This window comes from Chromohalobacter canadensis, assembly GCF_029544075.1.
GTDB lineage: Bacteria > Pseudomonadota > Gammaproteobacteria > Pseudomonadales > Halomonadaceae > Chromohalobacter > Chromohalobacter canadensis_A.
On sequence record NZ_JAJQJH010000001.1, the window covers coordinates 282514 to 339150 of the forward strand.

54 protein-coding genes (2 of these 54 cut by a window edge) are annotated in these 56637 nt (G+C 62.7%); 27 read left to right on the forward strand and 27 right to left on the reverse strand.

Annotated elements, in window-relative coordinates; translation table 11 throughout:
* Positions 1-387, reverse strand: the 5' end (the start) of a protein-coding gene (locus tag LUN51_RS01425) for a tartrate dehydrogenase (protein ID WP_277809820.1). 684 nt of this gene lie to the left of the window's left edge; the window shows 387 of its 1071 coding nt (coding positions 1-387); the start codon lies at positions 385-387; its stop codon lies off the left edge, out of view.
* Between the two features lie 125 nt (positions 388-512).
* On the opposite strand from LUN51_RS01425, the gene LUN51_RS01430 reads away from it, so the two are divergent.
* The gene (locus LUN51_RS01430) at positions 513-1439 is read left to right on the forward strand and encodes a LysR family transcriptional regulator (RefSeq protein ID WP_277809821.1); all 927 of its coding nucleotides are present in this window, start codon (positions 513-515) and stop codon (positions 1437-1439) included.
* A 101-nt stretch (positions 1440-1540) separates the two neighbouring features.
* The gene (locus tag LUN51_RS01435) at positions 1541-2848 is read left to right on the forward strand and encodes a glycosyltransferase (protein WP_277809822.1); all 1308 of its coding nucleotides are present in this window, start codon (positions 1541-1543) and stop codon (positions 2846-2848) included.
* Positions 2849-2865: 17 nt separating this feature from the next.
* On the opposite strand, the gene LUN51_RS01440 is transcribed toward LUN51_RS01435, so the two are convergent.
* The 3 genes from LUN51_RS01440 to LUN51_RS01450 all read right to left on the reverse strand — a co-directional run bounded on the left by LUN51_RS01440 (position 2866) and on the right by LUN51_RS01450 (position 5806).
* Positions 2866-3546 carry a TVP38/TMEM64 family protein gene (locus LUN51_RS01440; protein ID WP_277809823.1) on the reverse strand — a complete coding sequence of 227 codons (681 nt, stop codon included), beginning with the start codon at positions 3544-3546 and terminating at the stop codon, positions 2866-2868.
* A gap of 95 nt (positions 3547-3641) precedes the next feature.
* Complete coding sequence (locus tag LUN51_RS01445) at positions 3642-4580, reverse strand: ABC transporter substrate-binding protein (RefSeq protein WP_277809824.1); 939 nt, start codon at positions 4578-4580, stop codon at positions 3642-3644.
* Positions 4580-5806: a TauD/TfdA family dioxygenase gene (locus tag LUN51_RS01450; protein WP_277809825.1), complete on the reverse strand. Its 1227-nt coding sequence runs from the start codon at positions 5804-5806 to the stop codon at positions 4580-4582. The genes LUN51_RS01445 and LUN51_RS01450 overlap by 1 nt, the downstream gene beginning before the upstream one ends.
* A 156-nt stretch (positions 5807-5962) precedes the next feature.
* Between LUN51_RS01450 and LUN51_RS01455 the strand changes: the two genes are divergently transcribed.
* The 7 genes from LUN51_RS01455 (at position 5963) to LUN51_RS01485 (ending at position 13099) form a co-directional block, all read left to right on the forward strand.
* A complete protein-coding gene (locus tag LUN51_RS01455) occupies positions 5963-6832 on the forward strand; it encodes a LysR substrate-binding domain-containing protein (protein ID WP_277809826.1) in 870 nt (289 codons plus the stop codon).
* Between the two features lie 45 nt (positions 6833-6877).
* Entirely contained in the window at positions 6878-7300 is a 423-nt protein-coding gene (locus LUN51_RS01460; protein WP_277809827.1) for a hypothetical protein, read from the forward strand.
* Positions 7284-8669 carry an NfeD family protein gene (locus LUN51_RS01465; RefSeq protein WP_277809828.1) on the forward strand — a complete coding sequence of 462 codons (1386 nt, stop codon included), beginning with the start codon at positions 7284-7286 and terminating at the stop codon, positions 8667-8669. Before LUN51_RS01460 ends, LUN51_RS01465 begins: the two co-directional genes overlap by 17 nt.
* Positions 8670-8735: 66 nt before the next feature.
* Positions 8736-9551, forward strand: a complete 816-nt coding sequence (locus LUN51_RS01470; RefSeq protein WP_277809829.1) for a slipin family protein — start codon at positions 8736-8738, stop codon at positions 9549-9551.
* A gap of 61 nt (positions 9552-9612) precedes the next feature.
* Positions 9613-10344, forward strand: a complete 732-nt coding sequence (locus tag LUN51_RS01475) for an HAD family hydrolase (RefSeq protein WP_277809830.1) — start codon at positions 9613-9615, stop codon at positions 10342-10344.
* A gap of 295 nt (positions 10345-10639) precedes the next feature.
* The gene (locus LUN51_RS01480) at positions 10640-12130 is read left to right on the forward strand and encodes a SulP family inorganic anion transporter (protein WP_277809831.1); all 1491 of its coding nucleotides are present in this window, start codon (positions 10640-10642) and stop codon (positions 12128-12130) included.
* 111 nt (positions 12131-12241) lie between these two features.
* Positions 12242-13099, forward strand: a complete 858-nt coding sequence (locus LUN51_RS01485) for a universal stress protein (protein WP_277809832.1) — start codon at positions 12242-12244, stop codon at positions 13097-13099.
* 54 nt (positions 13100-13153) lie between these two features.
* Here LUN51_RS01485 and LUN51_RS01490 read toward each other — a convergent pair whose 3' ends face one another.
* The 19 genes from LUN51_RS01490 to LUN51_RS01580 form a co-directional block, all read right to left on the reverse strand.
* Positions 13154-13774, reverse strand: coding sequence for a hypothetical protein (locus tag LUN51_RS01490; RefSeq protein ID WP_277809833.1), 621 nt, complete (start codon positions 13772-13774; stop codon positions 13154-13156).
* Between the two features lie 93 nt (positions 13775-13867).
* Positions 13868-14593: a 3-oxoacyl-ACP reductase FabG gene (gene fabG, locus LUN51_RS01495; RefSeq protein ID WP_277809834.1), complete on the reverse strand. Its 726-nt coding sequence runs from the start codon at positions 14591-14593 to the stop codon at positions 13868-13870.
* Entirely contained in the window at positions 14590-15063 is a 474-nt protein-coding gene (locus LUN51_RS01500; protein ID WP_277809835.1) for a hypothetical protein, read from the reverse strand. Before LUN51_RS01500 ends, fabG begins: the two co-directional genes overlap by 4 nt.
* A gap of 1 nt (position 15064) precedes the next feature.
* The gene (locus LUN51_RS01505; RefSeq protein ID WP_277809836.1) at positions 15065-16267 is read right to left on the reverse strand and encodes a beta-ketoacyl-ACP synthase; all 1203 of its coding nucleotides are present in this window, start codon (positions 16265-16267) and stop codon (positions 15065-15067) included.
* Entirely contained in the window at positions 16264-16860 is a 597-nt protein-coding gene (locus LUN51_RS01510; RefSeq protein ID WP_277809837.1) for a DUF3261 domain-containing protein, read from the reverse strand. Before LUN51_RS01510 ends, LUN51_RS01505 begins: the two co-directional genes overlap by 4 nt.
* Positions 16857-18128, reverse strand: a complete 1272-nt coding sequence (locus LUN51_RS01515) for an NAD(P)/FAD-dependent oxidoreductase (protein ID WP_277809838.1) — start codon at positions 18126-18128, stop codon at positions 16857-16859. Before LUN51_RS01515 ends, LUN51_RS01510 begins: the two co-directional genes overlap by 4 nt.
* Positions 18125-20440 (reverse strand): MMPL family transporter, encoded by a 2316-nt coding sequence (locus LUN51_RS01520; protein ID WP_277809839.1) that lies wholly within the window; start codon positions 20438-20440, stop codon positions 18125-18127. The genes LUN51_RS01515 and LUN51_RS01520 overlap by 4 nt, the downstream gene beginning before the upstream one ends.
* A 20-nt stretch (positions 20441-20460) precedes the next feature.
* Entirely contained in the window at positions 20461-21057 is a 597-nt protein-coding gene (locus LUN51_RS01525) for a LolA family protein (RefSeq protein ID WP_277809840.1), read from the reverse strand.
* 40 nt (positions 21058-21097) lie between these two features.
* Positions 21098-22069: a glycosyl transferase gene (locus tag LUN51_RS01530; RefSeq protein ID WP_277809841.1), complete on the reverse strand. Its 972-nt coding sequence runs from the start codon at positions 22067-22069 to the stop codon at positions 21098-21100.
* Complete coding sequence (locus tag LUN51_RS01535) at positions 22066-22824, reverse strand: glycosyltransferase family 2 protein (RefSeq protein WP_277809842.1); 759 nt, start codon at positions 22822-22824, stop codon at positions 22066-22068. The genes LUN51_RS01530 and LUN51_RS01535 overlap by 4 nt, the downstream gene beginning before the upstream one ends.
* Positions 22817-24664: an AMP-binding protein gene (locus LUN51_RS01540; RefSeq protein WP_277809843.1), complete on the reverse strand. Its 1848-nt coding sequence runs from the start codon at positions 24662-24664 to the stop codon at positions 22817-22819. Before LUN51_RS01540 ends, LUN51_RS01535 begins: the two co-directional genes overlap by 8 nt.
* Complete coding sequence (locus LUN51_RS01545; RefSeq protein ID WP_246894926.1) at positions 24654-25229, reverse strand: hypothetical protein; 576 nt, start codon at positions 25227-25229, stop codon at positions 24654-24656. Before LUN51_RS01545 ends, LUN51_RS01540 begins: the two co-directional genes overlap by 11 nt.
* A gap of 8 nt (positions 25230-25237) precedes the next feature.
* Entirely contained in the window at positions 25238-25501 is a 264-nt protein-coding gene (locus LUN51_RS01550; protein ID WP_040242746.1) for a phosphopantetheine-binding protein, read from the reverse strand.
* A 155-nt stretch (positions 25502-25656) separates the two neighbouring features.
* Complete coding sequence (locus LUN51_RS01555; RefSeq protein ID WP_277809844.1) at positions 25657-26364, reverse strand: beta-ketoacyl synthase chain length factor; 708 nt, start codon at positions 26362-26364, stop codon at positions 25657-25659.
* Between the two features lie 499 nt (positions 26365-26863).
* Positions 26864-27184, reverse strand: coding sequence for a YnfA family protein (locus tag LUN51_RS01560; protein WP_040242742.1), 321 nt, complete (start codon positions 27182-27184; stop codon positions 26864-26866).
* Entirely contained in the window at positions 27178-28704 is a 1527-nt protein-coding gene (locus LUN51_RS01565; RefSeq protein WP_277809845.1) for a PhnE/PtxC family ABC transporter permease, read from the reverse strand. Before LUN51_RS01565 ends, LUN51_RS01560 begins: the two co-directional genes overlap by 7 nt.
* The gene (locus LUN51_RS01570) at positions 28701-29399 is read right to left on the reverse strand and encodes an ATP-binding cassette domain-containing protein (RefSeq protein WP_277809846.1); all 699 of its coding nucleotides are present in this window, start codon (positions 29397-29399) and stop codon (positions 28701-28703) included. Before LUN51_RS01570 ends, LUN51_RS01565 begins: the two co-directional genes overlap by 4 nt.
* Positions 29396-30247 (reverse strand): putative selenate ABC transporter substrate-binding protein, encoded by an 852-nt coding sequence (locus LUN51_RS01575; RefSeq protein ID WP_277809847.1) that lies wholly within the window; start codon positions 30245-30247, stop codon positions 29396-29398. Before LUN51_RS01575 ends, LUN51_RS01570 begins: the two co-directional genes overlap by 4 nt.
* A gap of 109 nt (positions 30248-30356) precedes the next feature.
* Positions 30357-31217, reverse strand: coding sequence for a MurR/RpiR family transcriptional regulator (locus LUN51_RS01580; protein WP_075368201.1), 861 nt, complete (start codon positions 31215-31217; stop codon positions 30357-30359).
* A 282-nt stretch (positions 31218-31499) separates the two neighbouring features.
* Here LUN51_RS01580 and zwf point away from each other — a divergent pair, with 282 nt between their 5' ends.
* From zwf to LUN51_RS01615, 7 genes are all read left to right on the forward strand, one after another.
* Positions 31500-32975, forward strand: coding sequence for a glucose-6-phosphate dehydrogenase (gene zwf, locus LUN51_RS01585; RefSeq protein WP_277809848.1), 1476 nt, complete (start codon positions 31500-31502; stop codon positions 32973-32975).
* An 18-nt stretch (positions 32976-32993) separates the two neighbouring features.
* Positions 32994-33668: a 6-phosphogluconolactonase gene (gene pgl, locus LUN51_RS01590; protein ID WP_277809849.1), complete on the forward strand. Its 675-nt coding sequence runs from the start codon at positions 32994-32996 to the stop codon at positions 33666-33668.
* Positions 33669-33699: 31 nt separating this feature from the next.
* Complete coding sequence (locus LUN51_RS01595) at positions 33700-34362, forward strand: bifunctional 4-hydroxy-2-oxoglutarate aldolase/2-dehydro-3-deoxy-phosphogluconate aldolase (RefSeq protein ID WP_075368199.1); 663 nt, start codon at positions 33700-33702, stop codon at positions 34360-34362.
* Between the two features lie 189 nt (positions 34363-34551).
* Entirely contained in the window at positions 34552-35868 is a 1317-nt protein-coding gene (gene ugpB, locus LUN51_RS01600; protein WP_277809850.1) for a sn-glycerol-3-phosphate ABC transporter substrate-binding protein UgpB, read from the forward strand.
* 91 nt (positions 35869-35959) lie between these two features.
* Positions 35960-36838 carry a sn-glycerol-3-phosphate ABC transporter permease UgpA gene (gene ugpA, locus LUN51_RS01605; RefSeq protein ID WP_277809851.1) on the forward strand — a complete coding sequence of 293 codons (879 nt, stop codon included), beginning with the start codon at positions 35960-35962 and terminating at the stop codon, positions 36836-36838.
* Positions 36838-37683, forward strand: a complete 846-nt coding sequence (ugpE, locus tag LUN51_RS01610) for a sn-glycerol-3-phosphate ABC transporter permease UgpE (RefSeq protein WP_277809852.1) — start codon at positions 36838-36840, stop codon at positions 37681-37683. The genes ugpA and ugpE overlap by 1 nt, the downstream gene beginning before the upstream one ends.
* 40 nt (positions 37684-37723) lie before the next feature.
* On the forward strand, positions 37724-38827 hold the full coding sequence (locus LUN51_RS01615) for a sn-glycerol-3-phosphate import ATP-binding protein UgpC (protein WP_277809853.1): 1104 nt from the start codon (positions 37724-37726) through the stop codon (positions 38825-38827).
* On the opposite strand, the gene LUN51_RS01620 is transcribed toward LUN51_RS01615, so the two are convergent.
* Positions 38821-39753 carry a 2-hydroxyacid dehydrogenase gene (locus LUN51_RS01620; RefSeq protein ID WP_277809854.1) on the reverse strand — a complete coding sequence of 311 codons (933 nt, stop codon included), beginning with the start codon at positions 39751-39753 and terminating at the stop codon, positions 38821-38823. The two genes, LUN51_RS01615 and LUN51_RS01620, sit on opposite strands and share 7 nt — an antisense overlap.
* 63 nt (positions 39754-39816) lie before the next feature.
* Positions 39817-41220: a PLP-dependent aminotransferase family protein gene (locus LUN51_RS01625; RefSeq protein WP_277809855.1), complete on the reverse strand. Its 1404-nt coding sequence runs from the start codon at positions 41218-41220 to the stop codon at positions 39817-39819.
* A gap of 182 nt (positions 41221-41402) precedes the next feature.
* Between LUN51_RS01625 and doeA the strand changes: the two genes are divergently transcribed.
* From doeA to LUN51_RS01680, 11 genes are all read left to right on the forward strand, one after another.
* Positions 41403-42602: an ectoine hydrolase DoeA gene (doeA, locus tag LUN51_RS01630; protein WP_277809856.1), complete on the forward strand. Its 1200-nt coding sequence runs from the start codon at positions 41403-41405 to the stop codon at positions 42600-42602.
* A 31-nt stretch (positions 42603-42633) separates the two neighbouring features.
* Complete coding sequence (gene doeB / locus LUN51_RS01635; protein ID WP_277809857.1) at positions 42634-43650, forward strand: N(2)-acetyl-L-2,4-diaminobutanoate deacetylase DoeB; 1017 nt, start codon at positions 42634-42636, stop codon at positions 43648-43650.
* A 19-nt stretch (positions 43651-43669) separates the two neighbouring features.
* Entirely contained in the window at positions 43670-44146 is a 477-nt protein-coding gene (locus LUN51_RS01640) for an Lrp/AsnC family transcriptional regulator (protein WP_277809858.1), read from the forward strand.
* 92 nt (positions 44147-44238) lie between these two features.
* Positions 44239-45018, forward strand: a complete 780-nt coding sequence (locus LUN51_RS01645; protein WP_277809859.1) for a formate dehydrogenase accessory sulfurtransferase FdhD — start codon at positions 44239-44241, stop codon at positions 45016-45018.
* 77 nt (positions 45019-45095) lie between these two features.
* Positions 45096-47522 (forward strand): FdhF/YdeP family oxidoreductase, encoded by a 2427-nt coding sequence (locus LUN51_RS01650; protein WP_277809860.1) that lies wholly within the window; start codon positions 45096-45098, stop codon positions 47520-47522.
* A gap of 191 nt (positions 47523-47713) precedes the next feature.
* Positions 47714-48370, forward strand: a complete 657-nt coding sequence (locus tag LUN51_RS01655; protein ID WP_277809861.1) for a hypothetical protein — start codon at positions 47714-47716, stop codon at positions 48368-48370.
* Positions 48371-48601: 231 nt separating this feature from the next.
* Positions 48602-50071: an NAD-dependent succinate-semialdehyde dehydrogenase gene (locus LUN51_RS01660; protein WP_277809862.1), complete on the forward strand. Its 1470-nt coding sequence runs from the start codon at positions 48602-48604 to the stop codon at positions 50069-50071.
* Between the two features lie 111 nt (positions 50072-50182).
* Entirely contained in the window at positions 50183-51589 is a 1407-nt protein-coding gene (locus tag LUN51_RS01665) for an aspartate aminotransferase family protein (protein ID WP_277809863.1), read from the forward strand.
* Positions 51590-51642: 53 nt separating this feature from the next.
* On the forward strand, positions 51643-52638 hold the full coding sequence (eutB, locus tag LUN51_RS01670) for a hydroxyectoine utilization dehydratase EutB (RefSeq protein WP_277809864.1): 996 nt from the start codon (positions 51643-51645) through the stop codon (positions 52636-52638).
* A 60-nt stretch (positions 52639-52698) separates the two neighbouring features.
* Positions 52699-53658, forward strand: coding sequence for a cyclodeaminase (locus tag LUN51_RS01675; RefSeq protein WP_277809865.1), 960 nt, complete (start codon positions 52699-52701; stop codon positions 53656-53658).
* A gap of 142 nt (positions 53659-53800) precedes the next feature.
* Positions 53801-55351 (forward strand): alkaline phosphatase D family protein, encoded by a 1551-nt coding sequence (locus tag LUN51_RS01680; protein ID WP_277809866.1) that lies wholly within the window; start codon positions 53801-53803, stop codon positions 55349-55351.
* Between the two features lie 62 nt (positions 55352-55413).
* Here the strand turns inward: LUN51_RS01680 and LUN51_RS01685 are convergent, their stop codons facing one another.
* Positions 55414-56022 carry a LysE family translocator gene (locus LUN51_RS01685; RefSeq protein WP_247639743.1) on the reverse strand — a complete coding sequence of 203 codons (609 nt, stop codon included), beginning with the start codon at positions 56020-56022 and terminating at the stop codon, positions 55414-55416.
* A 17-nt stretch (positions 56023-56039) separates the two neighbouring features.
* A protein-coding gene (locus LUN51_RS01690) for an AraC family transcriptional regulator (RefSeq protein ID WP_277809867.1) crosses the window boundary here: on the reverse strand, positions 56040-56637 show its 3' portion. Its footprint extends 233 nt past the window's final position; 598 of the gene's 831 nt are visible here — the last part of the coding sequence; the start codon falls outside the window, past its right edge; it ends in the stop codon at positions 56040-56042.

Here is a 56637-nt window from a genome sequence, read left to right on the forward strand (position 1 = left end):
GTAGAAGTCGATGTCGCCGGGCTGGCGGTCGGCCAGAGGACTCTTGATGCCAGGCATTAACTTGCAAGGACGCAGGTTGATGTATTGGTCGAACTCACGCCGAAACTGCAGCAGCGATCCCCATAGTGAGATGTGGTCGGGGACCTTGTCGGGCAGGCCCACGGCGCCGAAGAAGATGGCGTCGAAGCGGGACAGCGTGGCTTTCCAGTCGTCTGGCAACATCTGGCCGTGCGCGAGGTAATAGTCGCAGCTGGCGAAGTCGAAGTCTTCGAAGGTGAGGTCGATGTCGAAGCGTTGGGCCGCGGCCTGGAGCGCGCGAACGCCCTCTGGGGTGACTTCGGTGCCGATGCCGTCGCCAGGAATGACGGCGATGTTGTGTGCGGTCATGAAAGGCTCCTTCAATAATAGGTGGGGCGGTATGTCTTGGGTGCGTCCCTTGAGTCTAGCGTGCGGCAACGCGATGATAATCAGGCTATAATGCAAGCTACTGTTGAATAAAAGTGGAGAATGGTGTGACACCGCTCGACGATCTAGCCTTCTTTCAGCAGGTGGCGCGCTCGGGGAGCTTGACTGGCGCCTCGCGTGAGCTCGGCCTGTCGCTATCGGCGGTGAGCAAGCGTCTCATGCAGCTAGAGGCGCGACTCGATGTGTCGCTTGCCACGCGCACTACGCGCCGGCTGACCCTGACCGCCGAAGGCGAGCGCTATCTGGCGCGTGGCGCGATGATTCTCGGTGACCTGGGGGATCTCGAAAACTCATTGCGGGACCAAGGCGCTTCGTTGTCGGGACGGCTTCGAATCAATGCCACGTTCGGCTTCGGACGGCGCCATGTGGCGCCGCTGATCTCGCGCTTTGCCGAGCTCCATCCTCAACTGGAACTGCTGCTGGAATTGACCAGCTTCCCGCTGGGGCTCGATGAGCAGGGGTTCGATATCAACATCCGCGTCGGCGAGCCGCCGGATTCGCGTTGGATCGCCAGGCGGTTGCTCACCAACCGTCGGATACTCTGCGCGGCACCTGATTATCTAGCCAACGCCCCGAGGCTCGAACGGCTGGAGGATCTGGCTCACCATCGATGCCTGATCGTACGCGAGAACGATACCGACTATTCACTATGGCGGTTCGAGTCCACCGACGGCATACGTACTCAGCGCGCCATACGCGTTCACGGTCGACTGGCGAGCAACGATGCCGAGGCCATGACGCGGATGGCACTCGATGGCCACGGCGTATTGTTGCGCTCGTGGTGGGATGTCCATGAGTACCTGGCGAGCGGCGAACTAGTGGCCTTGTTGCCGCAGTGGCAGGGAGTTCGCGCGGATTTTTACCTGCTTTACAGTGAGCGAATGCGGGACAGCGTACGGATGCGCAGGTTCATCGATTTCATGATCACGGAGATGACCGGCCGTGTGCCCGAGTTACCTGACGCATCACGTTAACCCCATCGCTGGCCTTTGGTGCCATGCTATCTGCTATGATATGCCGCCTTGCGGCGGGCCAGGCCGGCGTCGCGCTTTCGAGGTCATAGGGAGTCGAGGGATTGAATATCCTGATGTTCACCAACACCTACTGTCCGACCGTGGGTGGAGTGAGTGAATCCGTTCAGCGTCTCAAGCGGTGCCTGCAGCATGCGGGGCACAGTGTGTTGGTCGTCGCGCCCAAACTGGACGGTCAGCCACGTTTCGAGCGCGATGTGGTGCGTGTGGTGGCCATGCAGCGCTTCAATGGCAGTGACTTTTCTCTTCCGGTGCCGGTGCCCGGCCAACTCTACGAGGCCATCGAGGCGTTCGAGCCCGACCTGGTGCATTCCCACCACCCCTTCCTGCTCGGTGATACCGCAGCACGCGTGGCGCAAACCTATGGCCTGCCGCTGGTCTTTACCCATCACACGCTTTACGAGCACTACACGCATTACGTGCCCGGCGACTCGCCGCGCATGCAGCGTTTCGCTATCGCTTTATCCAGTGAGTACACGCGGTTATGCGATGCAGTGATCGCACCCAGCGAGAGTATCGCTGCACTATTGGCTCAACGGGGCGTGGTGCCCGACAAGGTCCGCGTGATCCCGAGTGGCGTGGATACGCGCGCCTTTGGCCGGGGGGATGGGGCGCGCTGGCGTCAGCGCTTTGGCATCCCTGAGGATGCGATGGTGATAGGGCACGTGGGGCGTCTGGCGATGGAGAAGAACTTAGGTTTTCTGGCCGCGGCGTTGTCGCGTTTCCTGGCGCGTCATCCCAAGGCTCGGGTCTTGGTCGTCGGCGAGGGCGAAGCACGTACGGTGATGCACGACCATGCCGCCCGCGAGGGGGTGGCTGATCGTTTTCATTACACCGGCAAGTTGCACGACCAGGCCTTGATCGATGCCTATCATGCGATGGATACCTTTGCCTTCGCCTCGCACAGTGAAACCCAAGGTATGGTCATCGCCGAAGCCATGGCGGCGGGCCTGCCGGTGGCGGCGGTCGACGCCAGTGGCGTGCGCGAAGTCCTGCGCGACGGCGTCAACGGCATTATGCTTCCGAGCGACGATGTCGAGACGTTCGCGAAAGCGTTGGAAACGCTTCAAGAACCGACATTGCATGCCAGGTTGCGTCAGGGAGCGTTCGACAGCGCGCATAAGCTCGATGATCGACGCTGTGCCGAGCGCTGCTTGGGCATCTATCGTCAGGTGCTTGAGGCCGAGGCGAGCGCGGCGGAGCGTGATGATGGCGCCTGGGAGAAGGTACGTGGGCGTCTTGAAGGCGAGTGGCGTTTGCTGCGGCATCGCGGCCGGGTATTGCGATCGGTGTTTCAAACCATGCCGGAGCGCGACGCAGTCCAGGCCAAGGAAGAAGCTCCCAGTAAGTGAGCGCTCACAGGTGGGCATTACACACGCTTGCTACGTCGCTCTGCATAACGCTTGAGTCCCCACAAGATACCCATTGCGACGACGATGCCGCCGGCGGCGATCAGCAATCCCTCGAGGCTTTCAGCGGTGACCAGCGATCCCAACTGACTTCCCAGCAAGGCGACCCCGAGCAACCCCGGGGCGATCCCCAAGGTGGAGCCGAGCATGTAATCGCGAAAACGCAAATGGCAGGCGCCGGCCAGCATGTTGGTCAGGGTGAAAGGTGCCAACGGTAGAAGATTGAACAGCACCATGGTGCGCACGCCGCGTCCGGCGAGCAGGCGAGCCAGGCCGTTGAGCTTTTTTCCGCCGTAGCGCAGTAGTGCGTCGCGCCCCAGCGCTCTTCCTACCCAGTAAGTGGCGATCGACGCCGATAGCGTCCCCAGCATGGCGTAGACGAAGCCCCAGGCGGGACCGAAGACTAGGCCAGTTGCGGCGACCAGTATGCTCAATGGAAAGGCGACCAGGGAAGTGAGTGCATACACACCCATGACGGCCAGGGGCGCCCAGGGGGCGTCGCGCCATGAGGCGGCATTTTGCAGCAGATGAAGCAGTGCTTGCGGGGTCAGGATGTCGTGCATGGCGAGCCATTGCCAAAGCAGGCCACAGCCGAGCATGACACCGAGCAAGGCGAAGAGAATTCCGAGAGAACGAGACATGCGGGCCCTCTAAGCGTGAACTGCGCTAAGCATACGTGAGAGCCCGCACGGGGAAAACACGGCACTTTGCGTGCCGTGTCGAACGCGGATCAGTCTTACAGTGACAATGCCTCTTTCACAACCGGCCAAGCCGCGTCGCCATCGGTGGTGGTCACGCCGTCGAGCATTTCCTTAACGCGATCCGGATGATCCTCGATCCAGGTCGTGGCTACGGTATCAAGCGCCTTCTCGTCAAGACCGAAGGCCTTGATCATCCAGCTCTGCTGTTCCGCCGTGAAGGTGTAGTTCTCGAAGAACGCCGTCAGGTTGGGGTTTTCGTCAGCGAAGTCTGAGCCCATCAGGGTCAGCACCTGGCTGGCACCGTTGCCTTCACCGAACAGGTTCTTGCTGTCCTCCAGGTAGCGCATCGGCAGCTCGAGGTTCATCCAGTGCGGCGTCCAGCCGACCCATACGATGGGGTCCTCGCGTGAGATGGAATCGCGCGCCGCGCTTAGCATGCCAACGGTGCTGGTATCCACTAGCTGCCAGTCGCCGAGTCCCCAGGTGTCGTTATCGATCGCCTTGTTGAGGATCTCGCTGGCGGCGGAGCCGGCGCCGAAGCCATGAATCTTGCCGTCGAACATGTCGCGGTGCTCGTCGAGATCTTCGAACGAGGTTACGCCTTGTTCGTAGACATACTCGGGCACGGCCAGCGTCATTTGTGCGCCATCGACGTTGTTGGCGATACGCGTCACGCTTCCCTTGTCTTCCATTGGCGTGAGCATCGGTTCTTGTGCCGGAAGCCAACCACCCAGGAAGACGTCCACATCACCGTTTTCCATGCCCTGGTAGATGACCTGCAGGCCGATGTTGTCGGTTTTCGCCTGATAACCGAGGGGGGCCAACAGCTGGCTGGCGATCTCGGTCTTGACGGTAATCCCGGGCCACGAGGGCACGCCGAAATTGACCGTGTTAGCTGCCTGGGCCGGCAGTGCCAGGCCGATACCGGCGGCTAGCGGTAGTCCGACGAGTAAGGGACGAAGCGAATGAGACATTAAGAAACTCCCGTTTCATTGGTGGATGTTGTCGGAGTAGTGGGCGCGGCGGTAGAGGCGTGGCGCGCCAACACGCGTAGATGCGATTCGAGGTGGTCGATATCCAAATAGGTGCCTTGCAGGTGACGGCGTCCGGTATTGGGGTCGAAGGCGCCGCGCCCATGCAGTACACGGCGGTTATCGAAGGCCACCATCTGACCAGGTTCGAGCGCGAAGTCGACGCGGAAGCGCGGCTCGCGCAGGCGCTGCCAGAAGATCAGGTATGCTTCGTACCAGGCATCGGCTTCTTCCGGCGGGAGACGCAGGGTGTCGCGAATCCAGTTGTTGAAGCGGATTTCGCGAAGGCGGCCTGTGTCATCGACGTCAATGACCGGTGCGCGCACGGCGATGTCGCTATCCTCGTCCTGAAAGCGGAAATCGATAGGCGTGTCGCGTAGGCGAAGGAAAACGTCCGGTGCTTCGTGGCGCAGTGCCTCGGCCACGGCGAAGCCATCGGCGAACAGCGATTCGCCGCCTTCGGCTTCGTTTTCCAGGCAATACAGCAGCTGGATGTCCGGCGGATGGCGCCAGTTGGGGAGGTCGGAATGCAGCTCGAGGCCGATGGCCGTGTAAGCGGCATTATTGGGGTTGGGCTTGGACTGAACGTCGAAACGCGCCCCGAAGTTGGTGGCACGCATCGGGCCGAAGAGCTCGGCGATGCGCACGACTTCCTCGAGCTCGCGCGGGCCGTCGTCGAGCAGGACCAAACCATCGCGCAGCAGGGCAGTCAACCACTCACGACGGCCTTGGTTACCGCCCATCATCTCGGCATGCGGCACGTGAGCCGGTGTGAAGCCTTCCGGCCACGCGGCGGCACGTGGGACGCCATCATCGATGTGCGTTTCAGGACGACGCTGATGCAGCCAGCCGGCATCGAAGCGCGATTCGTGTCCGTCGGCCCAGCGCAGCACCAGCACACCGTCTTCGACGGCAGCTTCGGGGTGGGCATTCAGGAAGTTTTCGTCTTCGAGAGGCTTGTAGAGGCGTTCACGCGTCATGGGGTGACGGCATTCGGGGCAAGCGCAGTGATCGCGCAGCCAACGATAGCTGTAACGCGCGGTATCGGCGTTATCCCAGGTTACCTCCAGCGCCTTGTCGTGGGCCTGGCTGGTGCGCAACGCGGGCCCTTGTACGTAAGGGAACAGCTCACTCATTTCGACGGCGGGGGATTGGCTCTGGGACTGCATATCGGCCTCCTGGTGTTGGGTCGTGCGAATCGGCCTCTAGCATGTCGCCTCATGGCGACATTAGACAAACGATGAATATCGGACCTAAGGCCAAGCTTTGCTAATGGGCAGCTTATTGACGATCATGGGCGGACGTCCATTACCACCGAGTTCACCATGTCCCTGCCACCGATTCTGTGGATGCAAGCCTTCGAGGCTGCCGCGCGTACGCTGAGTTTCACCCAGGCTGGTCGCGAGCTGGGCGTGACGCAGTCGGCCATTAGCCAACGGATTCGCCTGCTCGAAGACCGTCTCGGCCAGGCGCTATTCGTGCGGCACCCGCGGAGCCTGTCGCTGACGCCGGCCGGACAGGCCTGGCTGCCAAGCATTCAGGAGGCCTTTACACGCATCGCCGAAGGTACTGCCGAGGTCTTCGGACCGCACCCCGACGCGCCGGTCACGCTGCGCGCCACGCCCGCCTTGCAGAATGGCTGGTTGGCGACCGAGTTGACCCGGTTCCATCAACGGCATCGCGATATAACGGTACGCGTGGTGAGTGCCGTATGGCCTGGAGACTTCGGCGCAGAGGGCGTGGATATGGAGATTCGCTACGGCCAGGGTGATTGGGCCGATATGGAGTCGGTGCTGCTCAACGAGGAAGTCATGCTGCCGGTATGCTCGCCAGACCTGGCCCGTGAGTTGCAGACGCCCGGCGACTTGGCTGGGCATACCTTGTTGCATGCCGCTGGCTTCGCTCTGGGCTGGCCGAGCTGGCTGGCACTAGCCGGGTCCGAGGGGCTGGAAGCGCGTTGTGCTTCGTTCATTTGCGATACCCAGGTGGCCACGTTGGCGTTGGCTGCACGCGGCGCGGGCATCGCGCTGACCCATCGGCGCCTTTTCGATGGACGCGACGATTTGGTGGCCCCCTTTGAATTGTGCATGCCCACCGACGAGGCCTTCTGGCTGGTACGTCCGCAGGCGCGGGTATTGCGTCCTGCATGCGAGGCATTATGGGAATGGTTGCGTGATGCACGTGAACTAGACTGATGTAAGTGGCCCATGAATGAGGCTGGCGAGCCCGAGGAGACGAGCATGACGAGGTATCGGCACGCGGGTGGTGTAATGCCTGTCGCGATGGGTATTGTCTTGTTGTTGGCGGTGTCAGGGATCACGACGGCCAGCGCGGACGGTGTGAAGGTCTACGATCCCGATAGCGGGCGCTTGCTGCCGCTCGAGTCGTACCAGGCCGGACATGAGGGCAGACACTACGACCGTGAGCGTCATGCCTGGCATGGATGGGGTGAACGTGGGTGGCGAGAAGGGCGCGATCGCGTCAATGTGTACCCGTCGATCATAGTGCAGCCCAGCGCGTCACCGTCGCCAGGCGTCGAAGCACGCTCCGCCACGCCTGAAGGTAGCCGAGTATGTCGCGGGGACGATGGTGCCACCACTTGGTCGACGCGCCCCATGCCCTGTGCCTCGGCTTCGGAGAGCCGCGATGCTACGCCGCAGTGACGGAGTCGCGCTGCGCCGCTGCCTGATGTGGGCCTGCCTGGTACTCGCGGGCCTGGGATTGTCGTGGCTGGCGAGTGCGCAATCCGACTCTAGTGACGCGCCCCACGGCGTGGTCCTGAGTATCGATGGCAGCATCGGCCCTGCCACCAGCGATTACTTTCAGCGCGGGCTTGAGCGTGCCGACGAAGCAGGCGCATCGCTGGTGATTCTCGAACTCGACACGCCCGGTGGGTTGGACGCCGCGATGCGCGACATGATCGGTGCGATGCTGGCCTCGTCGGTACCGGTGGTCAGCTACGTATCGCCTGCCGGAGCGCGTGCCGCCAGTGCCGGCACCTATCTGCTCTACGCCAGCCATGTCGCCGCCATGGCGCCGGCTACGCATCTTGGCTCGGCGACACCGGTACAGCTTGGCGGTGGCGGCGGCGGTGGCGAGCCAACATCGGGCGATTCGGAGGAAGGCGCCGACCAGCAGGCATCGTCCTCGGCGATGGAGCGCAAGGTCCTCGAGGATGCGGTGGCCACGATTCGCTCGTTGGCCGAGCGCCATGGACGCAACGCCGAGTGGGCCGAACGCGCCGTGCGCGAGGCGGCCAATCTCACGGCCAACGAGGCGCTGGAGGCCAATGTCATCGAGGTCGTGGCGAACGATCTCGACGACTTGCTGACCCAGCTCGACGGGCGGCGTGTGGTCATGGAAGACGGGGAGCGCACGCTCTCTACGGAAAACATGACGCTTGAGCGTCAGCCACCGGACTGGCGCGCTAAGGTGCTGGCATTCATCACCGATCCCAACGTCGCCTATTTCCTGATGATCATCGGCTTCTACGGGCTGGTCTTCGAATTGCTGAGTCCAGGCACTCTCTTTCCCGGCGTGATCGGCGCCATCAGCCTGGTATTGGCCATGTACGCTTTCCAGATGCTCTCGGTCGGTTATGCGGGCCTGGTGTTGATTTTCCTGGGCATGGCGCTGGTCGTGGCCGAGGCGTTCGTGCCCAGCATTGGGGTACTGGGATTCGGCGGCCTGGCGGCCTTCGTTGCCGGTTCGGTGATGTTGATGGATGACACGCACCAGGCGCTGGCCTGGCCCCTGGTAGGCGGTGTGGCGCTGGTGGCTGCCGGCTTCCTGTTGTGGGTGGTGACACGCTTTTTGGGAATGCGCCAACGTCGTCCACAGGGCGGCCAGGAGGAAATGATCGGCCAAGAGGCCACCGTGCTGGCGGATTTCCAGGGGCAGGGCAAGGTCATGGTACACGGCGAGCGCTGGCAGGCGCGCTGTGCATCGCCCGTGGCGCGCGGTCAGCGGGTGCGGATCGTATCCAACGAGGGCTTGACGCTGATCGTCGAGCCAATGACGGCAACCCCTTAGTCGCCATGCGGCGCCTGGGGCACGCTATCGTTTATCGAGAAGGGTTCATCGAGAAGGAGTAACGCCATGTACGCGAGTTATGCCTATTTAGTGCCGATCGTCCTGGTCGTGCTGTTGCTGTTTGCGGCGATACGCATCTTGCCGGAGTACAAGCGCGGCGTGGTGTTCTTCCTGGGCCGTTTTCAGGCGGTGAAGGGGCCGGGGCTGTTGTTGCTGATCCCGGGGATTCAGAAGATGCAGGTCGTCGATCTGCGCACCGTGACGCTAGATGTGCCGGAGCAGGACGTCATCTCGCAGGACAACGTCACCGTGCGTGTCAACGCGGTGCTGTACTTTCGCGTGGTCGACCCGGAGAAGGCCATCATCCAGGTCGAGAACTTCGGTGTCGCCACCAGCCAGCTGGCGCAGACGACCCTGCGCTCGGTACTCGGCAAGCACGATCTCGACGAGATGCTGTCCGAACGCGACCGCCTCAACAACGATATACAGGAAATCCTCGATGCGCAGACCGAGTCGTGGGGCATCAAGGTCGCCAATGTCGAGATCAAGCATGTCGACCTCGACGAGAGCATGATCCGCGCCATCGCCCGGCAAGCCGAAGCCGAGCGCGAACGGCGTGCCAAGGTGATCCATGCCGAGGGTGAGCTGCAGGCCTCGCACAAGCTGGTCGAGGCCGCCGATGTCATGGCCAGCAACTCGGCGGCCTTGCAACTGCGCTATCTGCAGACGCTCAGCGACATGAGCAACAAAAACGCCTCGACCATCGTCTTCCCGTTGCCGATGGATATCATGGAGGCCTTCAAAGGGCACTTGAACAAGTCGGGAGCCGCCTCGACGAGCGGTTCGTCATCCAAAAACGAGACGCCAGGCAACGAAGCGTGACAGACGGCTGTCATATCGAGCGGTTAGAATGGCGCCTCGTTTTCACTAGGAGCCAGGCGCCATGCCTTCTGACAGCCGCCATCTGGCGATTTTCGATCTCGACGATACCCTGCTCGACGGCGATTGCACCGGCCTGTGGATCGCTTGGTTGGTAAGGCGCCACTGGGTGGAGGATGGCGAGGCGTTCATGGAGCAGGTGGCGCGTCATGACCAGCAGTATCACGCCGGCACGCTGGATATGCAGGCGCACTTGCGCTTCGTGTTGGCGCCGTTGATCGGGCGTCGGCGCGAGACGGTGCGCGACGAGGTCGTGGCGTTCGTTGAGGCGTGGATCCGTCCGCGGCTGATGCCCGGCGCGCTGGAGCGCCTGGCTTGGCACCGCGACCAGGGGCACGCCACCTTGGTCATCTCGGCCTCGATGCATCACTTGGTTGACCCTATCGCGCGTGAGGTCGGTGCCGACGAGGCCCTGGCCACGCGTCCCGCGTTCGACGCCGAAGGGCGCTTCACCGGCGAACCTACCGGCGTCGTGACCTACCAGTCGGGCAAGTTGACGGCACTGGAGGCTTGGTTGGCCGAGCGTGATGTCGAGCACACGCGTCCCGACACCCTCTGGGGCTATAGCGATTCGCACAATGATCTGCCGCTGCTCGAGCATGTCGACCATGCGCATGCCACGCAGCCTGACGCTCGGCTGGCGCGTGTCGCCGAACAGCGTGGCTGGCCGCGATTCGACTGGCGCAAGGCGCCAGCAGCTACGACCAAAGGTGCAAAAGCAACGTCGAGTTGGTAGAATCTCGCGCTTTCCCGGGCACATGACCTTATGTGCCCACAACCGACCGTTCAAGGCCGCTTGATTTTATGAGCGCAACGCCGCCCTAGCGTTTCTCCCTCTCCCCGGAGCGCCTCTTCGCTCCTGCGCGGCCCCGCTGAACGCATGACGCGTCCAGCGGGGCCGCGTTCGGCCGTCTTCTCGGTTCCCGTCGCATTTTAGACATCGATCCATGACACGATGCCCGTGACCGGATGAGCCGTCGCCAGGCGCGCCGCGTGAAACTTCTGACCTTTCTCATCGACTGGACACACGCATGTACGCATCAATCAAACAACGTTGGTTCTCGAACGTCCGATCGGACGTCCTGGCTGGCGCCGTGGTGGCGCTGGCGCTGATCCCCGAGGCGATCGCCTTCTCGATCATTGCCGGGGTCGACCCCAAGGTGGGGCTCTTCGCGTCCTTTTCCATGGCGGTAGTGATTGCTTTCACTGGTGGTCGGCCGGGGATGATTTCCGCCGCTACCGGCGCCATGGCGCTGCTCATGGTGACCCTGGTCAAGGAACATGGACTCGAGTACCTGCTCGCCGCGACCCTGCTGACCGGGGTATTGCAGGTCGTGGCCGGCTATCTGCGTCTGGGAGCCTTGATGCGCTTCGTTTCGCGTTCGGTGGTCACGGGCTTCGTCAACGCCCTGGCGATCCTGATCTTCATGGCGCAATTGCCGGAGTTGACCGATGTGACCTGGCACGTTTACGCCATGACCTCCGGCGGCCTGGCGATCATTTACCTGTTCCCCTACGTGCCGGTCATCGGTCGCATGCTGCCGTCGCCGCTGGTGTGCATCATCGTGCTCACGGCGATCTACATGCTGGGCGATTTCTCCATGGTGCGCACCGTGGGCGATATGGGCGAGCTGCCGGATACGCTGCCGGTCTTCCTGTGGCCGGATGTGCCGCTCAATTTCGAGACCCTGGCGATCATCTTCCCTTATTCTGCTGCGCTGGCGGTGGTGGGGCTGCTCGAGTCGCTGATGACCGCGACCATCGTCGACGAACTCACCGATACGCCCAGCGACAAGAACCGTGAGTGCAAGGGCCAGGGCGTGGCCAACATCGCCACCGGCTTTCTGGGCGGTATGGCGAGCTGCGCGATGATCGGGCAGTCGGTGATCAACATCAAATCCGGCGGACGTACGCGGCTTTCCACGCTGTGCGCGGGGGTCATCCTGCTGATCATGGTGGTATTCATTGGCGATCTCGTCGCGCAAATTCCCATGGCGGCGCTGGTGGCGGTAATGATCATGGTCGCCATCGGGACGTTCAGCTGGGAGTCGCTGCGCGATCTGCGCAAGCACCCGATGTCGACCAATATCGTCATGCTCGCCACGGTGGCGGTGGTGGTGGCGACCCACAACCTGGCCATCGGCGTGCTAGTGGGTGTCCTACTGGCATCGCTGTTCTTCGCCAACAAGGTCGGCCAGATCCTCTACGTGGGCAGCGAGACAGGCGATGACGACAAGACACGCGTATATCGTGTCGTTGGCCAGGTGTTCTTCACCTCGGCGGATCGCTTCACCGATGCCTTCGACTTCAAGGAAACCGTGGAGCGCGTGCGTATCGACCTGACCCGCGCGCATTTCTGGGATATCACCGCCGTGGGCGCACTCGACAAGGTCGTCATCAAGTTTCGTCGTGAGGGGACCGAGGTAGAGGTCGTGGGGCTCAACGAAGCTAGCGCCACCCTGGTGGACCGGTTCGCGGTGCACGACAAGCCCGATGCCGTGGAAAAACTCATGGGTCACTGAGTCGCGACCTGAGCCTTAAAGGGGAGACGACAAGTCTCCCCCGCCCTGAGTATCATGCAGTTAGCCCCATTACGATGGGACCCGATAAGAACATTGGAAGGAGCCCGCCACATGAAAGCCCCCCACGTCATGGCGTGTATCGATGGCTCGAACTATGCGGAAACCGTGAGCGAAGCGGCGGTCTGGGCGAGCCAGCGCATGGATGTCCCGCTATCGTTCGTGCATGTGCTGGATCGTAACCAGGCGCCCAGCCAGTTCGACCCGCGCGGCAACATCGGGCTCGGCTCGCGCGAGCATCTTCTCGAAGAGTTGGCGACCTTGGATGAGCAGCGTGGCAAGGTGGCGCAAGAACATGGCCGCTTGATGCTGAGTGCCGCACGTGAGCGCGCCGAGGCCGCCGGCATCGCCGAGGTCGAAACGCGCCAGCGCAACGGCGAACTGGTCGAGGCGCTGGCTGAAATCGAGGAGGAATCCCGCTTGGTAGTGCTGGGCAAGCGCGGTGAATCGGCCGATTCGGCGCCGGAGCACATGGGTAGCAATCTCGAACGCGTGATCCGTGGGCTGCACCGGCCGATTCTGGTGGTACCGGAAACCTTCACGACCCCGTCGCGCTATCTCATCGCCTTCGACGGCGGGCCCACCACCCGCAAGATGGTCGAATTGCTGGCGGAGCGTCCGTTGTTGCGTGGCCTGGAATGCCACCTGGTGCTGGTGGGGGCCGACACCGACGAACATCGCGAGCAACTGGCCTGGGCGGAGAAACAGCTAGCGCCGACCAGTAGCACCGTGCATACGCAAATTATTGCCGGTGAGGTCGAGAAGGTGCTGTGCGATTATCAGCGCGAGCATGCTATCGAACTGCTGGTGATGGGGGCCTACGGCCATTCGCGCATTCGCCAGTTCCTGGTGGGCAGCACCACCACGGCGATGATTCGCCGCGCCCAGTCGCCGTTACTGCTACTGCGTTAAGCGTTTCTTTTTATGGATGAGTACTCGTTATTGAGTGCTCGCCACGCCGACGGCTTACTCCGTTGGCGTGGCGTCGTCCATCTGCGTTGCCGCCGGCGGCTGATGACTCAGGAACTCGCCCAGACGCTCCTCTTCGCTTTCGCCGACACGGCATAGCTGGACGGCGACATCCGCATACTGCATCAACACCGGTACTAGCAGGCGTCGCCGTTCGACGCCATCGTCGGTGGCACGTGCCTCGCCATCGAACCATTCGAAGAGCCGTGCCAGACGCGCATAGTTGGGATCGCCGCGCCCGCTGTTGCCGCGTAACGCATCGATGGACAGGCAGCGCAATACATTGCGCTTGTTCGGGTCCAATCCTTCCTTCTCCAACAAGCGTTCGACATGCTGCATGAAATGCTCGGCCAGCAAGGCAGTGGTTTGCGTGCGTCCGTGATGCGCCAAGGCATCGAGACTGTCGCGGAGCGCTCGCTGTTGTTGCACGAGCTGCTGCCAGAACGCCAGGCCGAGCAGCGCCAGGATCGCCAACGCGCCCAGTGCGAGGACGAAGGCGCCTAGCGGTATCAATGCCGAAGGCGGCAGCGGCCAGTCAAGGTCGGTGGCCATCAGCAGCGCACCTCCCAGCAGGGCGGTCGCGAGCAGCACGGCGAGCGTCAGAGCCAAGCGTTTCATCGAGTCGTTTCCATTGCCTCAGGCGTATGCCTCATTATCGGCCCCGTCGCGCCAAGCTTGATGGTGGCAAGCGATAACCCTCGCCACGCTCTCTCAGCACATACCGCCGTTAACCGGTAACACCTGGCGCGTCATGTAGGCGGCATCCTTTGAGCATAGAAAGCTCACCACGCCGGCGACGTCCTCGGCCTGGCCGGTGCGACGCATGGGGATCAACTTGAGCACCTCTTCTTGTGATAGGTGGTGCGTCATATCGGTGTCGATCCAGCCTGGCGCGACGCAGTTGACGGTGATATGGCGCTTGGCCAGCTCGATGGCCAGCGCCTTGGTGGCGCCGATGATCCCCGCCTTGGCGGCGCTGTAATTGACCTGGCCGCGATTGCCGATGAGTCCTGACATCGAGGCGATAGTGACGATGCGTCCCGGTTTACGACGTCGAATCATCGGCATGACCAACGGATGCAACACGTTGTAGAAACCGTCGAGATTGGTATGTACCACGCTGTCCCAGTCGTCGCCGGTAAGCGCGGGGAACGGGTTGTCGGCGGTGATGCCGGCGTTGCAGACCACGCCGAAATAAGAGCCATGAGCCTCGATGTCCGCTTCGAGAAGGGTACGTGCTTGGTCGCGCTCGGCGACGTCGAAACATAAAAGGCGCGCCTCGCGGCCCAGCGTGCGAATCTCCTCGGCGACGCGCTCGGCGTCCTGCTTGCGTGAGCGGTAATGCAGGACGATATCAAAGCCGTCGTGCGCGAGGCGCAGGGCGGTGGCGCGACCGATGCCACGGCTGGCACCGGTCACCAGGATGGTGTCGGTCATCGAGCGTTTTGCCTTTCTGTCGGGGAAGAAGAAGCTTCCGGCGTCGGCTGGAAGATGCTCAGGCGTCCTTCGGCGAGGGATTGGCCCGCTGTTGTCGAGAGTATGCCGGTAAAGGCGCGGACGCCGTTGTCGGCGACGAATTCCCGCGTCACCTGGACATGCACCGGCTCACCAAGAGCAAAGTTATCCACATGGGCATGATAACGCCGGCTGGCGATCAAAAAGCCGGGCGGCGGCGGTGCGCCGTCGATATGCGCCCAAACCCCGGCCCAAGCGGCGACGCACTGGGCCATCCATTCGAGGCCGACCCAGGCGGGAATCGCGCCGTCCTCGACGAACGGATCGTTTTCCCGGGGCGTGACCTCGACGGTAGCGCCGTCGGCATCGTAATCCAGCAACGTATCGAGCAGACACATCGCGCCGTCATGAGGGACGAACGGTCTCACCTCACAGGGAAGCTGGATGGCCATGTCATGCCTCCTCACGGGTCATCAGCAGCGCGGCGTTATTGCCACCGAAGGCGAAGGAATTGCTCAGCGCATGCGTGAGCGGACGCGGCGTGTGCTCGGGCGTGGCCGTAGGCATGACATAGTCGAGTGGCGGCAATTCGGGGTCGGGCCCGGCATCGAAGACATGCACCGGCAGGCGCCCATGGTCGAGCGCCAACCAGCAAAACGCGGCTTCCAGCGCCCCGGCGGCGCCCAGGGTGTGGCCGGTCAACGTCTTGGTCGAGCTGCACGGCGGCGAGGTGGCGAATAGCGCCGCGACTGCCTTGGCTTCCATGCTGTCGTTGTGGCGGGTACCGGTGCCGTGCAGATTGAGATAGTCCACCGCCTCGGGCCCGCAGCCGCCCATCGTCAGGGCTTGTCGCATCGCCTCGTGCGCGCCGCTGCCATCCGGACGTGGCGCAGAGACGTGATAGGCGTCGCTTGATTCGCCCGTACCGCTGAGCTGAATGCCGCCGTCTTCCGGGGTGACCACGAACAGCGCCGCCGCCTCGCCGATATTGATGCCGTCGCGCTGTGCGGAGAACGGCAGGCAAGGCCGCTCGCTAATTGCTTCCAGGCTGGCGAAGCCGTTGACGGTCAAACGGCAGAGGCTATCCGCGCCACCCGCGACGACCGCATCGCACGTCCCGCTGGCTAGCAGGCGTCGAGCACTGGCCAGGGCTCGCGCGCTGGAACTGCACGCCGTGGAAATCGAATACACCGGCCCTTGGGCGCCAATGCGCTCGGCCACGAAGTGTGCCGGCGCGCCGAGCTCCTGATTGGCATAGCGGAACGTCTCGGGTAGCGGGCCCTCGCGGCCTGCCTCGGCGATGGCGCGTTCGGTCTCGCCGATGCCTGAGGTACTGGTGCCGATGACCACGCCGATGCGTTCGGGCGCCATCGATTCACGCAGCGTCTCGAGCGTGTCATTCAGTCGCTGCATGGCGAGTGCCAACAAGCGGTTGTTGCGGCTGCGCTGCTCGGGCGGCCAATCGTCCCAGTCGGGGAGCGCGCATGTGACCATGCCCAACGGTAGCGAGCGTTCGGGGGTGAAGGCGGTGCTGGATGTCAGCCCGCGTTGCCCGGTGAATAAGGCGTCGGCGATGGTCTCCAGGTCGTCTCCGAGGCTACACACCACGCCGGGACGCGATAGACGACAGAGTTGGCGGTTGGCAGATAGGCTCATCGCGAGGCCTCATGGTCGGTGGACGAATCGAGCGGTGTGATGCGCAGTCGATAGTCGCCTTGAAAATCTTCCAGCAATACGTCGCTGTCACTTTCCATATCGCGTTGCGCCGGTGGTGGCGTGATGCGGGCGACACGCTCGCCGCGATAGTCGATCAGGCGCTCTTGGCGATTTTCGTCGAGTGTCCATTCGCTATCGGCGAAGGCGTTCTCGAGCGCTGCGCGGGGCCACAGCGACCATTCGAGGCGCGTCGCCAGCCAGTCCGGCGGAAACGGCAGAGCATCCTCGCGCGGGGCGTCGCCTTGTTCGAAGCGGCTGCCCGAGGCATCGCGCACCAGCGTCGTCAGGCGCTGCCCGTAGGGCGTGGTCAGTACCACGCGCAACTCGTCCGGAGCGAGGCGCAGCACAGCGATCAGGGTCTGTTCTTCCGCATCCGCGTCGTCGGGGATGAAGGTCAGACGCCGGGTGAGTGTCTCCGAACGTTCGGCTTGATCCAGCGCGGGATGGGGCGCGATGGGCGGTGCCAGCGAGCAGCCGCCGAGCAGCACCAGGCCACACAGCGCGAGCGCCAGAGGGAGTCGTGCCAAGCTCATGAGCGCACCTCGTCGCGTTGTGCGCAGACTTCGGCAAGCGTCGCTAGGCGGCGTCGCGACGCGGTGACAAAAGGATTGTCGCGATCCCAGGCGTAGCCGGCGAGCACGCCGCTGATCCAGCGTTTGAAACGCGGCGGTGGTGCTTCATGAAAGACGATGGTCTGCAGCGTACCGGCGTACCACGCCTCGACGAAGGCGCGGAAGGTATCCACCCCGGCGCGTAGCGGCGTCTCGAAGTCGGCGTGCCAATCGATTTTCTCGCCGTGTAGTTGGCGGTCGACCAGAGGCGCGGCGAGGTGCGCCGAATGCAGAGCGATGGTGACGCCGGAGGAAAACACCGGGTCGAGAAATTCCCCGGCGTTGCCGAGCAGAGCGTAACCGGGGCCGTGCAGGCGCGTGACGCTGGCCGCGTAGCCGCGTATCTCGTTGACCTCGCGCACGCGCCGTGCCTGGCGCAGAAGCTGTCGAAAGCGGGGCTCCTGGTCGAGCAGGGCTTGCCAGCGTGCCTCGGGGCTGTCGCCATGCGCGGTGAGGGTCTCGATATCGCCGACGACGCCCACCGAAGCACGGCCGTCGGCGAACGGGATCAGCCAGTACCAAATGCCGGCGTCCTCGGGGTGCACGCCGATCAGGATCTTCTCGCGGTCGTAATCGGCGTCCTCGATGCCGTCCTCGACATGACTGAAAATCGCCATGCGCGGCTCGGCGCGTGGATCACGCTCGAGCGCTTCCAGGCGCGCCAACACACGCCCGTATCCGCTGGCATCGAGCACGAAGCGCGCGCTCAAGTGGCGTGTCGCGCCCTGTTCGTCCTCGAGTTGCAGTACGGGGCGCGCGGCATCGGCGCTGAAGGCGGTGACCGTGGTGCCGAACTCGAGCGTCGCACCGTGAGCCTCGGCGGCGTGGATCAAGCGCTGATCGAAGTCGGCACGCGGGACCTGATAGGTGGTGCCCCAGCCGGGCGTGGATTTCTCGCGGAAGTCGATGCTAGTGGTGCGCGCGTGGCGCGTGAAAGCGGCGCCGTTCTTGGGTTGATAGCCGCCGGCCTGGACCGTCTCCAGCAAACCGGCCGTCTCGAGATAAGCCATGCTCTGCGGCAGTAGGCTTTCACCGATGGCAAAGCGCGGGAAATGGCTGCGTTCGATGACATGCACGCGCCATCCGAGGCGGCTCAATCGCGCGGCGGCCGCTGCCCCGGCGGGTCCGGCACCGATGATGGCGACGTCGCAGTCGGCGGCTTGCGGGGATGCGTCGGTGTGCATGTTCATCCTGCGTCTCCTCGTGGCCCGGGCCTGAGCAAGTAGACCAACCCCCACACCGCGGCTAGACCGATCAGGCACGTCAGGCCGAGATAGTGCAGCGCCGGGGTGGCACTGAAAGCAAGTAGCCCGAAGGCCAGCAGACTGGTCAGTGTGGACAGGCTGATGGCCAACCAGGCGGCGGCCTGGCGGGGATGCTCGGCATTGAAGATACCCGCGTCGAGGCCGATGCCCAAGACCAGCAACAGCCCCAATTGGCTGAAGACGTTGAGCGGGATGCCGGCCACCGCGAAGCTCGTCAATACGATCAGCGTAGCGCCCAGCGGGGGCAACAGCACTCGCCAGGTACGACGACGATAGCGCAGGGCCAGACCCACGCCCAGCAAGGCCAGGCCCAAGGCCAGCCACTCGGCGATATGCGTGCGCAGCTCGCCGAGCAGCCCGGATAGGCGTTCGATGCGATCGACGTAGGTGACGCCGGGCGTGTCGGCGGCGAGTTGCCGCAGAGGCGCCTCGCCGTCGCCGTCCGCGACACCCTGAAGCGCCACGCTGGCGGCGACGTCACCGTCGTCGGTCTTGCCCAGCCACAGGCGGCGTTGCGATTCTCCGAGCGGTGTGTCGAGCCAGCTCTCGACATCCAGCAACGGGCTCTCGTCGAGGCGAGCACGTGCCCGTTCGGCCAGCGTCTCGGGGAGCCCCGCGCGATCGAACAGTGTGTCGAGCGGTTCGCGGTAGAGGCGTTCGACGCGTTCGAGGTCGGCCGCCTGCTGAGCGGGTGGCGGTACGCTGTCGGCAAGGTCGACGTGTCCACTAATCACGCCTTGGTGTTGCAGCGCATCCAGCGGCGTGTGCAGGGCGTCCAGTCGTTCGAGCAGCGCGGCCTCGTCGTCGCCGCGCACCAGGAGGTAGTGCGTGCCGGTATCGTTACCGAAGTGCCGCTGCACGACACGCTCTTGCTCGAGCAAGGCATCGGGCGATGAACTGAGCAGTCGTAGGCTGTCGTCGCTGTGCAGGCGCCAGACGCAGATCGCCACCAGGATGACCACCGCCACACCGACGATACCGGGCTTGAGGCGCCACGGCGAGCGAGTAAGGCGTTCCCAGCGCGTCGCCAGGCGTTCGGTGGCCGGCGAGATGGGCAGGCGCAGGCGGGGCAGCCACAGCACCACCGAGAGCCAGGCACCCAGCAGTCCCAGCGCGGCGAAGACCGCCATCTGGCGTAGTCCCGGTAGCGGTGTGAGGGTTTGGGCGAGATACGCGACCAGGCTCGATGCCAGGCCCAGCGTGAGTCCGGGCAGCAGGGCGCGGAGACGAAAGGTGCGGCCGGCGATGGCCCGATGGCTCTGCAGATGCAGGGCGTAATCGATGGCGATGCCGATCAGGCTGGCGCCGAAGGCCAGCGTCAGCAAGTGCAGGCTGCCGAACAACGCCAATGTCAGGGTTAGCGCCATCAGTAGGCCGCTGCCTAGCGGTAGCAATAGTGCGAGCAGGACGCGCGGCGAGCGAAAGACGATCAGCAGTACCGCGATCAGGCCGAGCAACGCGCCCAGGCCGATGGTCGATATCTCGTGCTTGGCCTGTTCGGCGCCGGCCGCGGCATGAAATATCAGCCCCGAGCGCAAGAGCGTCGCCTCGGGGTGTGCGGCTTGAAAATCCGCCAATGTCCTGGTCAGGCGCTGCTGGGCGTCCGGCGCGTAGGGTGAGGCGGCGAGCTCGCCGATCAGCAGGTTAAAACGCTGGCCGTCGATATCGACGCTCAAACGGCCGTCGTGCGGGGTGACACGACTCGTGGTGCGCTCATCGAGCCAGGCATCGAGCAGCCCGAACGGATCGCGTCGTAGGTCCGGGCGTGCAGCGGGCGAGAACAGCGTCTTCAGTGCGGGCGCGACCAGCGATTCACCGCCGTCGGCATCGATGGCCTGGCGTATCTCGGGGGTCAGCAGGCGGTAGCGATAGGCGTCGAGTGCTGCCTTAGGATCGTCGTCGAGGAGATCGGTGTCGCGCCAGGTCAGGGTGTCGATCACCGCTGAAGCCTTGTCGTCCCCGGTGAGCGCTTCGGCCAGCGCGGGCGTGGTGCTCGACAGGTCGTCGGCGTGGACCAGCAACACGAAACGGTCTTCGAAGCTCGTGCCCAGCTTGGCACTGGCTCGTTCCACCAGCGGTGCTTGACGGTCCTCCGGCAGCATGGCGGTCAGCCGGGTGTCCGCGGGCAGGCCGTCGCGCAGCAGCCAGCCGAGAGCCACCAGGCACAGCAGATGGGCGACTAGCCAGACCCAGGCGAGATAACGGGGCGTGCGCGTGGCGGTGGGCAACAGCGACATGGGCGTCCTTGTCGATCCGGTCAGCGGGTATCGGCGTCGGGTAGGGCGTCGATCGCCTCGGGTGTCAGCGGCGTCTGGTCGCTGAAGTCGACGCTTAAGCGGTCACCATCGGCGGTATGCATCTCCAGGTGCTCGACGTAGCGGCCGCCGGCCAGGCGAATCTCGCCGATGCTCTCGGCGAGGGCCGAGTCGCGCGGAGTGAGCTTGACTCGCCAGTCATCGGCGTTGCCCTCGAGCGTCTGGGTAAAGCGTGAATCCAATGCCGACCAATCACCCCCGAGCAGACGCAACAATAGTGCGGCGATCTGCTCGCGACCGGCCTGACGGGCGCTTTTCGATTGCGTGGCGTCGTCCGCATCGGCCGGCGTGAGCACCAGGGTATCTTCCACAGGGGTTTCCAGCTGCCAGACGACCTTCTCATCACGCACATAGGCGAAGCGCCCCTGACTTTCGAGTTCGGTGTCGACATCGGCGAGCCAGCGGGTCTGCGTGAAGTGGCCTTCCAGCGCCGGGGTCTGCTCGAGCCGCGCCTGGAGCGCCTGGCGGTCGAAGGCGTGTGCGGCGAGCGGTAGCCCAACGAGCCCTAGGCAGGCGTAGGCAATCAAGCGGCGCATCATGTGCTTTCTCCCGTGTCGAGATGACTCGCGGCGATGAAACTCAGTCATCGTCGCGTGTGTGCGTTGTCGAAGAGGCCCAGAAGGGGAAGAAGTTGAACCATTGCAGGGGCTGGCGCTGGCATTGGTCGGCCAACCATTGTACGTAACGGCGCATGGCTTGTTCGCGCCAGGCATCGCGCTCGACGCGCTTGACGTGGGTGGTGTCGTCGAAGTCATTGAATTCCACCCGGTAGCCTTCGGCGTCACGCAGGCAGGCCACCGTGTAGAGCGGACAGCGCAACAGGGTGGCCAGATGGAACGGGCCCTCGGGAAAAGCGGCGGGTGCGCCCAGGAAGTCGAGCGTCTGGGTACGGCCGCCGTCGTGAATCGGCACGCGGTCGGCGGCGATCATCACGAAGCGTCCTTGTTGAATGCGTTCGGCGAGCAGCATGGCGGTGGCCGGGGTGATCTCGCTGACTTCGATGATTTCCGGTGCACGGCGCAGATTGCTGCGGGCCAGCAGTTCGTTGAACTTGCTGGCGTTGCGGGTGTGCATGATCTGCACCACGTGAAAGTCGTCGCGACGTTCCTGCATGGCGCTGCATATTTCCAGGTTGCCGACGTGCGAGACCAGCACCAGACCGCCGCGTCCGCTGCGGATGGCGGCGTCGAGGCGAGCACGGTCTTCGCCGTCGACCCGCGCCTCCAGGGTACGTCCGCTCCAGGCATCGATCTTGTCCATCAGCATGCCGCCGAAGACCAGGAAATGGCGCAAGCTCAGCCAGTGCAAGCAGCGCGGCGCCCGCCCGGCATAAAGAGGCCAGATGCGTTTGAGGTAATCCTGCGACGCCTGGCGGGGAATGTGGCGTATCGCGTAGTAGTAAAGGATGACCGGTACCAGCATGAGTCGAAACGGCCAGCGTCCCAGGTGGCGGCGAATCCAAATCATCAGGCGCATGCCGGCCAACGTGCCTGACTCCTGAACACGCGACCAGTGTCGTGAATCGTGTTGTGTGTCGTCGCTGGGGGTCATCCGGTACTCCTTGTCATTCGCGCATGGCGGCCTAGCAGGCGTGGCAGACGCCGCAGCATACCGGCGAGCAAGCGTAAATGCATGGCGGTGAGTTGGCGGTTATCGCGCCACATGGCGAAATGCGAGACACCATCGAGGGGATAACTCACCCGTACTGGCAGGTTCTCGACCGGACGTGCGTCCCATATCCAGCGCACGGGTAACTCGGTGTCGAACTGCATGCGGTCCCCGCAGGGATGCCGCGCGACCAGGCAATTGGTCGCCGCCACTGGATACAGCTTGACGCCACACATGGTGTCGCGCAGCGCGAAGGACAGCGTGCTCAACCACACCAAAGAGTGGGTGAGATACCGGGCGTAGAAGCGGTGGCGAGGAACGCTGGCGTCGAAACGCGGGTAGCCGATGCGCAGTGTCGTGTCGTCGGCATTGAGACCAGCGAGAAACGGTGGCAGGTCGTCGGCGTCGTGCTGGCCGTCGGCATCGACTTGCAGGGCGTGCGTGAACCCCAGCCGCTGCGCCTCGCGCAGGCCAGCCTTGACCGCCGCGCCCTTGCCCCGGTTATGCGGCAGCTTGAGCAGGTGAGTGTTTGGCTCGTCGGCGAGCCGCTCGAGCACGGCGGCACAGGCAAGCTCGCAGCCGTCGTCGATCAATAATAGGGGAACCTCCAGCCGGCGTAGCGCCTGACAGGTGCGTCCCACTGCGTCGGCGTGGTTGTAGACCGGAATGATGATACAGGCGCGGGCGTCGTCACGCATGGCGTGTGCCCTTCCGCGGAGTCAGCGTCAGCGTGCCGGTCCCATGGGTACCGCGCCGGCTGGTGAACGTGAAGCGTAGTCGGGTCGTCATATCGTTCTTGTGAGCGTCGTTATGGGCGTTGTCGTGGGCATTGTTGTTATGAGCGTGATGATGAACCTTGTCGTGAGTCGCTTCACGCGAACGGTCATGCGTGGCGTCGAGCGCCAGGGTGACGCGTTCCCCCGGAAGCAACAGCAGCGGGAATTTGATGCGAGCCATGTCGCGGCATACGCCATGCAGGCCGAGGCTTTCGCGCGCGGCGTGAAGCGCCCAGCGCACCATGACCACGCCCGGCACCACCGGCTGCGTCTTGAAATGGCCCTCGACATAGGCGAGGCGTTCGGGCACTTCCAGGGTCAGGCGTGCGCTTTGCGGGCCGTCCAGCGTTTCGCCTAGCCAACGAGGCGCTCGGGGATCGTCGAGATCCGCGAACAGTCGTGACAGGCACGTCGCGCCGAGCTTGCCCTGGGCATCGCGGGGCCAAGCCTCGACGAATCGCCAGTAGCGTGGCAGCACGGCGTTTTCGAAGCGTGGCGCCAGGGCGGTGCGTAGCGACTGGATCAGTTGGCGTCGTGCGTCATGGTCGTGCGGCACGGCCTCGGGGGCGAGTTCGACGATGGCGCCCAGGCGGCCATCGCGCCCCGGCAGGGGGACGCAATGGGCACGTCGCACGTCTGGCAATTCACCGAGGGCGCGGTCGAAGGCGGTGAGCGAGACACGCTTACCGCCAACCTTGGCGATACGGTCGCTACGGCCGAGTAGCTGAAAGCGGGTACCTTCGACGACCACGCGGTCGGCCTGCGGCGTCCAGGTAGCGGGTGTGCTCAACCAAGGGGCGCGCAGCCATAGTTGATGCTCGGCATCGTCGCGTACCTCGACACCGGGGAAGGCGGTCCAGCCGGTATCCCGGGATTGAATGCGCCAAGCGATGCCGCCTGTTTCGGAGCTGCCATAGACTTCGCGTACCTCGGTGCCGAGCAGGCGCTGGGCATGCTCGGCGGCGTCGCGCGGCAGGGGCGCGCCGGAGGAATGAATGCGCGCCAAGACGCCGTCGACCTCGGACCAGTCGAGTGTCTCTGGAAGCCGTTCGAGAGTCGGCGGGGCGCTGATCAGCACCGCCTCGCGCTGGGTTTGTGCATACCAGCGCGCCAACCACAGATGCAGGGTTTCGGGGTAGCGGCACATCTCTGCAGTGAACGGCGCACGCTCGCATAGTGGACGCAGCACGCTGAACAGTAGGCCGTAGATATGCTGATGACTGACCTGGCTCAGGGTCAGACGTGCATCGAGCGGCCATAGCTCGGCATGCATGGCCAATTCGGCATCGAGCTGGTCGAAGCGCTTGTCGAGACGTTGCGGTTCGCCGGTGGAACCGGAGGTATAAAGCGTGACGGCGACACGTTCCGCCTCGAGCGCGCCCCAGCGAGGCGCGCGTGGGGTGTCGCTCGCCGTTAGCCCGCCGGAAATGTCTCCCAGGCGTACGGCACCCAAGGCATCGAGAGCCTTGAGTGTTGCGGGGCGCGTGTCGGCCGGCAGGATGACATGATCACCGCGTTCCCAGGCGGCAATCAGCGCACAGCTGAACCGGTAAGGGTCATGTGTACTCAGCATCCAGCTACAGGGAGACTCGGCATGTGCGTCCAATGCCGCTTGCCAGGCGCCGATGTCGGCCTGAAATGTCTCCAGCGTTCGCCAGGGCGTCGCGGAGTGAGCGTCGGTTTGCCAGGCCACAGCGCGTGCAGGGTCGCGTTCGCGCCACCGGGCGGCCAGCAGCGGGCCGTGCGCCGCGTCATTCGTCATCGGGCGTTTTCCTCACCTGACGGCGGATCAGCCATTCGCCGCCGAACATCGTTGCCAGTAGGGCATAGACGATGCCCCCGTTGTAGAGCGTCCATGTGGCCAGGTCGGCGTAGAGTGCGGTCCAGAGCGCGATGCTGCCATTGATGGCGAAAAATACGCACCAGGCCTGCGTGACGCGACGCGTGTAACGAACGCCACGTGGTCCGAGGCTGGGTTCGCGGCGCCGCGCCAGGCGTTCTATCGCGCTGGGCGGGCGTGCCAGGCTGTACGCGAAGGCGGCTAGCATGGCGGTATTGAGAAGCACTGGCCAGGCGCGCACTCCTAGCTCGGCGTGGCCGGCCGCGAGCATGATCCCACCGATAATGAGCAATCCCCAGCCCCAGCCTCGGTGTGCGGCCGGTAGTCGCCACCAAGCCAATACGACGAGGGTGATCAGCAGTGGCCAGGCGCCAAGACGCGGCAGTAAGGCATGCACGGCCAGCGGCCATCCCAATGCCAGAATGCCTAGTAATAGATTGAACAGGGCCGAGCGTGGTGCGGTCGACGACGGGGTCCGGGAATTCATGCTGGGCTCTACGCGGTGCGGCGCTCCTCGACCAGCGCAGCGAGCGTGCGCAGGTTGCGGAAGTGATGACGTGTCTCGTCGCTATCGGATTCCAGCTTGATACCGTAGCGCTTCTGCAAGGCAAGCCCTAGTTCCAGGGCGTCGATGGAGTCCAAGCCTAGGCCTTCGACGAACAGTGGCTCGTCGGGATCGATATCTTCCGGCGTGACGTCCTCGAGCTCGAGGGTATCGATGATGAGGTGCTTAAGCTCTTGTTCCAATTCGCTCGTCATGGGCGACTCCATTCTCGTCGATGCAGCATAAGGCGTATGTCGTGTGCGTAAACGTTGCCGACGGCGGGGCGCGCTATACCGGCTAGCCTATGATACAGGGTGTAAGCGGGTATAGGGCAGAGCGTCGATGGGCATGAGGCGATCTCGTCCATGCATCATTCGGCGCGGACCAACGACCATGCTTGGCGTGGACGATGGCAATGAAGTTCGTCGCGTGCGCCGCATAGCCAGTCGATGAGATCGCTGGGCTGTGGGCTACCCTCGGTGGTTGCGTCGCTTGCCAGTGGGCGTGGGGTGAGTGCCCAACTGTCACGCGCGGGCGTCAGTGACACGCGTAGTGCCACGGCGGCGGTGTCGGTTGGGGTCGTGAAGTGCTCAGCGAAGCGCACGGGGATCGCTTGCTCGGCGAAGGCGATGATCACTGACGATTCGCCCTGTGCCAGATACCCCCGGGCTTCGACGAGAAGCGCGGCAAACTCGTCGCCCGAGGCGGCAATCGCCTGCTGGGTGCGGCGGTTGCCGCGTCCGATCGAGTATACGCCAGGGATGGCGTTATGCACTGAGAGCCCGAAGCGAGCCGGCGACAATGGCGCTTCTTCGGCCAGGGCATTGAGCATTTCCAGGGTGCGTTCGCCATCGCCGTGGCGAGAGGCATACAGCAAGGGGCAGTCAGCGTCGACATCGAGCTCGGCTAGCATGTCGCAGAGTGCACGACCGATACCAGTCAAGCGGCGTCGCAACATGGCGGGCACATGGCTGCCAGCGGGTTTTTCCGCGACGCTGAGGCGGGGGTGCGACGTATCGCGGCGGCCGGGCTGCCAGGCGCGCCAGTCATGCACGTACATCATGGCCGGTGTCGTCATGCAGACGTCTTCCCTTTCGTCGGCGAATGCCGCTGGCTCGATCCGTGGAGTGAGTGACAACGTATACGGGCGTTTACCCTACCCGAGTCATGACATGATGGCTACTGTCTCGGGGCGCCGACATGGGAGTTGTGAGGCGATGATGGGGCGCAAAAAAAGACCGTCCTGGCGGACGGTCCGGCCTGAGGCCAAACCCGCATATGCGGGCGCAGGGAAACGGCGCTTGAGCACAGTCATTCGACGCTTGCGCGTCGATGGCAATGTCATGCCTTAAGGATATGCAATTATCACGCGGCTGGCTGTCAGTCAAACCGGCGCAATATGTGAGCAATATTTCTTTGCATTTGTAAGAGATTGGCTATTTTCGCAATGCCGTAACGCAGGACGAGGTGTGCGGCGACGCATCCGAGGCGAGGGCGTTGAAGGCGCATCGTTTCCAGACACTAGCAGGTTTGCACGCAACACAGCGCAGCAAAACGTAATCTTCTGCGGTGTTTTCTTATCGCCACCCGCTAGCGATGACTCCCATCCCGGCAAGCGCAAGGCCGGCGCCGATCCAGTCGGTGGGTTGCAGTGGTTCGCCATCGACCGCCCACAGCCAGCCCAGGGCACAGACCACATAGACGCCACCGTAGGCGGCATAGATACGCCCGCTGGCGGCGGGGTGCAGCGTCAAGAGCCATGCAAATAGCGCCAGGCTGGCGGCTGCAGGGATCAGCAGCCAGGGCGAGCCTTGCTGGCGCAGCCACAGCCAGGGCAGATAGCAGCCGATGATTTCCGCCAGAGCGGTGGCGATGAATAGCAGCGTCGTGATCAGCATGTGGCTTCTCTCCCAGGATGGCCGCGCTCGCCTGGAGTATCGGCGATTTCGCGAGGCCGGTAACGGCGTGCTAGAGCGTCGACGGCGATGTTCAGGCCGGCGGTGATCAGCAACAGGAAGAATGCCTGATCGAACATCAGATAGGCGAAGCTGGAGTCGATGTGAAAGCCCAGCGTGGCGATGCCGAGCATGCCCAGCAGTGCGGTTTCACGAATGATCGTCTCGGCCCGGTAGAAAAGCAGCGCCAGCAAGCCGCCATAGAGGCGTGGCAGTAACTCGTAGGTATAACGGGAAGATGCTGGCAGTGCGTGGCTACCCGGCACGATGGCATCGGCATGCCGCGCCACCAAAAAGGCGATCAGGGCGCCATTGTGCAACGATAACGCCAGCCAGGCGGGCAGCATCGAGGGGCCGAGCATCAACAGGAAGATGAACGCCAGCATCAATTCCGGCGTCGAGCGCATCAGGATCAAGACGCCTTTGCCTGCCATGCGGGTCGGACGGTTGCCGAAATGGCGGCTGGCCAATGGCCACAGCAGCAAGGCCACCACCAGGCTACCGGCGGTACCCATCAGCCCCAGCAGCAGGGTATTGCCGATGGCGGGTAGCAGGTCGGGTATTTCGCCGAACCACTGCCAGAGCCCGCTCCAGTTCCCTTCGAGCAGGGGGTTCGGCCATAGATCGACACTCACGAAGCGCCATAGCAGCGCGCCGTCGATGTCCGGCCAGGGCCCGAGAAGAAATAGGCTTCCTAGTGCGATCCAAGGTAGTAGGCGGCGGTGTCCCCATAGATGCAGCGAAGCGATCATGAGATAGAACACCCACAGCAAGGCACCTGCCTCGGCGTAGCGCCCCTCGCGGAAGGCGCTCTCCAGATGGAAACCTAGCGTCGGTAGACCCACGAAGCCCAGCAGTACGCTCGAGCGCATGGCGCATTCGAAGCGATAGCGGGTATAGCTCGATAGCCTCGCCCAGACCATGGGCAGTTCGGCATACACGAAACGCGAGAAGCGGCCCACGCCCTCAGGAAGGGCATCGACCGGTGCACGCGGCGTGAGCTCGAGGATTTCGGCGTAGACCTTGGCGAAGATGCCGGCGTAGGGAATCGTCAGGGCGGCGATGGCGGTGACGGCGGAAAGGCCGAAGACCTGCAGCAGCAGTAGCGCCCAAAATAGCTCGTGAATGGCGCGTACGAACGCACAACTACCGCGTAGCAGGCGCGAACGTGGGAAGAGCAAGGCCAGTGGGAAGCCCAGTACCACACCGAGCAGCGTTCCCCACAGCGCGAAACCGATGGTCAGGGCGATGGCATGGGGCAGCGATTGGGTCGCCAGGATGTCGGGGCGCAGCAGGCCGGAGATCATGCGTCCCAGCTCGGCCCAAGGATCGTGGGTGGTGATCGCCAGGTCGGCGAATGGCAGCAATATCAGACACAGCGCAATCAGCCCCAGCGAGCGCCGGGCAAGGCGCAGATTGAGGGAGTCTCCGGCGAGCAGGCCTGGCGCACGCTCGGCACTCATGCCGGCTCCGGTGAGGCATCAGGCGAGTGGGCGTCAGGATAGAGCGTGTCGAGATCTTCAAGCGTCAACTCGCGCGCTGGCGCATCGAGTATCAGTTGGCCGTCGCGCAGGCCCCATGCGCGGTCGAAATGCGTCAACGCGAGTTCACGCTGATGCAGGGCGATCACGCAGGTCGCGTGTTGACGCTGGATCATACTAAGCAGGCGGCGTGCCTGGTGCGGGTCGATGCTGGCGACCGGCTCGTCGCCGAGAAATATGTCGCGCGCCTGGTAGAGCGCCCGGGCGATGGCCACGCGCTGGCGTTGACCACCGGAGAGCTGTGCCACGGGACGTTTGAGCAGTTCTTCGAGGCCTAGCTCACCGCATAGCGCTTGAATATCGCGCCAGGCGTCGCGTCGCGGGCGCAGCAGGTTGATGAGGTTGGCGAGCGCGGAGTGGCGCTCCAGGCGGCCCATGTAGATGTTGTGATAGACCGACAGCGGCGGCACCAATCCGTGCTCTTGTGGGCACCAGGCCGCGCGCTGCCCGAGGCGCCGACGCAGGGCCGCCAACAGGGTCGATTTACCCACTCCGCTGGGGCCGAGCAATGCCACGCGTTCGCCGGTCCGAAGCCCTAGCGTGAGATCGGCGAGGACGGTATGGCGTGCATGACCCAGCGCCTCGCCGTCGAAGCGAACGAGTTCCTCCACACTCAACGCAGCAGACCTAGTTTCTCGCCGACGTCTTCGATGGGTTGGTAGTCGTCGTTGTCGGCGGGAATGAAGCCTTGACGGGGGAAGCTCTCGAGCAGCTCGGGATCGTGCATATCGAGCAACGCCTTGCGCACCTTCCCGGTAAAGCCGTCGCCATAGCGGTCGTCAACGTCCCCACGTATGGTCCATTGATAGTCGGGGTAGGTCGGTGTTTTCCAGATTACATCGACCTTGTCGGTATCCACGCGTCCATCGGCCACGGCGGCGTCCCAGACCTTGAAGTTGACCGCGCCGAGGTCGTACGCACCCGATTCGACCAAGGCAATAGTGCGGGAGTGGTCGCCGGAAAAGCCGACGCGCGAGAACAGCGACTTGGGTGGCGCTCCGAACTGTTCGCGAATGAAGTACTCGGGCATGAGCCGCCCGGAGGTGGAGGTCTTGGCGCCGAAGGTGAACGACTTGCCCTGCACGTTCTTGGGCAAGTCATCGCCCTGCGTGTCGACATCGCTGTCATGGTTGGCGATGAAGTAGGTGCGGAACTCGGCGTCTTCCTGGCCTTGGGCTAGGGCGCGAGAGTTGGGCACCAGGCGGCGCGCCTGCACGCCAGTCAGTCCGCCGAACCAGGCCAGTTGCACCTGGTCGTTGCGGAAAGCCGAGACGGCGGCGCTATAGGATTTGACCGGCACGTACTCGACCGTTACGCCCAATTGATCCTCGAGGTAACGAGCGACCTTGTCGAAGCGCTCCTCGAGTCGCGATTGATCTTCGTCGGGGATGGCCGTGAAGCGAAACGTTTCCGCCGTGGCGGCGGTGCTGACGAGAATCAACAGGCAGGCGACGAGCCAGCGCATGGGCATACTCCTTGGAAGAAAAGCCATTTAATAAAAACGGCTCAATGAGAGCGGTGAGACGTTCATTGTCGTGACTGCTCGGTATGGCGGCAAGCGCGGTCCACGACGATCACTCGTCGTGGATCGGAAACCGCGTGGCCTGCAGGCTGTCCTTTATCTTCTTGAGGTGCGGCAGGAAATCCTCGCCTCGACGCAGCGTGACGCCGGTCGCCAGTACATCGATCAAGGCCAGGTGGATCATGCGTGAGGTCATCGGCATGTAGACATCGGTGTCTTCCGGGGTGATGACCTCGAGCGTTTCGGTACACTCGTGGGCGAGTGGCGAGTCGGGCGCGGTGATGCCGAGCACGATGGCGCCATTGTCACGCGCTACACGAGCGATCTCGACCAGCTCGCGGGTGCGGCCGGTGTAAGAGACGATGACGATGACGTCGCCGGTATGCGTGGCGGCGGCGACCATGCGTTGCATCAGCACGTCTTCATAGGCGGTGACGGGCAGGTTGAAGCGAAAGAACTTGTGCTGCGCGTCCTGGGCCACGGGGCCCGAGGCACCGAGGCCGAAGAAGCTGATCTGCTTGGCCTGGATCAGATAGTCGACGGCACGTTCGACGCGTTGGGCGTCGAGCGTGCGACGGGCGTCGTCGAGGGCGGCAATGGTAGCGCCGAATATCTTGTCACCATAGCTCGCGGCGCCATCGTCACGTTCCACGCTGCGGCTGACATAGGGCGTGCCGCCGGCTAGGCTTTGGGCCAATTTGATCTTGAAATCGGGATAGCCCTTGGCGTCGAAATTGCGACAGAAGCGATTGACCGTTGGTTCGCTGACCGCGGCTGCTTGCGCCAGCGTGGCGATGCTCATGCCGGTGGCGGCGGCCGGGTCGTGGAGAATTACATCGGCCACTTTGCGTTCGGAGCGATTGAGTTCGTCCAGACGTGAGCGGATACGGTCGATCAGGTCGAAGGCTGGCATGCGTAATGGGAGTCTCTGTCTGCCAAGGGTGTCGAATTAACTACGTTGTCACGTAACCACATTTTCCAGTAGCTACTTTTTCAAGTGACTACGTTTTCAAGTAACTACGTTGTGTTAGATAAGGCATCCTAGCGTGGTGGCGCAGGGTCGCCAAGCCAAGTCGTTCGTGGGTGGGATCGAATGCGTGTCGCAATGGTAGTAAATTTACATAATATATTTGCCGAGGAGCCCTGATATGGCTTATTTTATAGGTAAGTTAACCAGATTTTTGGGGGCCGCGTCATGAGTCGAGATATCACGCCCGATGTCGATCTGGCCCTTTTCGGGGCGCTTGGCGATTTGGCGCTGCGCAAATTGTATCCGGCATTGTACCATCTGGATCGCGAAGGGTTGCTTGGCGATACCACGCGAATCCTGGGGCTTGCGCGCCAGGAACACGATGTCGATAGTTTCCGCACCAACGTCAAGGAAGCCCTTAACAAGCGGCTCAAGCCCCACGAGCTGGAACAAGCCTGTCTTGAGCGATTTCTAGCGCGTATCGACTACCAGCAACTCGACTTTGCCACCGTCGAGGGATATGACGCCATTCGCGATTGGCATGACGCCACCGCGCGCCCCATGGTCGTGTATCTGGCGGTGCCGGCCAGCATCTATGGCGATATTTGCGCCAATCTGCATGCCAGTGGCAGCCTCGACGACGAGGCGCGCGTGGTGGTCGAAAAGCCCATCGGCTACGATCTCGAATCCTCCATTCAGATCAACGATGCCATCGGCGACGTTTTCCCCGAATCGCGCATCTATCGCATGGATCACTACCTGGGCAAGGAGACGGTCCAGAACCTGATTGCGCTGCGCTTTGCCAACCCACTGTTCGGCAATCAGTGGAACCAGAATCAGATTTCGCATGTGGAAATCACCGTGGCCGAAAAGGTGGGCATCGAAGGCCGCTGGGGGTATTTCGACGAGGCGGGGCAGTTGCGCGACATGGTTCAGAACCACTTGTTGCAGTTGCTGTGTCTGATCGCCATGGATCCGCCGTCGAATCTTGACGCCGACGCCATTCGCGACGAGAAGGTCAAGGTGCTCAAGGCACTCAAGCCCTTGGTTGGTGAAGAGTTGTCGCGCAATGTGGTCCGTGGTCAATACATCGGCGGTTCCGTAGACGGCGACAGTGTACCGGGTTATCTCGACGAGGAAGGTGCCAACACCTCGAGCCATACCGAGACTTTTGTGGCTATGAAGCTCGAGGTTGCCAACTGGCGCTGGGCTGGGGTGCCGTTCTATTTGCGTACCGGCAAGCGCATGCCGGAAAAGATGTCGCAGATCGTTATCCACTTTCGCCAGCAGCCGCACTACATCTTCGATCCCGACCAGCGCGGACTGGCGGCTAACAAGCTGGTTATCCGTCTGCAGCCGGAGGAAGGCATTGCGCTGCAGGTGCTGACCAAAGACAGCGGGCTCGACAAGGGCATGCGCCTGCGGCCCGGGCCGCTGCACCTGGATTTCAATCACGCCTTCCCCAAGACACGGATTCCCGATGCCTACGAGCGTTTGCTGCTCGAGGTGATGAAAGGCCAGCAATACCTGTTCGTGCGTCGCGACGAGGTCGAATACGCCTGGAAGTGGGTGGATCAGCTGATTGCCGGCTGGGAAGCACGGGATATGCCGCCGCGCCGTTATCCGGCCGGCTCCTGGGGACCCGTGGCGTCGATCGCCATGATTACCCAGGACGGTCGATCCTGGTATGAAGACTATTGATTGGATAGGCAGCCGATTATGACAAGCATCGATGAAGGCCGTCGTTACCTTGCCGAGCGCCTCGCGGATACCGTGGCCAAGGCGCTCGAAACCGATTTGGCCAGTCGCGAACGGGTGCTGCTGGTCGTTTCCGGTGGCTCCACGCCGAAGCCGTTCTTCAGCGCTCTGTCCACCAAGGCGCTGCCCTGGTCACGTATCGACGTGACACTGGCCGATGAACGCTGGGTGGCCGATGACGATGCCGATAGCAACGCGCGCCTGGTCCGCGAGACGTTGCTCGTCGGGCCGGCCGCCGAAGCGCATTTTCATTCCCTGACCACCGATGACGACACCCCCGAGGCTGGCGTCGAGGCGGTTTCAGCGCGCGTCGCGTCGCTGCCGTGGCCGGCCAGCGTGGTCGTCCTCGGTATGGGCGGTGATGGGCACACGGCCTCGCTGTTTCCCGACAGCGAACAGCTGGCCACGGCGCTCGAAACGTCCGAGGCGACGGTGGCGGTGCATGCGCCCAGCGTACCGCAGGCGCGCATTACGCTGAGCGCCGCTCGTCTGGCCGATGCCCATCTGCATGTCTTGCACATGACCGGTGAGGACAAGCGTCGTGTCCTGGCCAACGCGTTGGGTGGCGATGATGCCCGGCAACTGCCGATTCGCACCTTCCTTTCCCAGCCGATCGCGACGTACTGGGCGCCCTGAGCCCTGCGTATACGAATACCCGGAGCATCCCATGACTATCGACAAACAGCTTCCTTCCACTCGCACGACGGAACTCGACAGCATCTGCCAGAAGGTGGAGGTGATTCCGGTGCTGGTGATCGATCGCCTCGAGGATGCCGTGCCCATGGCGCGTGCCTTGGTCGAGGGAGGGATCAACGTGCTCGAAATCACGCTGCGCACCGACTGTGCGCTGGACGCCATCCGGCGCATGCGTGCCGCGTTGCCGGGCGTGAGCATCGGCGCTGGCACTGTGCTGACGCCTGCCCAGTACCGGTTGGCCGAAGAGGCTGGCGTTGATTTCGTGGTCACGCCCGGCACGACCGAGGCGCTGTATCGCTATGGTGTGGAAAGCCCGGTACCGATGCTGCCGGGGGTGGCCACGGTGTCCGAGTTGATGACCGGCTGGCAGTATGGCTATCGACGCTTCAAGTTTTTCCCGGCGGAAGCCAGCGGCGGCGCCAAGGCGATCAAATCTATCGGCGGTCCGATTCCTGATGCCCAATTCTGCCCGACCGGTGGCATCACCGTGGAAAACGCCGACGATTATCTCAGTCTGCCCAACGTGATGTGCGTGGGTGGCTCATGGCTGACACCCAAAAACCTGGTCGAAAACGAAGACTGGGACGGTATCCGCGAGCTGGCGCGTCAGGCCGCTGAGCGTTTCCATCACTAAGACTCGTTTATCACTAAGACGCTTGCTATTAAGCAGGCAACCGCTTCTCTCTCGACAGCTGATGCTGTTCTTCCGACCCGCCGTTTGGCGGGTCTTTTTTTGGCCGCGAAAAGGTCATCTAATTGAAAGATTCCTTGCCTAGGGTGGCGCAAGTGGCGTCGATTCTCCGCACTGGACAAGGAGCCTTTCATGCAACGTGCTTTCCTGCTTTCTTCTCTTGGCATCACGCTCGCCTTGGGAGCCTACGCGAGTAGCGCTCAGGCCAATACCCAGATTACCTGGTGGCATGCCATGGGGGGCGCGTTGGGCGATAAGGTCGACCAGATCGCTGCTGACTTCAACGCCAGCCAGGACACCTATACCGTCAAACCGGTTTTCAAGGGCAATTACAGCGAAACCATGACCTCTGCGATCGCCGCCTACCGTGCCGACAAGGGGCCGGATATCGTGCAGATCTACGAGGTCGGTACGGCGACGATGATGGCCGCCAAGGGCGCCATCGTGCCGGCGTATCAACTGATGGCATCGGCCGATGTCGACTTCGATCCAGAGGGTTACCTGCCCGCGGTCACGGGGTATTACACCGACCCCGAGGGCAACATGCTGTCGTTGCCGTTCAATTCCTCGACGCCGGTGACCTATTACAACCGCGAGCGCCTGGCGCAGGCGGGCGTCGAGGAGATTCCTCGCACCTGGCAGGAGCTGGGCGATGCGCTGGAGAAAATCGTCGACTCGGGGGCGGCAAGCTGCGGTCTGACCACGACCTGGCCTTCCTGGGTCATGCTCGAGAACTACTCCGCCATCAACGATGTGCCGTTTGCCTCCCAGGCCAATGGCTTCGAAGGAGCGGACGCGCGTCTGCGCTTCAATCGCACCGCCGTCGTCGATCAGATCGAGCGCCTTACGCGGTGGCAGGATGACGGGCGCTTCGCCTATGGCGGGCGTTTCGATGACGCCGCGCCCAAATTCTACTCCGGTGATTGCGCGCTGATGATGGCGTCTTCGGCGTCCTACGCCAATATCAAGGAAAATGCCGATTTCGACTTCGGTGTGGCGCCGCTGCCATACGATGCCGATGTCGTTGAACAAGCCAATAACTCGATCATCGGTGGTGCCTCGCTATGGGTGCTCGATGGTTTGGACGAAGCGCGTCGGCAAGGGGTGGCGGAATTCTTCGAATATCTCTCCTCGCCCGATATTCAGGCGGACTGGCACCAGTACTCCGGTTACTTGCCGATCACGCAGGCGGCCGCCGATTTGACCCGCAAGCAAGGCTTCTATGCCGATCATCCCGGTACTGACGTGGCGATCAAGCAGATCACTACCGGCGAGCCCACCGAGAACTCCAAGGGCCTGCGATTGGGCAACATGGTGCAGATTCGCGATGTCATCAACGGCGAGCTCGAAGAGATATTCTCGGGTGACGTAGGAGTGCAAGAGGGGCTCGATGAAGCCGTCTCGCGTGGCAATGCGCTATTGGAAAAGTTCGAGAGCGCCCGTCAGTGAAGCCTTCCACCTTGAACACGGCGCCCGGTTGCCGGGCGTTCGTGTTTGAGCAGGGTGGCAGGTAGTCCTCATCGAGATACCGAGGAATGTCATGAGTGCTCCGTTTCAGCGCCATAGGATCACGCCATGGATATTGATGGCGCCGCAGCTCGGCATCGTCCTGGTGTTCTTCTTCTGGCCGGCCTTGCAGGCCATTGAGCAAGCCTTCTATGTCGAGGATGCCTTCGGTCTGTCGCGGGAGTTCGCCGGGCTTGTCAACTTCAAGGCTGTCTTGAGCGACCCGACGTATTACCAGGCAGCCGGTACTACGCTGATCTTTTCGCTGGCTGTCGCGGTGGGCGCGATGAGTATTGCGCTGCTGTTGGCGGTCATGGCTGACCGCGTCATACGCGGTGCACGCGTCTACCGGACACTGTTGGTATGGCCCTATGCGGTAGCGCCAGCGGTGGCGGGCGTGCTGTGGCTGTTTTTGTTCGATCCGACACTAGGGCTGATCAGTGGCCTGCTGGGCAATATGGGCATCGAGTGGGACCACAAGCTCAATGGCGCCCAGGCCTTGGCCCTGGTGATCATGGCGTCGATCTGGAAACAGATGAGCTACAACTTCGTGTTTTTTCTCGCCGCGTTGCAGTCGGTGCCCAACAGTCTTCTTGAGGCGGCGGCCATCGACCGTGCGGGTCCATGGCGACGTTTCTGGACCATCACTTTTCCGCTGTTGTCGCCCACCGCGTTTTTCTTGCTGGTCATGAACAGTGTCTACGCCTTCTTCGAGACCTTCGGCACCATCGACACGGTGACCTCCGGCGGCCCCGGCGGCGCGACCACGACACTGGTTTACAAGGTCTATCAGGATGGCTTCGTCGGGCAGGATATGGGCGCCAGTGCCGCCCAGTCGGTGTTGTTGATGGCCTTGGTCGGGGGCCTGACGTGGTTTCAGTTTCGCTACGTCGAAAAGAAGGTGCAGTACTGATGCATTATCGTCGACCTGGTTTGGACAGGCTGAGCCATGCGCTGCTGGCCGTGTGTTGCCTGTTGTTTCTACTGCCGGTGTGGCTGGCCTTCACAGCGAGCACTCATACGCTGGGGGCGCTTTATTCGCAGACGGCACCGTTATGGTTCGGTGAAGCGGGGTGGGATAATTATCGCCACTTGCTCAGCGGTTCGATCGGCGGACTGGGAACCGATGTGCTGACCCTGCTCATCAATTCGACGATCATGGCGTTGGGCATTGCCATCGGCAAGATCGCGATCTCGGTGCTGGCTGCTTATGCCATCGTTTTCTTCGACTTTCCCTTTCGGCGGCTGTGCTTCTGGCTGATTTTCATCACTTTGATGTTGCCGGTGGAGGTGCGCATTCTGCCGACGTTCGAAGTGGTCGCCGACCTGGGGCTGCTGGATAGCTACGCGGGGCTGATCCTGCCGTTGATCGCCAGTGCCACCGCGACGTTTCTGCTGCGTCAGTTCTATCTCACCATTCCGCCTGAACTGGTCGAGGCGGCGCGTATCGATGGCGCCGGCCCCTGGCGCTTTCTGCGTGACATCCTGCTTCCGCTGTCGAAGACCAATCTCGCGGCGTTGTTCGTGATCATGTTCCTGTATGGCTGGAATCAGTATCTATGGCCGTTGTTGATCACCAACGATGCCGACTACCTGACCATCGTGGTCAGCCTCAAGCGCTTGTTGACCAGTGCCGATGGCCTCGTGCCCTGGCAGAACGTCACCGCCACGGCGGTCCTGGCCATGTTGCCCCCCATCGCGGTGATTCTGCTGATGCAGCGTTACTTCGTGAAAGGGCTGGTCGACAGCGAAAAATAAGTGCACCCGGTGCTGTCCGGCGCTCAATGAGTGATTCGATATGGCGACCTTACGACTCAACGGTATTCGCAAATGCTATCCCAATGGCATTACGGCCTTGCACGGCATCGACCTGGACGTTGGTGATGGGGAATTGATGGTAGTGGTGGGGCCTTCGGGGTGCGGCAAGTCGACCTTGCTACGCACATTGGCGGGACTGGAGTCGATCACCGAGGGGGAGCTCACAATCAACGACCAGCGAGTCAATGCGCTGGAGCCCGCTGCGCGCGACATTGCCATGGTGTTCCAGAACTACGCGCTCTATCCCCATATGAGCGTGTTCGACAATATGTCTTACGCGCTGAAAAACCGTGGTACCCCCAAGGACGAGATTCGGCGCCGGGTGACCGAAACGGCCCAGTTGCTCGACCTCGCCGAGCTGCTGGACCGGCGTCCGCGCCAGTTATCCGGAGGGCAACGTCAGCGTGTGGCGATGGGGCGGGCGATCGTGCGTGAGCCGCAGGTGTTTCTATTCGACGAGCCGCTTTCCAACCTCGATGCCAAGCTGCGTGTGCAGATGCGGCTAGAAATCCGGCGTCTTCAGAAGCGGCTTGGCGTGACGTCGGTCTATGTGACGCATGATCAAGTGGAGGCGATGACCCTGGCGGATCGTCTGGTGGTGATGAACGGTGGTCACGTCGAGCAGTGCGGTACGCCAATGGCACTCTATGAGCGGCCGGCGACGCGTTTCGTGGCGAGTTTTCTGGGCTCGCCGGCGATGAATTTCCTGCCCGTGACGGCCCATCGTGGTGGCGTAGTACTGCCCAATGGAAACCCAGTTGCACTCCCTGTGGCGATCCCCGAAGGGCGCGCGGCGACCCTTGGCGTACGCCCGGAACACCTCATCGAAGCGACGTCCGTGGCAGATGCCACAGAGGTCCTGGAAGTAACGGTCGAGATGCTTGAGCCGCTGGGGGCGGACACGCTGGCCTATACGCGTTTGCCCGGGCTTGAAGAATGGTTGGTAGTGCGCCTGGATGGCGCGCACGCCGCCCGCGAAGGGCAGCGCTTGTCACTCGCGTTTTCGATGGCGCATTGCCATGTCTTCGATAGCCAGGACGCCCGCGTTCCATTGGCTGATACCGAGGCCCAGGCCTGTCAGTAACCGGCCTTGGGGTCCACCGTATCGATGGCCTCTCCGGCTTGCATGGCGGTGAGGGCCTTGGCGACCTGGTCGGCGGCTTCGTCGATGGGAGTCGGGCCGGCCATGTGTGGCGTTATCCACAGGCGTGAATGTTGCCACAGTGGGCTGTCGTCGGGCAGCGGCTCCGTGGGAAATGCATCGAGTAATGCGCCGCGCAGCCGGCCGTTCTCTTCCTCTCCAGTGCCCAGGGCTTCGAGCAATGCAGCCTCGTCGATCAAAGTGCCGCGTCCAGGGTTGATCAGGCTGGCGCCGTCGGGTAACACGGCCAGGGCGTCGCGGTCGATGATTCCGCGTGTGGCGGGGGTATCGGGCAATAGCGTGACCAGGGTGTGGACCTTGCCGAGCAGGGTCTGGAGGCCGTCGTCACCGTCATGGCAGGTGATGCCCTTGAGGGCCTTGGGCGAGCGGCTCCAGCCATGCACGGGGTAGCCGTCGTCGGCGAGCTGGCGCGCCACATGCCGTCCGATGGAGCCCAGCCCGAGAACTCCGACTGCCCATTCGCGCTTGGGCGTGAGGGCGTGTTCGCGCCAGGTGGTGTGATGCTGCTGGCGACGGTAACGGTCAAAATCGCGCTGAAAATGCAGCACGCCATAGCGTACATAGTCGGCGATCAGCTCGCCCATACCGGCATCGCGCAGCTTGACGATGGGAATGTCGCGGGGAAGCGAGGGGTTGTCGAGCAACGCATCCACGCCGGCGCCGAGATTGACGATGCCCTTGAGTGCTGGCTGGGTCTCGAAAAGCGATGCCGGTGGCTTCCATGCCGCGAGATAGTCAGCCTGGAAGTCGCTCGTTTCGCCACTGATGGCGAACTCCGCCGAGGGTAAACGCGAAGCGAGCCTGTCTTTCCAGAGCGCGGCGTCGTCGGCATGGATCAAGATGCGCATGAAGTCCTCATGAGGTGGTCGTGGATGATGGATGAGGGGCGGCGTTGATGCGCGCCCATCGCGCTATACGATTTGTAGCATCGGTGGCGGTGCCTCGCCGAGCAAGCGGGCGAGAATCGTCAATCCCTGATCGAAGCGTTCAGGATCGTTTTCGCCACCCAGGCTTAAGCGAATACGCCGAGGTGGAGGGCCCTGATCGACCATGAACGACTGCGCCGTGGAAATAGCCAAACCTTCCTGCAGCGCTTGTTGTTGCAGCTCCTCCGCGCGCCATGCCCCGGGCAGGGCCAGCCATATATGCATGCCTGTGGGACGCGAGGCCATAGCGTGGCCCGCGAGGCGCGTGCGGGTCAGCTGCTGGCGTTCGGCGAGCAGGCGCCGCTGCTCGCTGGCCAGGGTGTCGACGGTGCCATCGGCCAGCCAACGGTCGGCGATCTCGAAGACGAGCGGCGTGGCCATCCAACTGGTGGCGCGCAGCCGTGGCAGGGTGTGGTGCAGCTGTCCGCGCGGCACGCTGAGATAGCCGGCGCGCAATCCCGAGACGGTGGCCTTGGTCAGGCTGGTGACATGAAAGCTCTGGCGCGGTAGACGCGCGGTCAGCGGGCTCAGTCCCGACGGTTCGAGCAGGGCGTGAACGTCGTCCTCGATCAGCCAGGTGCCGTGTCGCGCCAGCACCTCAGCCACGGCATCGCGGCGTGCGTTGTCCATGGTCGCGCCGGTGGGGTTGAGCTGGGTGGGCGTCAGGCATACGGCACGCGGTCGGTAGCGACGGCACGCGGCATCGAGGGCCTCGGGAATCACTCCCTGTTCGTCGATGGCCACGCCGCGCAGTTGCAAGCCCAGCGTGCGTGACAAGGCGATCAAGCCGTGGTCGGTCAACGCCTCGGTCAACACCACGTCGCCATGCTGGACCAGCGTGGCGATGGCCAACATCACACCATGGGCGGCGCCGTTGCACAGCACTCGGTCGTCGGGAGTACCGGGCACGCCGAGCGTGTCGTGCAGCCATTGGCTGGCGCGCTCGCGCTGATGGAGCAGCCCCGCGATGGGGCGGCAGGCATCGATGACATCGGGATGCGCGCTGTCCGCCACGTCGCGAAGCGTTTCGCGAAAGTGCAGATGATGCCCGGGCGGGCAGATCGGATGCGCGATGGAAAGATCCACGGGGGAGGCATCCATGGCCATGTTGGCGCTACGCAGGTATTCGGCCTCCTGGCCGTCGTCGAGACTGTTGATCCAGGTACCGCTACCCACGCGGGCCTGCACCAGGCCCATCTTTTCCGCCTGGGCGTAGGCGCGCGAGACGGTTTGCACGCTCACTGCCAATGTCTCGGCCAGGCAGCGGTGTGGAGGCAAACGCGTGCCGGGCGTGAGTTCGCCCTGGCGAATGGCCTCGGCGAGTGCTCGGGCGATGGCCAGATACTTGGGCCCGTGGGCCGGGAGATAGGGTGTCAGGTCAATTGTCATGACACAATAAAGCCTTTGACGGCAAGCAGCGCGTGAATGCTAGTATCGTCGACAACGCATTGATCGACAATTGTACTGATTTTTTCCTTCCTTGTGTCAGTACAATTTATTTCATCGAATGCAGGGTCCTGCCTCCCGTCCGGGAGATCAGGGATGAGCAATTCTGTCGGGCGAGTGGTGCCATGTCTGAGGTTTCCCTGCCTTTCACTCGTGAGGAATACGCCGGCCGGCTGCACAAGGTGCGTTCGGCCATGGCCCAAAGAGGGATCGACGTACTGATCGTCAGCGATCCGTCCAATATGGCGTGGTTGACGGGGTACGATGGTTGGTCCTTCTATGTGCATCAGTGCGTGCTGCTCGGCCTGGAAGGCGAACCGGTCTGGTATGGTCGCCGCATGGATGCCAACGGGGCGCTACGCACCTGCTGGATCCATCCGGATAACATTACCTATTACCCGGATTATTACGTTCAAAATCCCGATATGCATCCCATGGAGTACCTGGCGCAGTCGATCCTCCCGGATCGTGGCTGGCACGAGGGTACCATCGGCATGGAGATGGATAACTACTACTTTTCCGCCAAGGCGTATTTGAGCCTCGTGCGCGAATTGCCGCACGCGCGTTTCGCGGATGCCAATTCGCTGGTCAACTGGTGCCGGGCGATCAAGTCGCCGCAGGAAATCGAGTATATGCGCATCGCGGCGCGGATCGTCGAGGGCATGCATTCGCGCATCCTCGAGGTCATTAAGCCGGGGGTGCCCAAGAGCAAGGTGGTGTCCGAGATCTATCGCGTGGGCATCGAGGGCTGGGTCGATCCGCACGGGCGCGTCTACGGCGGTGATTATCCGGCCATCGTGCCCATGCTGCCGACCGGCAAGGACGCCGCCGCACCGCACCTGACCTGGGACGATACCCCGTTTCGCGAAGGCGAGGGCACCTTCTTCGAGATCGCAGGCGTCTACAAGCGTTATCATGCGCCGATGTCGCGCACGGTGTTTCTGGGCACGCCGCCGAGTCAGTTTCTCCGCGCCGAGTCGGCCCTGCTCGAGGGTATCGACAATGGCCTGGCGGTGGCCAAGCCGGGCAATCGTGCCGCCGACATCGCCATGGCACTGGGCGCGGCAATGGACAAGTACGGCTTCGACCGTGGCGGGGCGCGCTGCGGCTATTCCATCGGCATCAGCTATCCGCCGGATTGGGGCGAGCGTAATATCAGTCTACGTCCCTCCGACGACACCATCCTCGAGCCGGGGATGACGTTTCATTTCATGCCGGGTCTCTGGGAGGACGACTGGGGCCTGGAGATCACCGAAAGCATTCTGATTACCGAGACTGGCTGCGAGACGCTGGCCAACTTTCCACGCCAGCTGTTCGTGTGCTGAACCGTGGGACGCGAGACGAGGAGAACATGATATGAGCAAGCGACCCAGCCCGGTGTCACCCACCGTCGATTTCGATGCCGATGGCATTCAGCACGGTTTTCTCAAGCTGCCAATCTCCACCGATGAATCGGCCTGGGGCGCGGTGATGATTCCAATAACCGTGATCAACAACGGCGCGGGACCCACGGCGCTGCTCACCGCTGGCAATCACGGCGATGAATACGAGGGCATCACTGCGCTGCTCAAACTCAGCAATACACTGCGTGCCGAGGACGTGCGCGGCCGTGTGATCATCGTGCCGATCATGAACGTGCCGGCCGCGACCGCCGGCAAGCGCACCTCGGGGCTGGATGGCGGCAATCTCAACCGCAGTTTCCCCGGCAACCCCGACGGCGGAGTCACCGAGCAGATCGCCGATTACTTCACGCGTGAACTGGTACCGATGTGCGATGTGGCGTTGGATCTGCACTCCGGCGGTCGTACGTTGGATATCCTGCCCTTCGCCGCGGCGCACCGTCTCGATGATCATAGCCAGGAAGCGCAAAGCCTTGCCGGTGCGGTTTCCTTCGGTGCGCCGGTGGCGATGATGATGTTCGAGCTCGACGCGACCAAGCTCTACGACACGGCCGTGGAATCCCAGGGCAAGACCTTCGTGACCACCGAGTTGGGCGGCGGCGGCACTACCACGCCGGAGCGCATGGCCATCGCCGAGCGCGGCGTGCGCAATTTTCTGATTCACTACGGTCTGATCGAAGGGCAACTGGAGTCTCCGGCCGGTCAGCAGGTGTACGTGGACATGCCCGACGCGTCTTGCTACGTGCAGAGCGAGCATAGTGGCCTGCTGGAGCTGAGTTTCGCGCTGGGCGAGACGGTGCGGCGCGGCGATGTGATCGCACGTATCTATGACATGACGCGCACCGGTAGCGAGCCGATTGTCTACCATGCAAAGCGGGATGGCGTGCTGGTGGCGCGGCGCTTCCCGGCGCAGGTAAACATGGGCGATACCATCGCGGTCATCGCGGAAGTCGTCGATAGTCTCGAGCGTTGAGGATGGGTCAGCACACCACATGAAACTCGACCGCTACGACCTTAAGATTCTCGATATTCTGTCGCGCGATGGGCGCATCACCAAGTCGAAACTGGCCGAGGCGATCAACCTCTCGGTCAGCCCCTGCTGGGAGCGCGTTCGGCGCCTGGAAAAAGCCGGCGTCATCGAAGGCTATGGCGCCCGGCTCAATCCGGCCTTGGTGGTCAAACGCACACCGGTCTGGGTGCAGATCGAACTCGCGACCCATCAGGCGGCGAGCTTCGCGCGTTTCGAGAAAGCCATCGCCGAGACACCGGAGGTGACCGAGTGCGTCGCGGTGGGCGGCGGCGTTGATTACTTGGTCAAGTTCGAAACCGACTCCATCGATGCCTACCAGCGCACGATCGATGCTTGGCTGATGGATAGCCTGGGTATCGAACGCTATTTCACCTATATCGTGACCAAGACCGTGAAACGCACTGAGCCGCCGTTGGACTTGCACGACGACGCTTCGTAGCACGTCAGACGTCGTCGATGGCCATTGACCGACGCCGTCTGGGCGCTAGGGTAGTAACACTCGGGTGCATCGTTTCCGCAATGGGATATCACATGCCGTCAGAAGTGGAGATACCGCATTCATTTTCCGCCGCCTCGCGCTATGACGATCAGCGCGACCGGCCCTTGCGGACGCTCGATGGTCCGCAGGAGCAGCCGCTGACCTTGTCGCTCAACGATACTGCCATGGTGACGTTGCTGGCGACGCCTGAAGCCCTCGAATCGCTGGCGCTGGGGCATGCTTTCACGGCGGGTTGGATCGAGCGCGCCGAGCAGGTCGGGGATATTCGTCTGTCGCGGCTGCGTCATGGGCAGTTGGTGCGGCTGGCGGTTTCGTCGCAGACCGAAGCGCGCGCCACTGGTCTGCAACGCGCCGGGGCCTCGGTATCGAGCTGCGGCGCCTGCGGCGTGGCCGAGGAGTCGCAGTTGATGCAAGGTCTGCGGCGTTTGTCGGCGTGTGCGCCCCTGGCGCCCGAGGCTTTGATGCGCGGAGTGGAGAGCCTACAGCGTCACGCACGTGCCGGGCTTCATATGGCGCTGGCCCTCGACGGCGATGGCGAGGTGTTGACGCGCGGCGTGGACATCGGACGCCACAACGCCCTGGATCGAGTCATCGGCGAAGGGTTAGCACATGGCGAGATGCCCGCGGCGGTACTGCTTTCCAGCCGCTGTAGTATGGAGCTGGTGCAGAAGACCGTGCGCGCTGGGATCACCACGCTGGCCACGCTGTCGTTGCCCTCGGCCCTGGCGGTGGAAATCGCGCGTGCCTGCGACCTCAACTTGATCTGTTGTCATCGCGGCCGGCATCTCGAACGCCTGAGTGGTGCGACATAGCGCCCGACGCTTTCCTGGAGCTTCACCGCAGTCATCGCATCATCCTTTCACCTCTCTACTACGTCACCGAGATTGTCATGGCTTCTCATCATCAGACTCCGTTATCCGACGACCGCAAGGCGCCTCCCGCAAGTGAGGTCGGGGAGCGTCTCCCCGAGGCGGATGCAACCTTGACCCGCGAACCGCGCGTCGAGACCTACACCGGCCCGGCGGGGGGCTGGGGCGCGATGCAAAGCGTGGGACGCCACCTCAAGCGTAGTAAGGCGCCGTTCAAGGGCGCGCGGGCTCTGCTTTCCACCAACCAGCCGCAAGGCTTCGATTGTCCGGGCTGTGCGTGGGGTGATCCGTTGCATGGCTCGTCGTTCGAATTTTGCGAAAACGGCGTCAAGGCGGTGGCTTGGGAAAGTACCAAGAAGCGTGTCACGCGGCGTTTCTTCGAGCGCCACACGCTGAGCGAGCTGCGCGGTTGGGATGATTTTCGCCTCGAGGACCAGGGCCGGCTCACCGAGCCCATGCGGTACGATACGGCCAGCGACCGTTATGTCCCCATTGACTGGGAGGCGGCGTTCGCGCTGATCGCCGAACGCTTGGCGGCGCTGCCCGATCCCAACCGTGCGCTGTTCTACACCTCTGGACGGGCCAGCAACGAAGCAGCGTATCTGTATCAGCTGTTCGTGCGCCTCTATGGCACCAACAATTTTCCCGATTGCTCGAACATGTGCCACGAGGCCAGTGGCGTGGGCATGGATGCCAGCCTGGGCGTGGGTAAAGGTACTGTCCAACTGGAAGATTTCGAACATGCCGATACCATCTTGGTCTTCGGCCAGAACCCCGGCACCAATCATCCACGGATGCTCGGCGATCTACGCCGTGCGGCGGAGCGGGGCGCGCGTATCGTCAGCTTCAACCCGCTCAAGGAGCGTGGTCTGGAACGGTTCGCCGATCCCCAGAACAAGCGCGAAATGCTCACCCAGGGCAGCCATCGCATCTCCTCGCATTACTATCAGCCCAAGATGGGGGGCGACATGGCGGCGGCGCGTGGCATCGCCAAGGCATTGTTCGCGCTCGAGGCCCAAGGATCCTTTACACCAGATCACGCCTTCATCGCGTCGCACACCGCCGGCTATGAACAGTGGCGGGCTCAGGTCGAGGCCACGCCGTGGGCGGACATCGAGGATCAGGCTGGCCTGGCGCGCACGCAGGTCGAGGAGGTAGCTGATATCGTCGCCCGCGCCGAGCGCATGATCATCACCTGGGCGATGGGCATTACCCAGCACGAGCATTCGGTGGATACCGTTCGCGAGCTGGTCAACTTGCTACTGCTGGGAGGCCACATCGGGCGCCCCGGTGCGGGGGCTTGCCCGGTGCGCGGTCACTCCAACGTGCAGGGTGACCGCACCATGGGCATCGACGAGAAGGCGCCCGCGCAGCTGATCGATGCCCTAGAGGCTCGTTATGGGGGGGGAAGCGGTGTCACTATGCCGCGTGCGCCGGGTTATAACACTGTGGGTGCCATTCGCGCGTTGGAGCTGGGTGACGCCGATGTCTTCATTGGGCTGGGCGGCAACTTCACCCGGGCCACGCCGGACAGTCAGCGCACCGAGCGCGCCTTCCGACGCCTTGGGCTCAATGTGCAGATCAGCACCAAACTCAATCGTAGCCACCTGATTACCGGTGGCGATGCGCTGATCCTGCCGTGCCTGGGCCGTACCGAGATCGATCGCCAAGGCGAGGCGGGCGCGTCGCAGCAGGTCAGCGTCGAGGACTCGATGTCGATGGTGCACGGCAGTGCCGGCATTCAGGAGCCGGCTTCCGAGTGGCTGCGTTCGGAGCCGGCGATCGTTGCAGGTATCGCCAAGGCCACGCTGGCGCGGGTGTTGCCAAGGCGCGGAGTGGCGCCCGACGTCGTCGATTGGAATGCCTTGGTGGCAGACTACGACCGCATTCGCGACGAGATCGAGGCAGTCATTCCCGGTTTCGAGGACTTCAATGAGCGTTTGGGGCAGGCAGGTGGCTTCTGGCTGGAAAACGTCGCTAGCCAACGCCGCTTCAATACATCATCCGGTCGGGCCACGTTCTGTGCAGCGCCGCTACCCGAAGCGGTAATGCACCAACGTCTGCACGCACGCCGCGATGATGGCTGGCTGACACTGCAGACGCTGCGCAGCCACGATCAGTACAACACCACCGTGTACGGTTACGACGACCGTTACCGAGGCGTCAAGGGCCAGCGGCGGGTGGTGTTCGTCAATCCCGCCGACCTCACGCGACTGGGGCTCGAAAGCGATCAGTGGGTCGATCTGGTGGGGCTCGATCACGAGGGTGAGCCCCGTCGCGCCCCGGCATTCAGGATCGTCGCCTACGAAACTCCCGAAGGGTGTGCCGCCGCCTACTACCCCGAAACCAATGCGTTGGTACCGTTGGAAAGCGTCGGCGTTGGTACCGATACGCCCACTTCCAAGGCGGTCGCGATACGCCTGGAGCCGAGTCATCGAATCGTCTGATGCGTTGGTGATCCGTGTCTTACGACCAAAGTTGTGACGCATGACTGATGTTGCGGCGCTATGCTATTAAATACTACATAAGCGTCGCCACATAAGTTGGATTACACAAAATATTCGGTCGACGCTATTAATGTCCCTCTCTAACGGGGGCACGCCGCTCAACTTAACGGGATCGCCCGGGAGGTGCTGTCATGGAACTGTTCATCCAGACTGCATTTGGGTTTCCTTTCGCCTTTTTTCTCATCTTGCTGGCATTAGTGGCAATTTACTGGTTGTTGGCCGGGCTGCGCGTCATACGCGTCTCGTGCTTCGATCATGACAGTCTGCGTGACGACCATCTTGCCAGCACCTTGATTTCCCTGGGCTTTGCAGGGGTGCCAGCATCATTCGCGCTGAGTGCCTTGATCGTCACCGCTACGCCTATCGCGTTCGCTCTCAGTTTGGTGCTGCAATGGTTGCCGCTGGGACTGCTACGTTTGCCACTGGGCTTTCTGGCTATTTGGGCGGCGTTCGCGCTGGCGTCGTCACCGAGCGTTGCTGCCTGTCATGCCTTGGCACGGCGTTTTCATCATTCGCGTCGGGCTTCTCCACGCTGGCTGCTGGGCGAAACCGTCGTCGTGCGTCAAGCAAGCGACAGCGAAGGGCGCTGCCAGGCGACGCTGGAAAGCGACTCCGATGTTATCGTGACCCTGCATGGTAAGGGGGCCGGCTGCAACGCTGGCGAACGCCGCGTGCTGGTCAAGCATGTCGCCCAAGAGGATGTGTACCGCGCGGTGCCCGCCGAGGAGTACCTAGACGCCCACGCACGCCTACGCAAGTTGCATTTACTGCCGCGTCACGACATCTGAGTGTTTTACGTCCGCCGTCGCTCCTGCTGGTGGTGGCGGGCGGCACAGAAAAAAATGCTCTTCCTGAAGCGTGACTCGAAAAAAATCGGTCTCGATCACCCCGCTAGACAAAAACTCTCCCGCCTTGTGCTGCTTTATCCTGTGGGCATCGGATGAACGTCATCCGCCACGACCTATCCGGGCTCGATGTTAGTCAACCTAAGCCCGGTTCGTTTTCGGGAGAAGTAGCGCATGAAACTCAACGATCCGCGTCTATTGCGTCAGTACGCTTATATCGACGGTAAATGGACTCATGGCGACGCCGGTCGCGAAGAAGCGGTCATCGATCCCGCGACGGGTGAAGTGCTGGGTCACATTCCCTGGCTAGAGGCTCCGCAATTGCGGGAGGCGGTAGATGCCGCGGATGCTGCCTTTGCTCAGTGGCGGGCGCTGCGTGCCGATGAGCGTGCCGAGCGTCTTCAGGCGTGGTATGACCTGCTGATCGAGCATCGCGAAGATCTGGCGGTCATCATGACGCGCGAGCAGGGCAAGCCGTTGCCCGACTCACGCGGCGAGATCGAATATGGCGCCAGCTTCATCAAATGGTTCGCCGAGGAAGGCAAGCGCACCTTCGGGCAGACCATTCCCAGTCATATCCCCAACGCCGCTCTGGGGACGCTCAAGGAGCCAGTGGGGGTGGCCGCATTGATCACGCCCTGGAACTTCCCGCTGGCGATGATTACGCGCAAGGCCGGAGCCGCGCTGGCCGCCGGCTGCACGGTCATCGTCAAGCCGGCCGGCGAGACGCCGTTCTCGGCCCTGGCGCTGGCGGAACTCGCCGAACGTGCCGAAATTCCTGCCGGGGTCTTCAACGTGGTGTTGGGTGAGCCCGCCGAGGTGTCCAAGCTGCTGTGCGAAGAAGAGCGCGTCAAGGCGCTGTCGTTCACCGGCTCCACCCGCGTTGGGCGGTTATTGCTGGAGCAGTCCGCCAATAGCGTCAAACGCGTCTCGCTGGAACTGGGCGGCAATGCGCCGTTCATCGTCGGCCCCGACATGGATCCCGCCGAGGCCGCGCGTGCCGCAGTCGCCGCCAAGTTCCAGACCGGTGGGCAAGACTGCCTGGCCGCCAACCGGATCCTGGTACACGAGTCGATCCATGACGAGTTCGTCGAGCAGTTCGTTGCTTGTATGCAAGCGCTCAAGGTCGGCAACGGCCTGGTAACCAATATCGATATCGGGCCGCTGATTCATCAGCAGGCGGTGGAGAAGGCGTCGAGCATCGTCGATGATGCCATTTCGCGCGGCGCGACGCTGGTGCATGGCGATCAATCCATGGCACCTGGGCCGAATTTCTTCATGCCCACCTTGCTCACCGGCGTGACGCCTTACATGAAGGCCTGGCGCGAGGAGAGCTTCTCGCCGGTGGCGGGGGTGACGGCCTACAAGGATGACGATGAGGTCATCAAGCTGGCCAACGATACCGAGTACGGCCTGGCGGCTTATGTCTATACCCACGACATCCGCCGTATCTGGAAGCTCCTGCGTGCCCTGGAGTACGGCATGGTGGCGATCAACTCGGTGAAGATGACCGGCCCGCCGGTACCCTTCGGCGGCGTCAAACAGTCCGGCCTTGGTCGTGAAGGTGGCACCGCCGGTATCGAGGAATATCTGGAGACTAAGTATTACTGCCTAGGCGCATTGGGATCCGTGTCCGGGAGCTAGGCTCCTTGCCACGAGCCACGAGCCACGAGCCACCAAGTGCTCGTGGCTTGATAAGTCGTCTTTGACGTTCGGTTTTATCGGCGTGAGCCGAGACAGTTACGGGAGAATGATATGAGTCAGCACCAAGACCTGATCGATCGCGATCGCAAGGTCACTTTCCATGCGTCCACGCATCTGCGCGATTTCGCGCATGGCGATGTGCCGGGGCGGGTGATCAGCGGCGGCCAGGGCATCAATATCGTCGACAAGGATGGTCGCGAGTTCATCGACGGTTTCGCCGGTCTTTATTGCGTCAATATCGGTTATGGGCGTACCGAAGTCGCCGAGGCGATCTATCAGCAGGCGCTGGAGCTGGCCTATTACCATACCTATGTCGGCCATTCGAACGAGCCGCAAATCCAGCTTTCCGAGAAGATTCTCGAGCTGGCCGGGCCGGGCATGTCCAAGGTTTACTATGGCATGTCGGGCTCTGATGCCAACGAGACTCAGCTCAAGATCGTGCGCTATTACAATAACGTCCTTGGACGGCCGCAAAAGAAGAAAGTGATCTCGCGACAGCGTGGATATCACGGCTCCGGCATCGCCTCTGGCTCGCTGACCGGTCTCAAGGCGTTTCACGATCATTTCGACCTGCCCATCGACGGCATCCTGCATACCGAGGCGCCTCACTATTATCACCGTGGCGCCGAGCAGGAGGGCATGAGCGAGCGTGAGTTTTCCCAGCATTGCGCGGCCAAGCTCGAGGAAATGATTCTGGCCGAAGGCCCGGACACCGTGGCGGCTTTCATCGGCGAACCGGTGCTGGGAACCGGCGGTATCGTGCCGCCGCCCGAGGGCTATTGGGAAGCGATCCAGGCGGTCTTGAGCAAGTATGACGTGCTGCTGATCGCCGATGAAGTGGTGTGCGGCTTCGGACGCATCGGTACCGATTTCGGCAGCCATCACTACGCCATCAAGCCCGACTTGATCACCGTCGCCAAGGGGCTGACCAGCGCCTATCAGCCATTGTCCGGGGTCATCGTCGGCGATCGCGTGTGGCAGGTGCTGGAGCAGGGCGCCGGCGAATATGGTCCCATCGGCCATGGCTGGACCTATTCAGGCCATGCGCTGGGTTGTGCTGCAGGGCTTGCCAACCTGGCCATCATCGAGCGTGAAGGATTGACCGCCAACGCCGCCGAGACCGGCGCTTATCTGCAGCGGCAAATGCAGCAGACATTCGACGAGCATCCGCTGGTGGGGAACGTGCGTGGTGTGGGCATGTTGGCGGCGCTTGAATTCTCGCCCAATCCGGCCAGGCGTGCGTTCTTCGACCCCGCGCTCAAGGTCGGGCCGCGCGTAAGTGCCGCCGCGTTGAGCGAAAACCTGATTGCACGCGCCATGCCGCAAGGTGACATTCTCGGCTTCGCGCCGCCGTTGGTGACGACTCGCGATGAGGTCGATGACATCGTCGCTCGCGCCAAGCGCGCCGTCGACAAGGTGACCGACGAATTGTCTCGTTCGGGGGACTTGAAAGCCTGAGAGCGCCTTGCCTACTGTGATGAGGGGTATCTGCGAACGTTGCGCGAGGGCACATGGCCGATCTCCAGTCTGATATCAATTTAGCGTCGATCTACCGCGCTCGTGCGCGCCTGCGAGGGCAGGTGGCGCGAACGCCGCTGATTCGGTCGCAGGCGCTATCGCAACGTTTCGAGTCCGAGGTATTCCTCAAGCTGGAAACCCGTCAGCCCACGGGGGCGTTCAAGTTGCGCGGTGCGACCAACATGATTGCCGCGCTGATCGAACGCGACGGACGCCAAGCGTTGGCGCGTGGCGTAACCACGGCCTCGACAGGCAATCATGGCCGTGCCGTCGCCCACGCCGCGTATCAACTGGGGATTCCCGCTGTCATCTGTCTGTCGCGGCTGGTGCCCGACAACAAGGCCGCGGCCATCGAGGCCTTGGGTGCCGAGGTGCGGCGTGTCGGGGAGAGCCAGGATGACGCCTTCGACGAGGTCGAGCGTCTGGAGGCCTCGGGTATGACGGCGATCCCGCCTTTCGACGATCCGCTGATCGTGAGTGGGCAGGGCACCATCGGCCTCGAGCTGATGGAGGATCAACCCGCGCTCGATCGGGTCCTCGTCGGGCTTTCCGGCGGAGGCCTGCTGGGAGGCATCGGCGCGGCGGTAAAGGCGATTCGACCGGCGACGCGGGTGACCGGGATCAGTCTTTCCCAAGGCGCGGCGATGTGGGAAAGCCTCCAGGCCGGGCATCCGGTCAACGTGGCGGAAGTCGAGAGTCTTGGTGACTCGCTGGGTGGCGGCATTGGATTGGACAATCGCTGTACCTTCGCGCTGGTGCGCAAGGTAATGGATGATCATTTCCAGGTCTCGGAACCTGCCATCGCCCGTGCCATGGTCGACTTGCTCGACGCCGAGAAGATGCTGGTCGAGGGGGCGGCGGCCGTGGGACTAGCGGCGCTCGACGAACATGACCTCGACATTCGTGGCCAGCGCGTGGCATTGATCGTCTCCGGCAACGGTGTGGCATTGGAAACGTTTGACCGCGCTCGGGCGTTGGCGGGAGCCTGATGCTTCCCCCTTCTTTTTACTTCCCTTCTTCATTCTTTTCTCTTCCGTCTGGAGGACGTCATGCAGCTCCATCAACGCGAAGCCATCGAAGCCGCCGTTCAACTGGACAGGGAGGCCTTGACCGTCATCGAGTCGGGATTCGCGGCCCTGGGGCGTGGCGAGGCCGTGCAGCCGCCGATCCTGTCGATGGCCATCGAAGAGTCCAATGGCGAGGTCGACGTCAAAACCGCTCACATTCGCGGTTTCGAGCGCTTCGCCATCAAGGTGAGCTCGGGGTTCTTCGACAATCCCAAGCAGGGGTTGCCCAGCCTCAACGGACTGATGATGATGTTCTCGGCCCGCACCGGGCTGGTAGATGCCGTGCTCTTCGACGAAGGCTATCTGACGGCGGTGCGCACGGCGCTCGCGGGAGCGCTTTCCGCCAAGTATCTGGCGCGCGAAAACAGCCGTCGCGTGACGGTCCTCGGCGCCGGCGAACAGGCTGAATTGCAGATCGATGCCCTGCGTCTGGTGCGAGACATCGAGACCGTCGATGTCTGGGCGCGTCGGCGCGAGGCCGCCGAGTCTTATGCCGAGCGGTTGCGCCAGCGTGACCTGACGGTCAATGTTCACGACGATGTCCATGCGGCGTGTCGTGAGGCGGATATCATCGTCACCGCGACACCTTCGCAACAGCCGATTCTCGAGGCCGCCGATCTCCCCGAAGGCGTTCATGTCACGGCGATGGGCTCCGACAGCCCGGACAAGCGCGAGCTTGACGATAGCGTGATGACCCGCGCCGATGCTTTCGTCTGTGATACCCGCGCGCAAAGCGAGCACAACGGTGAGCTCAAGGCCTTCGTCAAATCCGGCGAAGCGGCGGCCAACGTGCCGTTCAAGGTCTTCGAACTTGGCCAAGTAATCGACCGAGGGCTGACGCTACGCCTTTCGAGTGCCAGCATCACCGTCTGCGATCTCACCGGCACCGGCGTGCAGGACACGGCGATTGCCGCTTACGCCCTGAGGCGGTTGGAAGCCTAAACAGAGTGCGTTCTGGCGCGATCTAGGTCTCGTCTGAAACGTGCCTCGTGGCGTGCCACTCAATCGTCATGGGGTTGCCATGTCGTCGTCATGCCCTCTCGAGATGCTGAGTGAATAATGGACACTCAGTGGAGAGTTGGCGATGCGATATTCCCGCCGCGATGTATTGGGATGGGGCGTCAAAGCTGGCGCGGCGTTAGGCGCCGTGTCGGTGGCGCCGTCGATCGTGCTGGCCGAGTCACGTCGTCCGCAGGCGACCTCGGGTGTGATGAGCGGCGACATGCTGAACGACCGGACGATGCTCTGGTCGCGCAGCGATCGCCCCGCGCGGATGCTCGTCGAACTGGCTGACAATCCCGCCTTCCGTGGCGCGCGCCAGGTGCGCGGCCCCGAGGTGCTGCCGAGCGGTGGCCTGGCCGGCAAACTGGATGTCGCGGGGCTCGGCGACATCGATATGCTGCACTACCGCGTGCGCTTTGCCGCTCTGGATGATCCGCGTGCTCTGAGCGAGCCGGTCGAGGGACGTCTACGCCTGCCGCCGTCCCAGTCGCGAGACGTACGCTTCGTGTGGTCCGGCGATACGGTCGGGCAAGGCTGGGGCATCGACGAATCGCGTGGCGGCATGACGATTTACGACACCATGCGTCGCCAGCGTCCGGATTTCTTCATCCACTCCGGCGATACCGTCTACGCCGACGGCCCTCTGGAAGAGAGCGTGACGCTCGCCAATGGCGAAACCTGGCGCAACGTGGTCACCCCGGCCAAGCAGAAAGTGGCGGAAACGCTGGACGAGTATCGTGGCCAGCACAGTTACAACCTGCTTGATGCCAACCTGCGGCGCTTCAATGCCGAGGTGCCCATGCTCGCGCAATGGGACGATCACGAGACGACCAACAACTGGTACCCCGGCGAGTGGCTCGAGGATGAGCGCTACACGGAAAAGAACGTGTCGCTGTTGGCAGCGCGCGGGCGTCAGGCCTTTCTCGAGCATACACCGGTGCGCCAGCGCTCGACCGCGCCCGGACGTATCCATCGGCGCTTTGCATATGGACCCTCGCTGGACGTCTTCATGCTCGACATGCGGACCTATCGCGGTGCCAACAGCCGCAACCGCCAGACCGAGAGCTCCGCGCAGACGGCCTTTCTGGGAGAGGATCAGTTCGACTGGCTACGCCGCTCTCTGAAAGAGTCCACGGCGACATGGAAGGTCATTGCCTCGGACATGCCCATCGGTCTGGTGGTCAGCGATGGCGATGCGTACGAGGCCATCGCCAATGGTGACGCTGGTGACCCCTTGGGTCGTGAGCTGGAGATCGCCAGGCTGTTGCGGGCGATCCGCGACGACAAGATCAAGAACGTGGTGTGGCTGACGGCGGACGTGCACTACACGGCAGCGCATCACTACTCGCCGGAGCGGGCCAGTTTCCAGGAATTCGCGCCTTTCTGGGAATTCGTCAGCGGTCCGCTGCATGCTGGCACCTTCGGCCCCGGCGAGCTGGATACGACCTTCGGCCCGGAGGTGGTTTTCCAGAAAGCTCCGCCGAAAGGCGAGTCGAACCTGCCGCCGTCCCGCGGCTATCAATTCTTCGGCCAAGTCGACCTCGACGGCGACAGCGAGACATTGACCGTGAGCCTGATGGATGCCGCCGGCAACACGCTGCATCGCCAGCAGTTGACGCCGGAGACGGCGTAATACGAGCACCCCGGCCCCATCGCCGCGTTCCGACATTGAGGCTTGAGAACGGTAGGGAAATGCTATGAATCGATAAGCGGTAAGGCGACGTATTCATACCCGATGACCAGGCCTGTAAGAGCCAATAGAAGCGCCAGGATACGATTGATGAGTCGCAGCAGGGCGTGATCATGAATGGCTTTTCCCATCGCGCTACCCAGTAATGCGTAGCTTCCTGGCGCGCCGGTCGCCAGTGCGCCGATGAGCAGCGCCACCATGATGAGGTCTGGCCCTTCTATATGCATTGCGGGTAGCTGGATGGTCGCGATAGGTAGTGTGGCGACGATGCCCTTGGGGTTGAGTAATTGCATCAACAACCCTTCCTTGAAGCGCAAAGGACGCGATACCGCATCCACATCGTTCCTGTGAGGAGTGGATCTGGCTATCTTGATCGACAGGTAAAGAATGTAAAACGTGCCGAGCGCACTGATGATCAGGAGTGTCTTTCCCTGGATGAACACGCCTCCCAGCCAGCCAAACAGTAGAAGCATCAGCCACATCGCTGTGCCGACTCCGATGAAAAATCCTGTCGATTCCTTGGCTTGCCCGTTGATTCCGGCATTCAGGCCAAGCAGGTTCACCGGCCCGGGCGTGTACATCACGCTTATGGCATAGGCGAGCATCGCGAGCATGAGGGTTTCCTGTCTTGCTAGGTAAAAATATGGGCTTGGTATTGTCGTGGTGTCATGCCGTAAATACGCTTGAAACGGCGGTTGAAATGACTGAGGTCAGAAAAGCCACAGCATAAGGCAGCCTCCATGACACCCTCGCCGTTTTCGAGGTGGCGCCGGGCGGCATTGACCCTGCAGTTCAATACATATTGGTGCGGCGTAATGCCGTACTGTGTCCTGAACGTTCTCAGGAAGTGATACTTGGAAATGTTGGCGGAATGGCTGATGTCATCCAGGCTGATATCGTATCTGGCATTTTCATGGATGAAGTCCTTCGCCCTTTCGAGCAGCGAGTCCGGCCGCCTGGCCCGCTCGTTTGGGGCAAAATTTCCGGCGCGCTCGGCCAGGTGAGCCGCAATGCGATACAGAGCATATTCTTGCTCGATCTGACTCGTCTCCTGTTCCTCGATCATGCGTGACAGGGCGATGATCTCGTCGCGCAAGGGGACATCTTTCATGAGGGTGGGGGCCAGGCGAGCGGCCTGCAGGCCTTGCACGCCCATGGCATTGGCAATGAGCGGGTCGAGCTCGTCGGGATGAATATAGAGCATGACATAATCGAGGGCGTCGCCGCCC

Bases quoted from the DNA above. Each gene is read 5' to 3' on its own strand.
- eutB (WP_277809864.1), top strand. From the start codon at position 51,643: ATGGCCGATCTCCAGTCTGATATCAATTTAGCGTCGATCTACCGCGCT.
- zwf (WP_277809848.1), top strand. From the start codon at position 31,500: ATGAGTCGAGATATCACGCCCGATGTCGATCTGGCCCTTTTCGGGGCG.
- LUN51_RS01565 (WP_277809845.1), bottom strand. From the start codon at position 28,704: ATGAGTGCCGAGCGTGCGCCAGGCCTGCTCGCCGGAGACTCCCTCAAT.
- LUN51_RS01555 (WP_277809844.1), bottom strand. From the start codon at position 26,364: ATGACGACACCGGCCATGATGTACGTGCATGACTGGCGCGCCTGGCAG.
- LUN51_RS01615 (WP_277809853.1), top strand. From the start codon at position 37,724: ATGGCGACCTTACGACTCAACGGTATTCGCAAATGCTATCCCAATGGC.
- LUN51_RS01520 (WP_277809839.1), bottom strand. From the start codon at position 20,440: ATGTCGCTGTTGCCCACCGCCACGCGCACGCCCCGTTATCTCGCCTGG.
- LUN51_RS01580 (WP_075368201.1), bottom strand. From the start codon at position 31,217: ATGCCAGCCTTCGACCTGATCGACCGTATCCGCTCACGTCTGGACGAA.
- LUN51_RS01445 (WP_277809824.1), bottom strand. From the start codon at position 4,580: ATGTCTCATTCGCTTCGTCCCTTACTCGTCGGACTACCGCTAGCCGCC.
- LUN51_RS01455 (WP_277809826.1), top strand. From the start codon at position 5,963: ATGTCCCTGCCACCGATTCTGTGGATGCAAGCCTTCGAGGCTGCCGCG.
- ugpB (WP_277809850.1), top strand. From the start codon at position 34,552: ATGCAACGTGCTTTCCTGCTTTCTTCTCTTGGCATCACGCTCGCCTTG.
- LUN51_RS01500 (WP_277809835.1), bottom strand. From the start codon at position 15,063: ATGGCCATCCAGCTTCCCTGTGAGGTGAGACCGTTCGTCCCTCATGAC.
- LUN51_RS01650 (WP_277809860.1), top strand. From the start codon at position 45,096: ATGGCTTCTCATCATCAGACTCCGTTATCCGACGACCGCAAGGCGCCT.
- LUN51_RS01680 (WP_277809866.1), top strand. From the start codon at position 53,801: ATGCGATATTCCCGCCGCGATGTATTGGGATGGGGCGTCAAAGCTGGC.
- LUN51_RS01675 (WP_277809865.1), top strand. From the start codon at position 52,699: ATGCAGCTCCATCAACGCGAAGCCATCGAAGCCGCCGTTCAACTGGAC.
- LUN51_RS01545 (WP_246894926.1), bottom strand. From the start codon at position 25,229: ATGAATTCCCGGACCCCGTCGTCGACCGCACCACGCTCGGCCCTGTTC.
- LUN51_RS01470 (WP_277809829.1), top strand. From the start codon at position 8,736: ATGTACGCGAGTTATGCCTATTTAGTGCCGATCGTCCTGGTCGTGCTG.
- doeB (WP_277809857.1), top strand. From the start codon at position 42,634: ATGAGCAAGCGACCCAGCCCGGTGTCACCCACCGTCGATTTCGATGCC.
- LUN51_RS01620 (WP_277809854.1), bottom strand. From the start codon at position 39,753: ATGCGCATCTTGATCCATGCCGACGACGCCGCGCTCTGGAAAGACAGG.
- LUN51_RS01595 (WP_075368199.1), top strand. From the start codon at position 33,700: ATGACTATCGACAAACAGCTTCCTTCCACTCGCACGACGGAACTCGAC.
- LUN51_RS01530 (WP_277809841.1), bottom strand. From the start codon at position 22,069: ATGACCCCCAGCGACGACACACAACACGATTCACGACACTGGTCGCGT.
- LUN51_RS01535 (WP_277809842.1), bottom strand. From the start codon at position 22,824: ATGCGTGACGACGCCCGCGCCTGTATCATCATTCCGGTCTACAACCAC.
- LUN51_RS01485 (WP_277809832.1), top strand. From the start codon at position 12,242: ATGAAAGCCCCCCACGTCATGGCGTGTATCGATGGCTCGAACTATGCG.
- LUN51_RS01475 (WP_277809830.1), top strand. From the start codon at position 9,613: ATGCCTTCTGACAGCCGCCATCTGGCGATTTTCGATCTCGACGATACC.
- LUN51_RS01655 (WP_277809861.1), top strand. From the start codon at position 47,714: ATGGAACTGTTCATCCAGACTGCATTTGGGTTTCCTTTCGCCTTTTTT.
- LUN51_RS01465 (WP_277809828.1), top strand. From the start codon at position 7,284: ATGCTACGCCGCAGTGACGGAGTCGCGCTGCGCCGCTGCCTGATGTGG.
- LUN51_RS01685 (WP_247639743.1), bottom strand. From the start codon at position 56,022: ATGCTCGCGATGCTCGCCTATGCCATAAGCGTGATGTACACGCCCGGG.
- ugpA (WP_277809851.1), top strand. From the start codon at position 35,960: ATGAGTGCTCCGTTTCAGCGCCATAGGATCACGCCATGGATATTGATG.
- LUN51_RS01510 (WP_277809837.1), bottom strand. From the start codon at position 16,860: ATGAGCTTGGCACGACTCCCTCTGGCGCTCGCGCTGTGTGGCCTGGTG.
- pgl (WP_277809849.1), top strand. From the start codon at position 32,994: ATGACAAGCATCGATGAAGGCCGTCGTTACCTTGCCGAGCGCCTCGCG.
- fabG (WP_277809834.1), bottom strand. From the start codon at position 14,593: ATGACCGACACCATCCTGGTGACCGGTGCCAGCCGTGGCATCGGTCGC.
- LUN51_RS01440 (WP_277809823.1), bottom strand. From the start codon at position 3,546: ATGTCTCGTTCTCTCGGAATTCTCTTCGCCTTGCTCGGTGTCATGCTC.
- LUN51_RS01645 (WP_277809859.1), top strand. From the start codon at position 44,239: ATGCCGTCAGAAGTGGAGATACCGCATTCATTTTCCGCCGCCTCGCGC.
- LUN51_RS01505 (WP_277809836.1), bottom strand. From the start codon at position 16,267: ATGAGCCTATCTGCCAACCGCCAACTCTGTCGTCTATCGCGTCCCGGC.
- LUN51_RS01640 (WP_277809858.1), top strand. From the start codon at position 43,670: ATGAAACTCGACCGCTACGACCTTAAGATTCTCGATATTCTGTCGCGC.
- LUN51_RS01560 (WP_040242742.1), bottom strand. From the start codon at position 27,184: ATGCTGATCACGACGCTGCTATTCATCGCCACCGCTCTGGCGGAAATC.
- LUN51_RS01460 (WP_277809827.1), top strand. From the start codon at position 6,878: ATGACGAGGTATCGGCACGCGGGTGGTGTAATGCCTGTCGCGATGGGT.
- LUN51_RS01480 (WP_277809831.1), top strand. From the start codon at position 10,640: ATGTACGCATCAATCAAACAACGTTGGTTCTCGAACGTCCGATCGGAC.
- LUN51_RS01660 (WP_277809862.1), top strand. From the start codon at position 48,602: ATGAAACTCAACGATCCGCGTCTATTGCGTCAGTACGCTTATATCGAC.
- LUN51_RS01575 (WP_277809847.1), bottom strand. From the start codon at position 30,247: ATGCGCTGGCTCGTCGCCTGCCTGTTGATTCTCGTCAGCACCGCCGCC.
- ugpE (WP_277809852.1), top strand. From the start codon at position 36,838: ATGCATTATCGTCGACCTGGTTTGGACAGGCTGAGCCATGCGCTGCTG.
- LUN51_RS01490 (WP_277809833.1), bottom strand. From the start codon at position 13,774: ATGAAACGCTTGGCTCTGACGCTCGCCGTGCTGCTCGCGACCGCCCTG.
- doeA (WP_277809856.1), top strand. From the start codon at position 41,403: ATGTCTGAGGTTTCCCTGCCTTTCACTCGTGAGGAATACGCCGGCCGG.
- LUN51_RS01515 (WP_277809838.1), bottom strand. From the start codon at position 18,128: ATGAACATGCACACCGACGCATCCCCGCAAGCCGCCGACTGCGACGTC.
- LUN51_RS01625 (WP_277809855.1), bottom strand. From the start codon at position 41,220: ATGACAATTGACCTGACACCCTATCTCCCGGCCCACGGGCCCAAGTAT.
- LUN51_RS01550 (WP_040242746.1), bottom strand. From the start codon at position 25,501: ATGACGAGCGAATTGGAACAAGAGCTTAAGCACCTCATCATCGATACC.
- LUN51_RS01665 (WP_277809863.1), top strand. From the start codon at position 50,183: ATGAGTCAGCACCAAGACCTGATCGATCGCGATCGCAAGGTCACTTTC.
- LUN51_RS01540 (WP_277809843.1), bottom strand. From the start codon at position 24,664: ATGACGAATGACGCGGCGCACGGCCCGCTGCTGGCCGCCCGGTGGCGC.
- LUN51_RS01525 (WP_277809840.1), bottom strand. From the start codon at position 21,057: ATGATGCGCCGCTTGATTGCCTACGCCTGCCTAGGGCTCGTTGGGCTA.
- LUN51_RS01450 (WP_277809825.1), bottom strand. From the start codon at position 5,806: ATGCAGTCCCAGAGCCAATCCCCCGCCGTCGAAATGAGTGAGCTGTTC.